Origin of the sequence: Streptococcus sp. A22 (genome assembly GCF_043674215.1) — a bacterium.
GTDB lineage: Bacteria > Bacillota > Bacilli > Lactobacillales > Streptococcaceae > Streptococcus > Streptococcus suis_V.
Map to the genome: position 1 here is coordinate 1 of NZ_JBIMJQ010000017.1, position 43,290 is coordinate 43,290.

Here is a 43,290-nt window from a genome sequence, read left to right on the forward strand (position 1 = left end):
TATACAAAAAGAGAGAACGAATTTCGTCCTCTCTAGGTGTTAGCTTTTCACCTACCCACTACAGTTGACAAAGAGCCCTTATATAGTTGATGCTCACTTCCTATTGCCCCTGAGACCAATGGTCATGAACACTCCCTATCAACTATGTTTTCTTTTGCGAGCTACAAATCCTAGAAGACCCAGACCTGTCAGACCAATAAGAGCAAGGCCTGATTGACTATCTCCGGTATTTGGCAAGCTAGCAGATTCTGATTGAGTTGCTGAAGCTGGACTTACTGACCCAGTTGGAACTGAGAGTTCAGAAGTTGAAACCGGTTCTGGACTAGCTACTGTTGAAGTAGTAACAGGTGCAGCTGGTACTTTGAACTCAAAGGCTGGCAAATAGTGATAAGCCGGTTCCCCTTTTTCCGTTACCAATTCGTCTTCAGCAATTGGGTAAGAAGCTGGATCTGCATAGTCTGTACCTGCTAGAAGTTCTGCTTCATTGCTGAATCCATCTTGATCATCATCAGCTGTTAGATCAAAGGCAGGAACTTCATGGTAGGCTGGCTCAAGCTTATCAGTCACCAATTCTTCTTCAACGACTGGGTAAGAAGCTGGATCTGCATAGTCTGTGCCTGCTAGAAGTTCTGCTTCATTGCTGAATCCATCTTGATCATCATCGGCTGTTAGATCAAAGGCAGGAACTTCATGGTAGGCTGGCTCAAGCTTATCAGTCACCAATTCTTCTTCAACGACTGGGTAAGAAGCTGGATCTGCATAGTCTGTGCCTGCTAGAAGTTCTGCTTCATTGCTGAATCCATCTTGATCATCATCGGCTGTTAGATCAAAGGCAGGAACTTCATGGTAGGCTGGCTCAAGCTTATCAGTCACCAATTCTTCTTCAACGACTGCTGCTGGCGCCATGACAGTCAACTCATTACCAGATACATAGCCACCCACACTTGATAGCCAGTTAATCTTGATGTAGCGAGTAACGGTCTCCTCTGGTAGAAGAGCAGCTTTTTCGTTAGCATTACGAAGCCATGTTGTCGGTTCACCGACTGCTTGCCATGTCTCACCATCTTGACTAATTTCAAGGCTCAATCCAGTAATATTTCCATTACCAGCGTTATCGCGAGGACGATAAATTAGGTAATCGACAGCTGTACTTTCTCCCAAATCAATAACTAGACTTGACGGAACAGCACGATTATTGTTCCAATCACTATGGTAAAGTGTATTATCATCACCATCGTAAAGATTGGTTAATGGTTCATTTGCTTGTTCAGCCGTGCTTGCAGTTGCATTGACAATTGCTACTTTCAAGCTTGGATCTTTAGCAATTGTATTGGTCTCGAGAACCTCAGATGCTTCTGAAGAACCTAGTAGATTACGGGCTATTACACGGAATCGATAACTTGTGGTTGGCAAAAGATTGTGCACATCAAAGTGAGTATTTTCTGTCCGACCAATTGCAACAAAACCACCATCTGCCTCTTGCTCCACCAAATAGTCAAAGGCCTGTTCATCGCCAGTCCAAGCAAGACTAATGCTGGCACTTGTTGCACGAGTTGCTACCACATCGCTAGGACTAGCAGGAACTGCTGTATAAGCTTTTGCCTGACGAACTGGTTCATCCGTGATTGTCACTGAGCGTAAATCATTACCTACTAGAATCCCATCTTGGCTGTTAAAGTTCAAGGACGCATCAGTTAAGGCACGTAGACGAACAGCTGCTACTCTACCTGAACCTTCAAGTAGTTCTTTTTCACCAAAGTTTACAAAACTAAAGACGACATTTGTTTGGTTTGAACGGGTACGTATTCTAGAGAAGTTTTCAGCATCTTTTGTGAAATCTTGATTAGCAACGACATCACCTACTACCTCAAATACAGATCCATCAATCATAAAGGTTGATGTAAGTGCATTGACCGCAGACAAATCATTCGCCATTAGATAAACAGAAGTTTCTTCTCCTTTGGCTAAAGTCAATTGATCTGCAGCCAGATAGAGTGTACCACTTGGCGCAACTTGTGATGGATTCGTTACACCACCTTCGAGTTGGACAGCCGCGACACTAATATCATATGCATCAATCAAACCGTTCTTGTTACTATCAGCATGACTGATATAATCAAAATCGCTGTCAACTGTACGAAGACCACTATAGTTTAGGAAGGATGTTTTATCATCTTCTGTAATCTTGCCATCATTACTGATATCTCCAGGTACCTGCATACGACTGCCAGGTTTTTTGAACACTAACAATTCTTCACCAGAAATGAAGTTACCAACACCTCCATCAATAATCATCTTAACATAACGGGCCTGTGGTACAGTGAAGTTATAGATTTTGGCCTTATTATCATTTTCCCAGATAGAATAGTATTGATCCGTTGTCCAATTCACACCATCTTCACTCACAGAGAAGTAAGTTTTCGTGATACGCCCATTTTGGCCACCATCGTTACGTGGATAGTATTCCAAACGGTCAACTTGATAGATTCCTCCCAGATCCATTTCAATGATGGATGGGTAGCTTACAGCGTGACCCCATTTACTATGGAATTGGTTGCCTAGTTCCTTGTCAAAGAGTTTGTCAATTTCTTGTCCAGATTGAGCCGTAATATTTGTTGCTACTTTAATATTTTCAATAGCATCTGCCCATGGATCTTCGTCTGTTTGAGCCGAAATAAGGTCAGACCAGTCTGATACCCCACGCGCATTGACTGCACGAATGCGGAATTGATGCGTAGAACCAAAGTTCAAGTCACCAAAGACAAAGTTATCTCCAGTAATACCAGTATAACGAACACCATCCTTTTCAATATCATAGCTATCCGCATTTTCTACTGGTGTCCATTCCACACGAATAGAGGTAGATGAAATCCCATCTTCTGGTACAGCAAAGTTTAGCGGAACAGTTGGCAATACCAAATCTTCCGGAACGTCAACCGGTTCATTAGCATTGACAAATCCGTCCAATGTCACGATAACAGCATTTTGAGTGACATCTGCTTCCTCTAATTTAATCTTGAGCAAATCATTACGGACAACTTGCAGATCTTGAATTTCTGAGCTTCTTGGATTATAAGTATCCAACAACGGATTACTGTGGTAGAAGTAAACGTTGCTTCCATTCTGGTAATCTTCAAGCGTCGTTACACGTTGAAGCATCACATCACGACCACCGATAGTAGCACGTACACCAGTTACATCTTCAGAAACATTGACATGCAGTTCAGTTGTTTTAACCTTTTCAAAGCCAGTAAAATCGCCTTGCGTTTGGCTGATTGTCAGAACAACTTGGCCTTTTTCGTTTGAATTTCCAGCCTGACTTTCAATAACAGTCTTAGCTAACTGACCTTCTTTATAACCAACACTTGTTCCATCATCTTCATAGAGGGTAAAACTGGTTTCTCCATGTGGATAGAATGTAACCAGACGATTCTTACGATCAATTTCCGTCGGATTGTTGTTTGGATTGGTCATCGGAATGATAGCACCATTTCGAACAAAGACAGGTGCCTTCCAAAGAGGAGCTGCAAAACCATTCAGGACTTGACCGCCGGCATATTTTTCACCTGTATACCAGTCAATCCACTCCTCATCGCTACCCGGAAGAACAATATTGTTACGTACATCATCTCCATTTTCAGCCATAGCTGTATTTTGATAAACAGGAGCTACCAAGATATTGCTACCGTACATGTACTGATACTGAACATCTTTAGTGTAGTTGATAGTATCCTCTGGGAAATCAATGAACATAGCACGAACGATTGGCTTACCAGTCTCAGCAGCCTCATGACCAATAGAGTAGGCATATGGCATAAAGGTTGATTTTTGTTTAAGAGACATACGGTTAATATCCGCAATGCGATCTCCAAAAACATACGGATTCTTCGGCTTCGCTCCCCAGCCATCCATGTTCATCATAATAGAGGTAAACATCTTCCATTGATAATCACGCGCATTGATAATCGGGTCTGCACCACCGAAGATACCATCCATGTCGGAACCCATGTTTGGATTACCAGACAAGCCTAAACCGATATAAGTTGGAATATGGAAACGAATGTATTCCCATTGACCTCCAGATTGGTCCCCGCTCCAGATAGCTGCACTCCGTTGAGTACCTGCCCAGCCATCGAGCGAAACGATAAATGGACGTGCCTCATCAGATCCACTTTGTTGCGTCAAGCGTTTGGCACCCTCATCAACACCATTCAGACCAAAGGAATAACCGTATCCTACCCAAGCTACGTCTGTCTTGATTGCTCGAATGCCTGCCTCGCCAACTTCCTTATCAATATCACGATGGAGAACAACGTCCTTAGCAGGATCCGTATCTACCAAGTCAGACTGAGTCCATAGACCAACTTTAATACCATGGGCATTAGCATAGTCAACAAATTTTTTCAGATTGGCAATGTTACCATCTAAGGTATCTTCTTGGCCATAGCCTGCACCGTAACCGTCGTTTGGAAGGAACCAAGCCAATGGCATATCAAGTTTTTTATAGCGGTCAATAATGGCCCGTGCAGAGAAAGCATAGCTATCACCCTCACCATTAAGAGTTTCCTGGGTTGCTTGGTCACGCAGATTTTCAGGCAATTGTGCTGGTTGATACTCACGATACCACTTACCATCCAATTCGATGGCACCAGGCGTTCCTTCTGCTACCTCTACCCAGAAATCACGGTTATAGGCATTCAAGTGACCCAAGTACAGTGCATATTCTGGTAAGACAACCGGTTCTCCCGTTAATTCCTGGTAATCTTTGATAATATCAACAGGACTAGTATTGACCATATAATAAGCATCGAAACGATTCTCACTGTGGACTGTCGTAATCTGACTTGAGTCCTTCGTACCAAAATCATATACCCCAGGTCTAAAGGTGCTACGAACCACACCATAACCATTTGTTGACCAATAAAATGGACTTGGAGAAGCCACGCCACCGTCTACCCAGTTGTTCTCGTTAACGATATTGATAGATTTACCCTTATGTGTAAATCGACCATTTTGCATACCGCCGCCAAAGAAATATTCATTAGCATCTTGACTGAGAGTTTGAGTCGTACCACCCGCTGAAAGTTGGATTGGAGCCACTTCTCTTGTCACATAACGATCATTAATACGGTCGTAGATAGATAACTCAGCTGTTTCCTTGTCAAAAATCAACCATATCTTGTCTGTCTCAATAATGTAGCGACTGTCCTCTGTAATTAAGCGTCCTGTTTCATTGTACTGGCTCTTGTAGTTAGCATAATTTTTTGTGGCAATAATAGCCGGGCGATCCTCACGACTTGGATCTGGTACTTCTTGAAACTCGCCAGTTGGGTCAATATAATAACGGAAAACATGGTCATTGTAAAGTTGTACTTGTGCTTCTTGCCCTGTTGAATAGCGAATCCGAGCTATACCATCTACTAATTGGAAATCCGTAATTGCCCCCACCGCATTATCAGGTCGAACAAAGCCTTCATTACTCTCAGCCGGAGGAAGCGTCTGAGTAGGCTGACTAGTAGTCGGCTCATCTTTTGGTTGTTCGATTACTTCAGGGGATGATTCTTTTTCAAATAATTCCAATTCTCTAAGTGTCAATTGATGCGGAGCAAGCTGTTGGTCCCAAGACTTGGCTTCCAAAATACGGAAAATAAGCTTATCGACTGGAGCGCCAGAGAGTGATTTCGTAGACAAAGTTGTCGCAAACGGTACTTCAATTTGGCCCAAATCTTCTACAACTTGGTCGCCTAGATAAGAGATGACTTGATATTTAGTCAAGGAACCATTGCTAGCAAACCGTTTATGAAGGGCAAAACCAGTAATTTCTGACTGTGAATCCAATGTCACAGTAATATCTTCTGGGAGTTGACCATCAGTGAGACTGTAAGCAAATTCTGTCAGAGTAGCATCATTTCCATCAATCAAATGTTCGAGACCATTGCCAGGTTGGTATTTTTCAGTAGTGCCAGAAACAGATAATCTCTCATTTGCAACCTTCTTACCTGAGAAAGTTTTGGATAATTCATAAAATGCAACATCTTTTAATGTCAGCATTCGATTGTTAACGCTATTCGGACCAACCATAGCTTCCAACAAGGTTAAACTCACTCGATCCACATCCTGTGGCAAGTCGAAATGATGTTCCACTCTCTCTAATTCAAAAGGAACAGCTACTTCATCTGATTGATAAACACTGGTCTGACCAACAAATGCCTCTACCTTATATTTTGTTAAAGTTCCATTTCCTGGCGTCCGTTTATGAATTTCCATTTTGTCCAAGGTCAAAGCTTGATCAAAAAGAAAATCTATTGTTTGCGGAAGTGTTTGAGTTTCATACCATTCAAGCTCTGTTAAAGTTCCAGCATTACCATCTATGAGATTTACCGGCGTCTCACCTGGTTGATAAACCTCTTCTTGAGGCACCACAGTGATACGTTCAGAAGCAACTTCTACACTGGCACCAGTTACTTCGGCAACAACTGCGCTCCGTGTCAGGGAATCAGAATTGTTAGCGGTTACATTTTCGGCTACAGGCTGACCCTCTGCTTGAACAGTCTCAGTTGCTCCACCTGTATCTACAGTTCCCCCTGCATCAGGTGCTCCTGGTTCACTAATGTGACCTGTATCTCCTAGTTCATTCCCAGCTGGATCTTGAAGAATCCCAGTCTCTGCCAATACTACTTGGTTACCTGTTCCTAGCAAAACGCAACCAATCGCAACTGAAGCCACACCGACAGTAAAACGTCGGATAGAAAAACGTTGCCGCTTATCAAATAGTTGCTTTGAAAATTTATTCATTTAACATCGACCTCTCTTTTTTATTATTTTAATTATATTGTGTTCCTTTTGATGCATCCTCCTAAACCTACATCATCCATATTGGAACGCTTACAAAAGGAAGTCTATCATAGAATGATTTTAATTTCAAGCATTAACTGGATATATCCACTTAATAATTTATTGATATACGAATTCAGTTGTTGTGCAAACATGGTTATAAGTGTGATAATTTTATCCGAGCATCAAAAAACACCCAGACCGAAGTCCAGGTGTCCAACCAATTACGCTTCCAAGTAGTACTCTTCCACGATGTTGAGGTTTTCGTCCAATTCGAACACAAGTGGTGGGAAGTTAGGGATTTCCACATCCATGATTTCATCATCAGACAATTGTTTGATGTGTTTTACAAGGGCACGGATTGAGTTACCGTGTGCACCTACGAACACGTTTTTACCGTCTTTCAATGCTGGAGCAATTTTGTCTTCCCAGAATGGAAGAGCGCGCTCAAGCGTTACTTTCAAGTTTTCAGCATCTGGGATAACTGAGTCATCAAGGTGGGCATAGCGACGGTCAGTGTGTGCTGAATGCTCATGATCTTTAGCCATTTCTGGTGGCAAAGTATCATAAGAACGACGCCAGATGTGCACTTGCTCATCACCAAATTCTGCAGCTGCTTCAGCTTTGTTCAAGCCAGTCAAACCACCGTAGTGACGTTCGTTCAAACGCCATGATTTTTCAACTGGTACCCATAATTGATCTGCAGCTTCAAGAGCCAAGTTTGTAGTCTTGATAGCACGTTTCAAAACAGATGTATAAGCAAGGTCAAATTCGATACCTGCTTCTTTGATTAATTTACCAGCATCAATTGCTTGTTGTGTACCTTTTTCAGACAAATCAACATCAGCCCAACCAGTGAAAAGGTTAGCTTTGTTCCATTCAGACTCACCATGGCGAGCAAAAACCAATTTTACCATTATATGGATTCTCCTTTTTATTTTGAGGTTGCCCTCTTGTACTTCTCTATTTTACACGAATTGCGTAAAAAATGCTAGTTTTTCCACAAGCTGTTTACGCTTACATTTTTCTTTCTTGAAAATTCAGCCCTCAGACCTATCCTTCTTCTTATCCATTATGCCAAAAACATGATATAATAGTTAGGCTGAACACGACAGATCCAAGAGGAGATTCCGCACTCTAGAAATGCCGGACTTTTTTATCTTTTGCGAACTGAACAATAATATTGAACACGGAGTACTCATGAATAAAGTAGCTATCGTGTCTGCCTACCGCTCTGCCATTGGCAGTTTCGGAGGTAGTCTAAAAGATATAGAAATCGCCGACTTGGGAGCCCAGGTTCTCAAGCAGGCGCTAGAGAAAAAGAATATCCCAGCGGAGAGCATTGACGAGGTCATCTTTGGCAATGTCCTTTCTGCTGGTCAGGGGCAAAATATTGCCCGCCAAATTGCTGTCAAAGCAGGACTTCCGCAAGAAACTTCTGCTTATTCGGTTAATAAGGTCTGCGGTTCCGGTCTCAAATCCGTCTTGCTCGCAGCCCAGTCTATCATGCTAGGCGACAATGAAGTCGTCGTTGCAGGTGGTATTGAAATCATGAGCCAAGCCCCCTACCTGTCGAAGAACAGCCGATTCGGTGCTAAATTCGGACACTTGGAATTAGAAGATTCTATGCTGACCGACGGTCTGACGGATGCTTTTGAGGGCTACCACATGGGCATTACCGCTGAAAATGTTGCAGAGCGGTATCAGGTCACTCGTGAAGAACAGGACGCCTTCGCCTTTGCCAGCCAAGAAAAAGCTGCTCAGGCTATCGCCCAAGGCACATTCGCAGATGAAATTGTCCCAATTAGCCTTCAAACCTGCAAGGGAGAAGTCATATTTGATTCAGATGAATACCCACGATTGACACCTCTTGATAAATTAGCAACACTCCGCCCTGCTTTCAAGAAAGACGGAACAGTGACAGCTGCCAACGCCTCTGGTATCAATGACGGCTGCGCAGTTCTCGTTCTCATGTCAGAAGAGAAGGCTAAGGAGTTGAATGTCCAGCCTCTAGCCTTCATCGAGGCCTATGCGACTAGCGGATTGGACCCAGCCTACATGGGCTTGGGACCAATTCCAGCTAGCCAGAAAGCTCTACAAAAACTCGGAAAAACAGTGGACGACATTGATTTGTTTGAAATCAATGAGGCCTTCGCTGCCCAGTCCATTCCTATTGTCAAGGAATTGGGCATCCCAGCAGATAAGGTCAACGTTAACGGAGGTGCAATCGCACTCGGACACCCTATCGGTGCCAGCGGTAGCCGCATCCTGGTGACGCTGATCCACGAATTAGAAAAACGCAATGGAAATCTAGGCCTCTGCTCACTCTGTATCGGAGGCGGTCAGGGAATTTCCCTCATCATTTCCAAGGCGACCACAAGATAAATCACTTGTAAACAAAGGAATTTTTATGAATATTGGTATTGATAAAATCGGTTTTGCGGCACCTGATTTTGTATTAGATTTGGCTGACTTAGCCCAAGCCCGCTCTGTTGATCCTAATAAATTTAAAATCGGATTGCTCCAGTCTGAAATGGCTGTGGCTCCTGTGACTCAAGACATCGTGACCTTAGGGGCACAGGCTGCGGCTAGCATCTTGACCGAAGAAGATAAAGCAACTATTGACATGGTCATCGTTGGTACCGAATCAAGTGTTGACCAGAGTAAGGCTGCAGCCGTGGCTATTCATGGACTCCTCGGTATTCAACCCTTTGCACGGTCTATCGAAATGAAAGAGGCCTGCTACGGTGCAACTGCCGGACTCAGCCTAGCCAAAAGCCACATCAACCAATTTCCTGACTCCAAAGTTCTGGTCATCGCCAGTGATATTGCCAAATACGGTATCGCATCAGGCGGTGAACCAACTCAAGGTGCGGGCGCTGTTGCCATGCTGGTCACTGCTGACCCACGCATCATGGTCCTCAACAATGACAATGTCTGCCAAACCCGCGACATCTACGACTTCTGGCGTCCCAACTATGACAAATATCCGCGTGTTGACGGCAAATTTTCAACCGAACAATACACTGACTGCTTGACTACTACCTTCGACCACTACCAAGAGAAAACTGGGCAACAGCTCAGCGACTTCGCGGCTATGTGCCTCCATATCCCATTCTCAAAGCAGGGGCTCAAGGGCCTCCAAGCCATTGCCAAGGACGAGGAAACCCTGACCCGCCTCTCTGACCGCTTCCGAGAGGCCATCGTTTACAACAAGGTGGTCGGCAACATCTACACTGGCTCGATTTTCCTTTCTCTCCTTTCCCTTTTGGAAAATAGCAGAGCGCTCAAGGCAGATGATCAAGTCCTCTTTTATAGCTATGGTAGCGGAGCTGTCTGTGAAATCTTTAGCGGCCGCCTAGTCGAAGGCTACCAAGAGCACTTGGAAATGGACCGCTTAGAAAAGCTCAACCAGCGGACACGCTTGAGCATGGACCAATACGAACAAATCTTCTTTGAAGAAATTGAATTGGATGAAACAGGCACTTCTACTGACTTGCCTGCTGACCAAAGTCCATTTGCTCTAGCTAAAATCCAAGACCACAGACGAATCTATATCAAAAACTAGTTAGTAACTGGCACCCTTGGCCAAGCCAGGGTGCTTTTCTCATATAGAAAGAGGAAATCATGTCCCATTTCTCAGGATATTACAAAAAAACGCGGCTTGAACGCATAGACTTGCTAGCTCATGCTCGTCAGCTAGATGAGAAAACCATTGCCATTCTCCAACAAGATGATAATCTCCCAGAAACCGTTGCAGGAAAAATGGCTGAGAATCACCTTGGAACCTTCTCCTTGCCCTTCTCGGTCGTACCTGAATTGCTGGTTGACGGTGTCAGCTACAGCATTCCCATGGTCACGGAAGAACCCTCTGTCGTTGCCGCTTGCTCGCTAGGTGGAAAAATGATTGCCAAATCGGGCGGTTTTTCCACCACTATCCACAACCGCCTTATGATTGGTCAAGTCGCACTCTACGACGTTCCTGACATGGACAGAGCCAGTCAGCTCATTGGTCAGGCGGAAGAAGAACTGCTCCAACTAGCCAACGACGCACATCCATCTATTGTCAAACGAGGCGGTGGCGCTAGAAAGATTACCGTTGAGCAAAAGGATGAATTTCTGATTGTTTACTTGCAGGTCGACGTCCAAGAGGCCATGGGCGCCAATATGTTAAATAATATGTTGGAAGGGATAAAAGAACATTTGGAAACTCTATCGCAAGGTCAGGCCTTGATGGGGATTCTGTCCAACTATGCAACGGAGTCCCTAGTGACCGCAGAATGTCGGATAGCCATCTCAAGTCTAGCAATCAGCTCTGCCATTGCCCAAGAAACGGCAAAAAAAATAAGCCTTGCCAGCAAACTGGCTCAGGTGGACCCTTATCGGGCAGCCACCCACAATAAGGGGATTTTTAACGGCCTTGACGCCCTTGTACTTGCGACGGGAAATGACTGGCGGGCTGTTGAGGCAGGCGCTCACGCCTATGCCAGTCGCGACGGACAATATCGCGGTCTTTCGACATGGACTATCCAAGGCGAGGAGCTGGTGGGTTCCATCACACTGCCCCTGCCTATCGCTACCGTCGGTGGTTCAATTGGCCTCAATCCTAAGGTTCAAGCAGCTTTTGCTATTTTGGGACATCCACAGGCGCGGCAACTAGCCTCTATCATAGCCGCTGTCGGTCTCAGCCAGAACTTCGCTGCTCTGCGCGCCTTGGTCACAACTGGTATCCAACAGGGACACATGAAACTCCATGCCAAATCCCTGGCCCTGCTTGCCGGCGCCCACGAAAAGGAGGTCGACCACCTAGCCCACCTCCTGCGCCAAAAAAAACACAGCAATCTGGAGACAGCACAGAAATTGTTAGAAGAAATGAGAAGAAACTAAAAAAAGAGGGGTGACTCTTTTTTTAGCCTCCACTAACCAGTCTAGCAGGCTCATCTTCTCGATACCGCCATAATTTGCATAGGGTTGAATAGTATCCATAGTCAGTATATACTTGGGGTAGTTGTCTGAAATCTTCTGCAGCGGACGCAATTCCCTTTCAAGCGTTTCAGGCTCAAGAGTTGTTTCACTGACTTGGTAGTAGGCACAATGCCCCTGCTCCGTGACGGCAATGAAATCCACCTCGTACTTATCGACATTGCCAACATAGGCCTTGCTATAACGTCGACATAGCTCCAGAAATACAATATTTTCAATCATATGTCCAATATCTTCCTGATGATCTGGGAGCAATAGGTTTCTAAAACCAAGGTCTACTGTGTGGTATTTTTCTAGACGCTGTAAGAGACTACGCCTTTTTACATCAAACCGAGGAACTGCGTAAAAGAGCAGACTATCTGTAAGGCTGTTCAGATATTGTTCCAAGGTTATGTGCGATTTTTACACCCTGACTAATCAGGGTATTTTTTATGCTAACATCAGAGGGGACTGTCAATCGCTCTACCCACTTCTTAAAAGTCAATGGGCGTTACCGCCTCATTACACCTATTGAAGCAGAACGACTGCAAGACTTTCCAGACGATTGGACAGCTAAGAAAAAACTTTCTGACGGAACTATTGTTGACTTTTCTGATAAAATGCGAATGTTTTTCATGGGTAATGCCTTAGTAACAGAAATTGTTAAAAAAATAGGAGAATTTATTAAAGAACTCGACTGAAATAGTTGAGTTCTTTTATAATACTTCCTCCATCCGTATCTTCTGCGGTTTCAACCCTAGTTGCTCATAAAATGCGACTGACTTCGTATTATCCGCCCAAACATCCAACGTTATATTGTAGCAACCACTTTCCTTGGCATAAGAAAGAGCAAAAGCATAGAGTTCCTTACCAATTCCCTGACCGCGAACCTGCGATGACACACACAAATCATCTATGAAGAGCGTTTTTACAGGCTGTAATACCTGACTCTGTGCCTCTTGAATTTGGCAAAAGAGATGCCCAACTACCTGTCCCGCCGTTTCATAGACAAAAATTAGCTGGTCTGGATTTCCAATCATGGAAGTCAAGTCTGCCTGCGAATATTTTTGCCCACTTTCCCTAAAAATATCAGGTCTTCCCACATGATGAACCTGTAAAATCTCCTCAAGCAGGCTTTCCAGTGATGGAATGTCTTGTAACTGAGCTGGTCTAATCATCTTTTTCCTCCTTCAAAAAAAATAATACAAATCGGTCCTAAGACCGATGAATATTCTGAAAATTCCTTTATACTATAAGTGTATCCTAAAATTTTTCATAAATCTCCTAAAAGTCAGTCCTCTGGGCTGATTTTTTGTGTTTAACGTATGATTTACAGAAAAATCCCCTTGTCCCGCAAATTGACCAGACATTCTTCCAAGTAAAATACGTCATGCTCTGAATAAATAGGACTGGTCAGTGGAATTTCTTCAACCTCACTATAATACGCTTCCTTCTTCCCACGATAGGTCGACTCCTGCCATTCGGCCGACACCTTGTAACCTCTTTTCTCCATCTCCTGCATGATCATCTTATAATATTGAAACAATTTAGTCGGAGAATGGGTAAAGACATAGTTGACCGTCGCATGAGGACGTCCCCAACCTGCACCTCGTAAGGCACAACATTCTCTATGCTGTCCCAACAATTGCTGGCGCGGAAGTACAGAAATGAAGTCTTGATGCCAAAGTCGCCTTGGTTCCCCCCTACTATGGCACAGACCAATACATGTCAAACCACTGGCCACCGCCAAACTGTGACTGGGATGGTCCCATATCCTCAAAGCCATTACGCTCATAATAGTTGAGCAAATATTCCTTACAAGTTAAAGCAATCCCCTCCATATCTCTTGACCTTGCGACTTCTTTCAAGGCAGCCGTGAGTAGGGTACCAAGCCCCTGACCCTTGTAGGCATTGTCCACTGACAGGCTAGCAATGTGCAAGTATCGTCCTTTCAAGTCAGCAGAGTTTGTCAGCTCAAAAATAGCATCCGTCACCAGCTTCTCTTCTGCGGGACAGGCTAACAAATAAGCCGCTACTTCTCCCTCGTGAATCATAACGAGACTAGACTGGCTACTATTTGCAGCATAAGCCGCCAAAACAGGCTCTGAAATCTGCTCCTCAGGAATAAAATTTTCCTGCTCAAGCCGCAAAATACCAGGCAAGTCACCCGGCTGCGCAAAACGAATTTCCATATTATTTCCCCCAGTATCAGAAAAGGGACCGCAGTCCCTTTTTTTTATTGTACATTATGTGTCAAATTTGACAAGAGACGCTCAAATGAATATTCATAGGACTGAATATCCCCTGCCCCCATGAAGACATAGACCGCATTGTCATGGTCCAAGAGTGGAGAAGTATTTTCAACCGTCACCAGCCCACCTTTTTTCGTAATTTTAGCCGCCAAATCCTCTACCTTGACCTCACCGTTATCTGTCTCACGCGCTGATCCGTAAATCTGTGCCAGATAAACCGCATCCGCCCCATTCAAGGCCTCCGCAAATTCATCCAAAAGGGCAATGGTCCGCGTAAAGGTGTGGGGTTGGAAAATAGCCACCAATTCCTTGCTTGGGTACTTTTGACGGGCGGCATCAATAGTCGCAATGATTTCCGTTGGATGATGGGCGAAGTCATCAATGATAACCGTATCGTTGACAATTTTCTCAGTAAAGCGACGCTTGACACCAGCAAAAGTCTTGAGATGTTGAGCTACCAAGCTCAAATCAAAACCAGCAATATGGAGATTGGCAATAACCGCTGTCGCATTCATGACATTGTGCTTACCGAAGGTTGGAATTTGAAACTCACCCAATTCCTGGTCCTTGTAGCGCACCTTGAACTGCGAACCTGTGGTTGACGGACGCAAATCATAGGCTACAAAGTCATTCTCATCACCGAAACCATAGTAGTAAATCGGCGCATTGGCTGTAATCTTACGCAATTCCTCATCCTCACCATAGAGGAAAAGACCTTTTTTAACCTGCTTGGCATAGTCATTGAAGGCATTGAAGACATCCTCAAGGCTAGTGAAATAGTCCGGATGGTCAAAGTCAATGTTGGTGATAATGCTGTACTCTGGGTAATATGGAGCAAAATGACGCTCATATTCATCTGACTCAAAAACAAAGTATTGGGCATTGGCAGAACCACGACCTGTACCATCACCGATTAAGTATGAGGTATCCGTGATATTGCGCATAACATGGGCCAAGAGACCTGTAGTTGACGTCTTACCGTGGGCACCAGCCACACCTAGGCTAGTAAATTCCTTCATGAATTGGCCCAGGAACTCGTGGTAACGCTTGTAGCTGTAGCCATTCGCATCCGCATAGGCGATTTCCACGTTATTGTCTGGACGGAAGGCATTACCAGCAATCAGCTCCACATCGGCAGTAATATTTTTTTCATCGAAGGGCAGGATAGGAATTCCAGCTTGCTCCAGCCCACGCTGGGTAAAGTAATACTTATCTACGTCACTTCCTTGAACCTTGTGGCCCATTTGGTGGAGCATAAGAGCCAGCGCACTCATGCCCGAACCCTTAATACCAATAAAATGATAGTTTTTTGTCATCTTAATCCTCTTCTATATGTGTCAAATTGAGTTCTTGAGCAACCTGCTTATCACGAAAGGCACGTCTTTCCGGATAATTGTAGACCTGACTTCTCTTGAGGAAATCAAAGGACTGGTTGCTTGATGTTTTTTCCTGCACCCGGTCCTCTTTTTTTAAAGAATAGACTTCTGGCAGATCTGCTAAAATATAGCTTTCTTGGCGCAAGCGGTCAGCTAGATTGGCCAGAAGATTGCCAGTCGCTTCCTTGCGAGGAGTAGGCTGGACAGTTGAAACTTTTTTAGGCTTGCTTCCGATAAAATCATCCTTCAAATAGCTAGCTGAACGTTTCTTTTTAATATCTTCTTTGGCTACTTCCCTGGCTAACTGCCCCTGGGTCTTCCGCTCCGCATGCTGGACCGGTCTGTGAAGATTTCGGTCTCGTCTGGAATAATGCGACCTCTTGGTAGCAAATAAAGGGGGCAAGAGCTCGTCTTCCGTCTGCTCTGGAACAGGTTTCACCGCTGGTTCCTGACTGCCACTGGCTTCAAACACCTTGTCCTGATAAGGTCCCTTAATATTTGAAATCAAATCGCTCTCCTCATAGAGAAGCATCTGAGGGCTGGCCTCAATCAGGGGCTCATTGTCTGAAATGATGGGAAATCGAGTATCTTCTCTTATCATAGCACATTCCTTTCAACTACTCATTATATCATAAAGGCACAGGGTTTTACCACACAAGAGGAAGTCTGCTTCAGATTGTCAGCCTTATTCTGTGATACCAAGAATGTCACGAATATCTTCAACCGTCAGACTTGAGCGACTTTCTTCGCCGTCCAGCACCGTCTTGACCAGATTTTTCTTACTTTCCTGCAGGGCAAGGATTTTTTCTTCAATCGTTCCCCTAGTAATCAATCGATAGCATTCGACCGTTTCTGTCTGCCCCATTCGGTGGGCCCGACTAATGGCCTGGGATTCCACCGCAGGATTCCACCAGAGGTCAACCAAAATGACTGTATCGGCACCAGTCAGGTTGAGCCCCACGCCACCTGCCTTGAGGGAAATGAGGAAGGCATCTCGGCTACCTGCGTTAAAGGCTTGGGTCATTTCTTGGCGCTGACTAGCAGGGGTCGAGCCGGTCAATTTGTAAGAGGTCAGGCCCAACTCATCCAGCTGCTGCTCAATCTTATCCAGCATTGTTCTAAACTGTGAAAAAATCAATACCCGATGCTCACCCTCTTTAAGCTGTTGCAGGAGCTCGCTCAGGCTATTGAGCTTACCACTTTCTCCGGTAAAATCATCCATAAAGAGGCTGGGAGTGTCACAAATTTGGCGGAGACGGGTAATGCCTGATAGGATTTCAATCTTATTGCGGTTAATCTGGGCATCATCTGCTCCCAACACCTTGGACTGCATTTGCTGGAGTTGCCCCAGATAGATGACCTTTTGCTCATCTGTCAATTCATTTAGGACATTGACCTCAATCAAATCTGGCAATTCATCCAGAACCTCTTCCTTATGCCGTCTGAGGACAAAGGGCTGGATCATACGGGCAATTTCCTGGGAAGTCATCTTGCTAAATTCCTGCTTACCTGGCAGGAGGCCTGGTAGGACAATCTGGAAAATAGACCAAAGCTCAGTCAGGTGATTTTCAATAGGCGTACCAGACAGGGCAAAACAATTCCCTACCTCAAACTCTCTCAGAAGCTGGGCAATTTTTGACTGAGAATTTTTCATGACCTGGGCTTCATCCAAAATCAAATAATCAAATTGCTCTTCTTTATAGAGGTCAAAATCCTGTCTGAAGGATGGGTAGGAAGTCACATAGACCTGATGGTCCTCATTGATAAGCTTTTCCCGGTGGTCCTTATTGCCATAGACCACTGCCACTTCCAAGTCCGGCGCAAATTTGGCACATTCTTCCTGCCAGTTATAAATCAAACTAGATGGAGCCAAAATCAAAACCTTGGAACTTGACTTCAGATGGCCTGACAGGAAGGCAATAGTTTGCAGGGTCTTCCCTAGACCCATATCATCTGCCAGAATGCCCCCGAAACCATAATGGTTGAGCATGGAAAGCCATTTGACGCCTGTCTCTTGGTAATCCCGTAGTTGCTGATTAAGGGGCTGTTGGGGAAGAGGAAAGGTATCTGGTGCCGCCAAATGAGCCGCCATGGTTTGAAATTCTTCCGAAAAATGAACCTGGTCCAAGCCTGACAATTGCTGAGCCAATCGGAAACCATTCAAGGCATCCAAATGAAGGGTCTGCCCCTTTCCAAATTTAGCTCGGAGATTGGTCAGAGTCTGGCTGATGCGCAAGGCCTCTTCGTCGAAGACCAGCAACTTGCCACTTGGGCTGGTATAGTGGTCCTCCTGGTTTAAGAGGGCCTGGATGGCCTGATCCACCTCAGATTGATCAATGCCTGTCAAGTCAAAGGAAATGTCCAACAAGGAACCATTTTTCACGATTTCAAGACTTGGCTTGGCCTGAATAAGATTATTTTCTAACTGCTGGTCCAGGTAAACCTTACCCATTTTTTCCAACAGGGCTAGATGTTCCTTGTAGAAGGTATACCATTCGGTCTGGACCAAGGGCTGGCGGTAGGCCAGGAATTTCCCATGAAAGCCTGCTAGCTTGATCGCCTGGTGGACAGCTTCCAGATGTTGAAAATGACTTGTAAAAGGTAGTAAGTCCAGCTCCTCTTGCGAGGCAACCTTGCGACCTGAAAAATCCAAGACCAGCTGCAGGGTCAAGCGACCACTTGCCTCCATGCCCAGATGGAATTCCGGCTGAAAATCCTCAATGGCAAAGCGTTTGGGTGCCTTGACTTTCCCCAATTTTTGCAGTTCCAATAAACTAAGGGCCAATTTGCCCTGATCTTGAAAATCCACTTGAACCTTGCGTAGGCCTGATTCAGTCGGAACCAGATCATTGATCCGCATCAGCAGATTTTCCTGCTGGTGATTCAGGCTATAGATAGTACCATGTTTGAGTAGGTAACTTCCATAAAAGAGCTGGCGGACAGGCTCTTCATGAATCACCATTTCAATCATATCCATATGAACCGTTACTTCAAAACAAAAGAGACCGTCTTCTGGCGTTAGGTGTTTAATGGTCAACTGTGAGTAGCTGGTCTGCTGGTGGGTCAGTTGAAATTCATCCAAGTCCCCCAGTAATTCCAGCCCCTCCTCAAAGTGAGACTTGGGCAGGCGAAAATGACGACCGAAATGAACCAAGACTTCCGAGTCCAGGCGGGCTTTTTCAGGCACCAGGACCCATAAAAATTCCAGAAGAGCCTGACTTGCCGGGTCAAAATGATCAAAGGACACATGCTCAAAGTATTTTTTACCGATTTGATACTGGCCATTGGTTTTGACCACCTTCAAAAAGGCCCCAATATCGCGAATAATATAGTAACGCTGGTCTGGCAAACGACCGATTTTGAGGGTCCAGTCAATCTGGCGGTCATAGGCCAATAACTGCCCCTCCACCGCCAATTGGTATTGGATACCCAAATCAAGCGGAAGCGGTAAAATTTCATCCAAAAACAAGCCGCCAAAGTAGGTTCGCCTAGCGGTCTCCTTCTGATGGCTGCCCTCCTCCTTGAGGGTCTGACCAGCCTTATCATTCTTCAAAAAATACTCCGTAGCAGCCAAATGCTGGCAGTAGCCCTTGTTTTGAAATAGCAGACAGCTACAATTAAGCTCACTATCGTCATCACTATAGGAAAACAACTCCCCGGCAATTTCCAGTGTCATCTTACCCAGCTCGCTCTCAACGACTGTCAACTGACCCGATTCGTATAAATCAATTCCTTCCTGGCGAGTCCGCCCCGGCATCATCCTACTCATCCATGCTCCTATTCAACATTCATTCCTAACAAATATTATCTCTCCATTATAGCATAATTGAAACCGAATTTCCCTCCCCAGGGATCAAAAAAACACCAGCTCAAGCTGATGCTTTCTATTTCCTCTTCCAATAATAGTTGGTTGCGCGACACATCCTGACCAGGTATTTGCCAAGTCGCCAAAGCGAAAAGAGCGCAAGCCCAAGGAGGAAGGTTGCAAGAATCATATGGCCCAGATGAAAGTCTTTCAGCAGCTTAGCTAGGCTAAAGAAACTGATAAAGGCAAGCAAGCCGACCAGGACCAGATGAAACAAGATTCCGAGCCAGCCCAACCAGTAACGACTGCCAAAGGGCGCCTGTTTTTCTGGCTCAAAAACTGGCAATTCCAAGAGCCACCCTCCAATTAATTCTGCTAAAAACTGCATAGCTAGTCCTTTCGTCACCCGTCATGGCAAAAGAGAGAAGGTTGCCCTCCTCTCCTATTCGTTTATATAAGAAACAGTATTTACAAGTAAGGTAGATTTAGATGAGAGATAGTTTTTTTTACAAATCAAGACCGTTTTTTGATGGAATACTGACTGTATTTCGAGAAAAACGAACGATGAGTGGCAGAAAACTAGCCTTAGCTAAAGATACTGAACTGTGAATACAAGTTCTGAGAATTACTGACGCACTTCCAAGAGTCCCAAATCGCCATCTTCACGTTTGTAAAGGACATTGGTAGTACCATCATTGGCATCTGTGTAGATAAAGAAGTCATGTCCAAGCAATTCCAATTGAAGAACCGCCTCTTCCATATCCATTGGTTTCAAGTCTACCTGCTTAGTACGAACTACTTTTACTTCTTCTTCAGCTTGCTCTACCAACTCGTCTGTAAAGACTTGACCAGTAGCCACTTTTTGACGGTGTTTGCGCTCGATTTTTGTCTTATTACGACGGATTTGACGTTCAATCTTGTCTACGACAAGGTCGATTGAGCCATACATTTCTTGTGAAATGTCTTCTGCACGCAGGGTTACACCACCAACAGGGATGGTCACTTCAACCTTAGCACGCTTGTCACGGTAAACCTTCAAGTTTACTTTGGCATTCAACTCTTGGTCTGCACTAAAGTACTTCTCAATCTTAGCAACTTTCTCTTCTACATAGGCACGGAGTGCATCTGTAACTTCAAGGTTTTCTCCACGAATACTGAATTTAATCATATTAGTACCTCTTTCTTGGCTTTCGCCTTTCTTCACTATCATTATAACACATTTATAAAATATTGCAACCGTTTTCTCAACGTGAAAGTGAAAATGTTTTGATTTCTTTCTGACCAGTTTTCATGAAAAGTCCCACAGCAAGCTGGATTGTGGCACCTGTTGTGTAAATATCGTCAACTAAAATTATTTTTTCTGGAAGCTCATCTTCCTCCAACAAATAAAAGACCTGTTCTGCATCAAGACGCTCCTCCCGACTTTTTGAAGACTGTTTCTGGCTATCAATTTTGCCCAGGAGCTCTTTATATGGAAGACCAGCCGCATCAAGTAGCCCCGTCACCTGATTGAAGCCTCGCTCCTCCAACCTCTCTGGACTAAGGGGAATGGGGACCAAGGTATAGTCCGAATAAGCTGACAGGGCTGCCTTGATTTGCTGGGCAAATACCTGTCTGAGCAGATAGTCCCCTTGAAACTTGTACTTGCTGAAATAATCTGCCATGGCTGGATTGTATTGGAAAATGGCCCTGTGGTCAATGTGTTTGCCCCTGGCCTGCCAGTGCCGACAATCACTGCAGATATCGGAAGTTCCTGACTTATAACAAGACGGACAGTGGAGCTCTGCTATTTCCTTAAAAGAAGCCTGACAGCTGGAACAAATCCCTAGCTTTTCCTGCTGGAAAAAGAGGATAGAGCTAAATGTGGTGCGGGTTCGCAGGCTTTCCGCACAGAGTAGGCAGTTAGACATAGCCGGCCTCCTTATTCATAAATTTGATTTCAGCGATTGCTTTTTCAATGGCACGGGTCGAACCCTCATGAAAAAAGAGGAGCAAGCCTGTGGGACGATCCATGGACCGTCCGACTCGACCTCCAATCTGCACCAAACTGGACGACGTATAGAGATAGTGGTTGGCCTGGACTACCATGACATCAACCATGGGAAAGGTCACACCTCGCTCCAGAATCGTTGTTGAAACCAGGATGGTAATGGTGCGGTCGCGAAAACCTTGAACAATCTCCAGTCGATTTTCCGTCTGACTAGAAACAAAACCGATTTTCTCATCAGGAAATTCTCGCTCCAAAATCGCTACAAATTCCTGGCCTTTGGAAATTTCTGGCAGAAAAATCAGCAAGGGAAAACTTGTTTTTCGCTGGTTTCTGATAGCTTTCTTGAGCTTGACAACCAGCTTGTCCTTTTTCAGGCTCTGGTCAAATTGGCTGAACCAGACCTTTTCTGGCACAATCAAGGGATTGCCGTGAAAGCGTCTGGGCAAACTGAGCCGTTCTAATTGGCCGGATTTTACCTTCCTATCCAGCTCATCCGTCGAGGTCGCTGTCAGGAAAACCTGGAGCCCGTCTGCTTTGACGGCATTGTCTACTGCCCGGTAGAGCATGGGATTGTCCGCATAGGGAAAGGCATCCACCTCATCGATTAAGACCAAATCAAAGGCCTGGTAGAACTTGAGCAACTGGTGGGTGGTAGCGACCACAAGCGGCGTCCGAAAATAAGGATCCGACTGGCCATGAAGGAGACTGATGGGAACAGCGAAATCTTGTTGCAGCCGCTTATAAAGCTCGATACAGACATCAATTCTGGGACTGGCCAGACAAACTGCTCTGCCCTGGTCAATGACTTGCGCTACTGCATGGTAAATCATCTCCGTCTTTCCAGCCCCCGTCACGGCATGAACCAAGGTCGGCCGCCTTTTTTCAATATTGGCACAGAGCCCGTTTGAAATCTTCTGCTGCCAATCAGTCAGCTGACCAGACCACTTGAGACAGGCATTTTCTGGGAAATCCTGCTGGGGAAAATAATAGAGTTCCTCATCTGACCGCACCCTGCCTAGCAGGATGCATTCTCGGCAATAGTAGGCCCCGTTTGGCAAACGATGGCGATCCGAAAATGCAGTCGAACAACGAAAACAAACGCCCCCCTCTGTCATGCTAGGTAAGGTCTGAGCTGCTTGGCGCTCTTCAGCCGTCAATTGATACTTGGTAAACAGTCGTCCATAATAATTTTCTAATTCTTTCATCACTTATTTATTCGGAAATTTTTGTCAGTTTTTGGAAAAACGTGTATAATTTTGGTATGAAAGAATTTAAGACCATTAAAGAAGACGGTATTGTCGAAGAAGAGATTAAGAAATCCCGCTTTATTTGCTTTATGAAACGGGTGACAACCGAGGAAGAGGCCAGAGAATTTATCAACGGTATTAAGAAAGAGCACTACAAGGCCAACCATAACTGCTCTGCCTTTATCCTTGGCGAAAATATGGAAATCAAGCGATCATCGGACGACGGCGAGCCTTCTGGTACAGCGGGTGTTCCCATGCTGACAGTGCTGGAAAATCATGAACTGACCAATGTCGCAGCGGTTGTGACCCGCTATTTTGGAGGTATCAAATTGGGTGCCGGTGGGCTGATTCGGGCTTATGCTGGAGCCGTGTCCAAGGCCGTCAAGGAAATCGGCGTTGTTGAAGTCAAGGAGCAAAAAGGCATTTCTATCACCCTTTCCTATGCCCAGTACCAGGAATTTGCCAACTGGCGGGCTGAGTTGGGACTGGAAGAACACGATACCCAATTTACAACGGAAGTTCAAACCATGATCTATGTTGACAAGGAACTGGTTGCGCCGACTCTGACTAGTCTGACCGAATTTTACCATGGCAAGGTCACAAGCCAAGAGACTGAGCCAAGAATTGTCGAAGTTTCTGTTCATTAAAAAAAGCTATCATAACGATAGTTTTTTTATATTATACATTGGCTGGGACTTGGTATATACTAGAAGTAACTATATTTGGAGGTATTAGCAATGGCTATTTATCAATCGATTACAGAACTTGTCGGAAAAACACCGATTATCAAACTCAATAACATTGTCCCTGAAGGTGCTGCGGATGTCTATGTCAAACTGGAGGCCTTCAACCCTGGTTCTTCTGTCAAAGACCGCATTGCTCTGGCAATGATTGAAGATGCTGAAAAGGCCGGCACTATCAAGCCTGGTGATACGATTGTTGAGCCTACAAGCGGAAATACTGGTATCGGTTTGGCTTGGGTTGGAGCTGCAAAAGGTTACAAGGTCATCATCGTCATGCCTGAAACCATGAGCATTGAGCGTCGTAAAATTATCCAAGCCTACGGAGCTGAGCTAGTTCTCACACCAGGTAGCGAGGGGATGAAGGGTGCCATTGCCAAGGCCAATGAAATCGCTGAAGCACAAAATGGCTGGGTACCTTTCCAATTTGCCAACCCGTCCAATCCAAAAGTTCATGAAGATACAACAGGACAAGAAATTTTGGAGGACTTTGGACCAACTGGTCTGGATGCATTTGTGTCAGGCGTGGGTACTGGTGGTACCGTCAGCGGTGTCTCTCATGTCCTTAAGGCAGCCAATCCCGATGTAAAAATTTACGCTGTGGAAGCAGATGAGTCTGCCGTCCTCTCTGGTGAAGCACCTGGTCCGCACAAGATTCAAGGAATTTCAGCTGGCTTCATCCCAGACACCCTGGATACCGCTGCCTACGATAGCATTGTCCGCGTCAAATCAGATGATGCTCTGACAACCGGCCGCGCTATCGGCGGACAGGAAGGTTTCCTGGTCGGTATTTCTTCTGGCGCTGCTATTCATGCTGCGATTGAAGTCGCTAAGGAACTAGGAGCTGGCAAAAAAGTCTTGGCTATCCTGGCTGACAACGGTGAACGCTATCTGTCAACTACCCTCTATGAGTTTGAAAACTAATATACCAAAAGAGCCTGGATTTCCAAGCTCTTTTTACTATTGGAAAGCTAGACTAGCAACTAGTCTAGACCTTTCCTTCTTTCATTTCCTTCAAATACTCCTTGGATTCGGCAATCCAGGTTGGGAGGGCCTTGGCCAGAGGCTCAAAGCCAATCTTATAGCGGTCGTTGGTAAAGCGGTGGTGTCTTGGGATTTTTTGGCGTTCTTCTTCCAAGGTCCGCATAGATAGACTAGCCTTGTGCGAATATTCATCATAGTCAACGACTTGGACCAGAACTTCCTGGCCCATTTTAATAAAATGGTGGATATTATCAACAAAGCCTGTCTTGATTTCAGAAATATGGATAAGCCCAATCTGACCGTTCTCTAATTCAACAAAGGCACCGTAGGGCTGAATGCCCGTCACTTTTCCTTTGACTTTATCACCAATATTCATCTTAGTCCTCGATTTCAATACTTTCGATGACAACATCTTCATGCGGACGGTCTGAACCATCTGTCTCTACAGACGCAATGGTATCCAATACCCTATAAGATTCTTGATCCATCAAATGTCCAAAGACCGTGTGGCGTTGATCCAGGTGCGGTGTTCCCCCATTTTCAGCATAAAGAGCCGCAATTTCCTTAGGCCAGCCACCGCGCTCCAATTCCTTGACATTGTAAGGGAAATTCTGGTTCTGCACGATGAAAAATTGACTGCCATTGGTATTGGGACCTGCATTGGCCATAGAAAGAGCACCACGCAGGTTGAAGGCCTCCATAGAAAATTCATCCTCAAAGGACTCACCGTAGATAGACTCACCGCCCATACCTGTACCAGTCGGGTCGCCACCTTGAATCATGAAATCCTCGATAATACGATGGAAAATAATGCCGTCATAGTAACCATCTTTTGACAGGGCAACAAAGTTCGCCACTGTTTTTGGTGCAATTTCTGGGAAGAGCTTGATGGTCATGCTACCGTGATTGGTCTTGATGCGGGCAACTGGTCCCTCTACATTTTCCAAGTCTAATTGTGGGAAGTATTTTTCTTTTTCTACCAAACCTAATTTCTCCAAGGCATCAAAAATGCCGTCTTCTTCTACTGTTTTTGTAATATAATCTGCATGTTTTTGCAGTTCTGGGTGGGAATGCCCCATGGCAATACTGATGCCAGCATATTGGAAGAGCTCGATGTCATTAAGACCATCGCCAAAGACCAAGACATTTTCTGGTTTGAGACCAAGCTTTTCAACGATTGCGGCTACCCCTGCTGCCTTAGAGGCAGACTTGAGGACAATGTCTGATGAAATGGCATGCCAACGGACACTGCGTAAGTCACTCTGCAATTCCTCCGGTAAGACCACTTCCTGACCTTCCTGCTCAAAGGTCCACATTTGGTAAATATCCTGGCCCTTGTAAAAATCAGGGTCTGTCTCCAGATTATCATAAATGGGGTCAATGGCCTGACTAATCCGCTGGTCACGGAAGGACAGAGTGGCTTTTTCGGCGCTCATAACCCCATAGTCAATCCCCACTTGCTTGGTCCAAGCAATATATTTCTCAATCAAATCCGGTGCAATCGGAGCCTTACGAATGACATTGCCTTTGGCATCTTCTACATAAGAGCCGTTTATCATAGCAAAGTAATCCGGCTGCAAGGCCTGGATTTCTGGCACAACACCATATTTGGCCCGACCAGAGGCAATCCCTATCAAGATGCCTTTTGCTTTCAGTGATGCAAAGACCGTCGGAATAGTGTCCGGAATAAATCCAGTCTCCACCAAGCGCAAGGTATCATCAATATCGAAAAATACCAACTTAATCTTCTTGGCCTTGTATTTTAATTTTGCGTCCATCTATTCTCCCCCACTTTTGTTTTTCATTGAGTATGACTGCCTACCATTATATCACTAATCTTCATCCTGTGCCACCAGTCCATGTTGAAAGGCATAGACGACAGCCTGGGTCCGGTCGCTGACAGCTAGTTTAGACAGGATATTGGAAACATGGGTTTTCACCGTTTTGAGGGAAATGAAGGATTCATCCGCAATCCGCTGATTATCATAGCCCTTGGCAAGCAGGGCCAAAATCTCCCGTTCACGTACGGTCAAATCATCATGCAGGTCTGGATAACGCTTGTGGTGCTCGACCTTCTTCTCCACTTCTGTTTCAATGGCAAATTCCCCACGCGCCACCTTGCGAATGGCAGAGAGAATCTCGTCTGCACTAGAGGTTTTGAGCATATAGCCCTTGGCACCAGCCTCAAGAACTGGATAGATTTTTTCATTGTCCAAATAAGAAGTCAAAATCACAATCTTGACATCCGACCATTCCTTCAAGAGGGCCAGAGTCGCCTCTACCCCTGTCATCTTGGGCATGACCAGGTCCATAACAACCACATCTGGACGCAAATCCAGTGCCTTAGCCAAGCCTTCCTCGCCATCGCTGGCTTCTGCGACAACCTCCACATCAGCCTGTAAATTTAAATAACTTTTCAATCCTAGTCGGACCATCTCGTGGTCATCAACCAGCATCACTCGAATCGTCTTCATCTTCTTTTCCTTTCAGTAGTGGGATACGAATATCAATGGCAACCCCCTTGTTAGGAGCCGTCCGAATCTTGATAGTCCCTGCCATATCTTCCACCCGCTCGCGGATGTTTTGGAGGCCATAGCTGAGCTCCCCATCATCTTCCTGCTGGAAACCAATGCCATCATCTGTCATTTTAAGCTGTAATTCTGTCTCCTTCTGAATCAAGTAGACATCCAGTTGCTTGGCCTTGGCATGGCGCAAGGTATTGGAAATAATCTCCTGGGCAATGCGGAAGAGGTGCTCTTCTATCAGCTTAGGCAATTCTTCCACTTCATGCTGGAAGTGGACCTGGATACTACTCTTGTCGCTGACTTCCCGCAGAATCACATCAAAACCTTCAACCAGGGTCTTACCTTCCAGCTCACTAGGTCGTAAGTGCAGGAGCAAAATCCGCAAATCCCGCTGGGCCGACTCAATCATGTCCTTGACCAAGACCAGCTGCTCTTGCAGGGTTTCTTTCGGTATGGTGGACAGATTTGATGCCAGACCTGATAAAATCATGCTGGTCGCAAAGAGTTCCTGGCTGACCGTATCATGCAGGTCACGGGCAATTCGCTTGCGCTCCCCCTCGACAATTGCTTCCCGTTTGACTAGGTCCTGGTTGTCAATCAATTGGACCTGCCTGGTCAAACTGCGCATTTTCTCAGATAGGTGTAGGAGCAGTTGGTCCTCGTCGCTATCAACCCTAATGGGCTGGTGATTGCTGATTTGCTTAATCTTCATTCTCATGGTCTGCGTGGATAGGAAACTGACCGTCTGAACTAAGATAGATAGAAAGATTGTCAAGAGTATCAGGAGCGAAATCAAGGTCACATAGAGCTGGTCATTGGCCGTCCAAAAGGACATGTCAAATAAGGAATAGCCCAACAAGGGAAGGACTGAGGCAAGGATGACGATAACAATCAGCCCGGCATACCAAATGAGAAAAAATAGCGTTCCTTTCTTCATCATACCCGCACGACCTCCACATCGCCATAGAGGCTATTGATGACAACCTTGACCCGCTTATTGGCAGAAGAATAGTCAGGGGTCGCAATCGAAAAACTCTCATTTCGCAAATCCCAATGTGCATCGCCTAAAAAATAGACACGTCCATACAGACTAGAGGCAGACAGGGATAGCTCGACATCAATAGGAATGATAATTTTAGTCTTACCAAAAGTCTTACGGATAACAACCACATTATCCCGACCAATTAGAACCGTCTGATCCAGGTCAACAACGTCATTGCCAAACAGGCGGATAATATTGATATCCTCAAAACCATACTGGTCCTGGGAATGATCTTTATGACCAAACCACTGGGACTTTTGATGCTGGGATTGAATATGCTGGTCCCCCAGAACTATCTGGGAATACTGGTACTGCTTCTCATAGCGTGAAAAGAAATTAACCAAAATATAGACCACCATCAGCAAAACACCGATAATGAAATAAATATTGAGGAAAAAGACTAAAAATATGAGAGAAAGGGCCGTTGTTAGTAGGGCATTAAGCCCCTTTCTGCCTGTGATATACCAGAATAGAATTAGTATCACTGCGATTAGGAGAAGAGTCCGTGCCGTCTCACTGGCTAGGGTATCAAAAAAGGCCAGCGTAAACAAAATACTCTCTATCAGTATAAAAAATTGGATTTTTTTCATGTAAGGATCCTCTCCCAATATTCTAACAGATTTTAGCAGGATTTGTCTCCTACCCGGGTAGGAATTTTAAGAAAAAAGAGAGGACAATGCCCCTCTTAGTCTGAATTATTTGATGAAGACGTACTAGTCGTCGTTGATTCTTCTGTCGAGCTAGTGCTGCTACTGCTGGACTCTGGTGTCACAGTAGGAATGGATACATAAATTGTGACAGAGTCAGTAATAGGTTGACCTGGCAGAGGACTTTGTCCTACGACCAGATTTCGCTCACTAGTCGAATAACTCGAATCTTCCACGCGCTCAATACTTTTAATTCCCAAAGCTTCCAGCTGTTTTCTAGCATCTGAGTAGGAAGTCGTCAAGATACCAAAATCTGGCATGAGTGGTCGTTGACCTTTTGAAACAATGAGAACCAGGCTAGAACCCTTAGAAACACTGGTATTGGCTGCAGGGTCTGTTCCGATTACCTGACCAGCTTCTAAGTAGTCGCTGTATTCTTCCTTGGTCGAAGAAACCTTCAAACCGACAGCTTCTAGGGCATGGGTAGCATCATTCACACTACGTCCAGATACATCCGGTACATCAACTGGCTCAGCCCCTCTGGAAACAACCAAGACAACGGTTGAACCTTTTGGCTGACTGGTCTCCCATTCTGGCTTAGTCCGAATCACCCGGCCCTGTTTAACCTTCTCGCTATACTCTTCTTCCACTTCCACTTTGAAGCCAAGAGCCTCTAGTTTTTCCTGGGCTTTTGCCAATTCATCACCAGACAAATCAGGAATGTTGACACCTTCTTCCATGGCAATGACAATATTGACACGGGAACCTTCTTTGCGCTTGGAATTAGCAGCAGGTGTTGTCCGAATAACTTGACCTTCTGCGACTTCCGTCGAAGCTTCATTGGTCACCGTACCCACGCGCAATCCGGCTGTCTCAATCTCCTCCGTCGCAACTTCCAAGGTTTGCCCCACAACATTCGGCACTGTCACTGTGGCTGGAGTGTTAAAAAGAATGGCGAAGAAGGCCGCCAAGAGAAGGCCAATAGCAATCATCAACACCTTATAGCGGGTACGAATCCTCTTTTTTGCCTTGGGCTTCTTGGCTGATGACGTCGGCTTAGTTTTTGGAGCAACTGCTACTGGAGCTGGTGAAGACTCCACTGGTGTATCTACTTTTTTCTCTGAAGCAACCTGGGATAATTTAGGCAGGGTTTTTGAATCCACCTTGTTTTCATCCAACACCACCCGCTGCTCATTGCGGCGATTGTAGGACAAGGCTGAAGCCATATCCGTGTACATTTCCGCAATGGACTTGTAGCGGTCTGTCAATTTCTTGGCTGTTGCTTTTAAGACAACATTTTCCAGAGCCTGCGGTACGTTTGGATTGGCCTCGCGGACAGATGGCATGGGCTTTTGAAAATGCTGGAGAGCAATGGTTACAGCGCTATCGCCATCAAAAGGAATTCGTCCTGTCAACATCTCAAAGAGAATGACCCCCATGGCATAAATATCACTTTGCACTGTAGCCTTGGACCCCCGCGCCTGTTCTGGCGAGAGATAGTGAACCGAGCCCAACATCGAATTTGTCTGGGTCAAACTGGTCTCTGCAAAGGCAACCGCAATCCCGAAATCCGTTACCTTGGCCACGCCATCTTGCGTTAGAAGGACGTTCTGAGGTTTCAAATCCCTATGGATAATACCGCGGGTGTGGGCCATACGGATAGCCAGCAAGATTTGCCCCATGATACGGACCGCATCATCATTATCCAAGGGTGAATTTTCCTGGATATAGCGCTTCAAGTCCAGGCCATTAACATATTCCATGGCCAGGTATTGCTGACCATCTTCCTCACCAATATCCGTAATCCGTACGATATTTGGGTGATTGAGATCAGCCATGGCTCTGGCTTCACGCTGAAAACGTTGAACAGCAATTTGATCTGTCTGGTAATTGGTCCGGAGAACTTTTACAGCAACCTCCTCACCATCCAAAATCAGATCCTTTGCCAGGTAGACATCAGCCATTCCTCCTCGGCCTATCTGCCGAATGACCCGATACCGACCGGCAAAAATCTTACCGATTTGGATCATTAGTTAGCCTCCTCCGTGATATGAAGGATGGCAACCGTGATATTGTCCAAACCGCCAGCATTATTAGCGAAACGAACCAGGGTCTCTGCCTTGCTTTCCAACGAAACATCACTCAAGAGGATATCGCGAATATCCTCTGTCGAGACCATATTGGTCAAGCCATCACTGTTGATTAACACGTAATCCCCAACTTCCAAGGTCTTCAAGGCAATATCTGGTTCAACCGGGTCCGCCTGACCAATGGACTGGGTCACAATATTCTTCTGAGGATGGTTCTGCGCCTCTTCTTCTGTCAATTGACCCGCTCGCATAAGAGCTCCAACCAAGGAATGGTCACTGGTCAAGCGTTCATATTCTTCATTATGAACGATACCGATTCTAGAGTCCCCGATATGGGCATAAATCATCTGATTGTCAATAACCACAACCGCTTCTAAGGTTGTTCCCATGCCCTTGTATTCTTCGGTCTGACCCAATTGATAAATCTTTTGATTTTCCTGCTCAATGATGTCAACCATCCATTCACGGACTTCGTTGAGGGTCATAATTTGAGTATCTACCCAGGCAGCACCAAGGTCTGTGGCTGTCATTTCACTAGCAATATGGCCTGCGCGATGACCTCCTAGTCCATCTGCTAGAATAATCAAATCAATTCCTGCTCGGTTGACATAACGATTGACATAATCCTGGTTATTTGATCGTTTTTGTCCAACATCTGTAAGTAATGCAATTTCCATAAGTTTCTTGTTGCTAAGCAACAGCCTCCTTTTCTAGAATCGTCTTCTCAGCTGACCAATGAAAAAGCCATCTGTCTGAAAAAGTTCAGGGGTAATCAGTATCATTCCATCTGTCACAATTGATGATTCTGGATGTGTTAATGCAACTTGTTCAAAATCAGGATGACTGTCTAAAAATTCTCGAAGAACTTCCTGATTTTCTTTTGCAATAATGGTACATGTGCTATAGGTTATTATACCACCTTTTTTAATGGTTTGGCAAACGCTGTCCAGTATCTGCAGCTGTATTTTTTTCAATGCTTCAAAATCCTGACCAGCCTTATTATAGCGAATGTCTGGCTTACGACGGATAAGCCCGATGCCGGAGCAGGGAGCATCCACCAAAATCTTGTCAAAACTATCTGGACCAAAGACTTCATGCACCCGACTGGCATCCAATTTTTGAGTTTCAATCTTATCGGAAAGGCCCAGGCGGTCCGCATTTTCCTGGATAAGAGCCAGCTTGTGGTCATATAAATCCAAGGCCACCACTTTCCCACTATCCAGGTAAGACGCCATGTGGCAGGTCTTACCACCAGGTGCCGCACAAGCATCCAGTACGACTTCATGGCCCTCAAGTTGCAAGGTCGGAGCCACCAGCTGGCTGGTCTCGTCCTGAATGGTCAAAAGACCGGACTTGAAAGCCTCCGTCCCAGCAAAATGTCCATGGGACTTGACTAGGCCAACAGGAGACAAGTGCGACCGCTCCGCTCCCAATGCTGCCTGCAAATCATCCAGACAGCTAGTATCTGTTACACGGACACTAGCCTTATTACGCTGGTGCAGGCTGGCAAAAATCTTCTCCGCCCTCTCATCACCATATTCCGCAACCAAGGTCTGAACCAGCCAGACTGGGACAGAATATTGAACTGACAAACGCTTGTTCTTCCGCTTAATACTAGCTGGGTCAGGCAGGTCCGCCTGGCTGATTTTCCGCAAGATGGCATTGACAAATTTGTCCGTTCCCTTGCTACGCTTGGCTAACTCCACCGCCTCATTGACCACGGCATGGACAGGCAATTTGTCCAAGTAAAGCAGCTGGTACAAGCTCAGCATGAGCAAGTAATAAACCCAGTTGTCCAGCTTGTCCCGGTCATCGATAAAGTGGGCCAGATACCATTCCAGCGTAATTTTTCGTGACACCGTACCATAGACCAATTCCGTAGCCAGCCCCTTGTCCTGGGCTGACAGGTTGGTTCCTTCCAAGGCCTTGTTGAGGGCGATATTGGAGTAGGCTCTCTGTTCAAAGACCTCTGTCAAGACCGCCAGAGCCAGTCCACGCGCTGTTTGCTTACTGTTCACCAAAGACATCTCCTACCTCAATCTCACGGCCAGCCCCATTCAAAAAGTCCGCAATCGTCATCTTGGGCTTGCCCGCTGGCTGAACGGTTTTTAGGGAAATAGCAGAGCTGCCACAGGCGATGACCAGTGTTTTCTTAGTCTTTTCAATGACCTGACCTGGTCTGCCAGACCCTTCCACTTCCAAAGCCTCCTGAATTTTAAAGCGCCCTCCCTGCCAATAGGTATGGGCAACCGGCCAAGGATACATACCACGAATCTGATTAAAAATCTGGCGGGCAGACTTGGCCCAGTCCAAAACTTCCTCCTCAGGCTGAATATTGGGCGAGAAGGTCACCTGTTCAGGGTCTTGTGCCACCGGCTTGATGTCGCCAGCCATATAACCCGGTAAGGTTTTCAAGAGCAGGTCACGACCGACCACCGCTAGTTTTTCAAAAAGGGTGCCGACATTATCTGTCTCTTCAATGGCAATGTTGTCGCTTGAAATCATGTCACCCGCATCCATTTCCTTGACCATTTCCATAATAGTCACTCCGACACGCTCATCTCCGTTGATAAGAGCATAATGAATGGGCGCGCCACCGCGGTACTTGGGCAAGAGCGAGGCATGGACATTGACCGCAAAGTCAACAGAGTCCAGCAGCTTGATCGGTAAAAATTGACCAAAGGCCGCTGTCACAATTCCGTCCGCTCCCAATTCCATAATGTCCGCCATTTCCTGGCTGCCTGATAATTTTTCCGGCTGGTAAACAGGCAAGTCGTACTCCAAGGCCACCTGCTTGACCGGTGTCATTTGGATGGTTTTCTTGCGCCCAACCGCTCGGTCAGGCTGGGTCACCACCGCCAAAACCTCATAGGAGCCCTCTGCCAAAATGCCTTTCAAAACAGTCGCTGAAAACTCAGGCGTTCCCATAAAAATCAATTTTGTCATCTCTGCTCCTTCATCCTCTATTTAGTATCCCTTAATTATACCATTTTTATGGATAATTGCCTTAACTGGGACTTGAAATCTAGATAGCAAAAAGGCTGGACACACCTGTCCAACCTCATATATTGTACCTCAAGAACAGATACTGTCAATGTTCAAAGAGTATCACATCATATTTTGCGGTTCATTATCAATCACCAGGCGCAAGTCCTGGTTGTCCCGCTCCTGGGTCCAGTCCAAAATCCGATTGAGGACCTGCTCCAGCTGCTCCTCCCGCCGGTACTTGAGAATGATTTGATAATGGTAAAGATTATGGGTACGGGCGATAGGCTTGGGCGTCGGCCCCAAAATCTGAATCTGCTCCGTCAAGTTCTCCCGCAAGAGCTGCACCGTCTCATAGGCCTTTTTGATGACAAGATCCTCCGACTTATGAGAAAAGGTCAAGCCCACCGTGAAATAGTAAGGCGGATAGCCCAGACTTTTCCGAATGCCCATCTCATACTGATAGAAGCCCTCGTAGTCCTGGTTCTTGGCAAAGGCAATGGCATAATGATTGGGATTATAGGTCTGGATAATGACCTCCCCCTCCTTGTCTGCCCGACCTGCTCGACCAGCCACCTGGGTCAATAATTGGAAGGTCCGCTCGGATGACCTGAAGTCTGGCAAATTCAGCGCCGTATCCGCATTGAGCACCCCTACCAAGGTCACATTTGGAAAGTCCAGTCCCTTGGCAATCATCTGGGTCCCCAGCAAGATATCTGCCTCCTGCCGACCAAATTTCTCCAAAAGGGCCTCATGGGCACCTTTTTTCTTGGTCGTGTCCACATCCATCCGAAGGATACGAGCATTCGGCAGCAATTCCTGCAACTCATCATAGGCCTTCTGGGTCCCCGTACCGTAGTAGCGAATGGCCCGACTCTGACAGTTAGGACAGACCTGGGGAATGGGCTTTTGAAAATTGCAATAGTGGCAATTCATAGACCGGCTGTCCATGTGCAGGGTCAAAGAAATATCACAGTTTGGACACTGGTCCACCGTCCCACAATCCCGACACATGACAAAGGAAGAATAGCCACGGCGATTGAGCATGAGGACCACCTGCTCCTTACGAGCCAGCTTTTCCTGGATTTTTTCTATCAAAACCGGCGTAAAATTACTAGCCTCATGCTGGCCGATATAATCTCTGAAATCAATGACCTGGACCTCTGGTATCCTGGCCTGCGGATTGGCTCGCTGATTGAGGACCAGCCTACCGTAAAGACCGCGACTGGCACGGGCACGAGTTTCTAGGCTTGGCGTAGCCGACCCCAAAACCAGGACAGCCTGGTTGTAGTCCGCCCGCAGCTTTGCCACGTCTCTGGCATGGTAGCGAGGATTGGAGTCCTGCTTATAGGTCGCCTCATGCTCCTCATCGATGATAATGGCTCCTAGATTTTTTAAGGGAGCAAAAATCGCCGACCTGGCACCGACCACCACCTGGGCCTCCCCCCGCTCAATCTTACGCCACTCGTCGTACTTCTCCCCGTCTGACAGGCCTGAGTGCAGGATGGCCACCTGCTGGCCGAAACGCGCGATAAAACGATTGGTCATCTGGGGCGTCAGCGAAATCTCCGGCACCAGCATGATAGCCGTCTTACCCATCTTGAGGACCTGGTCAATGACCTGCAGATAGACCTCTGTCTTGCCAGAGCCTGTCACCCCCTGCAGCAGATAGGTCTGGCTCTCCTGGCCGACCTTGGACAGGATTTCCTTGACCGCTATGGCCTGCTCTGGATTGAGGGAAAGCGCCTGGCTGACCCCTACCTTATCAAAGAGAGCTTGGGTCCGCGAGACCTCCTCCTCCCAGACTTCTATATAGGCATTTTCTTGGAAATAGCGGAGCGTATCAGCTGAAAAGTCCTTTTTCAAGCTGGCTAGAGGCTGTTCATCAGAATGTTCCAGTAAGTAGGCCTTCAAAGCCAGCCGTTTCTTGGCACGGGCGGGTATCTCTGCTTGCATGAGCTGGTCCCGATTTACCCGGTACCATTTTTCAGTCTTGATTTGCTTTTTGTCCTTGGCCACATAGTCGACCAAGATTTTGCCTGCCTGGGCAAGCCGCATGATGCGGGCCTGCTCAGACACATCCAGGTCTGAAAAACGGACCTGGTCCCTACCGCCAAACAGGCTTTCCTGCTCTGCTATTTCCAAACCAAGCCCAGGACGGAGAATTTTGTCATAGGTTGAGTTGAGGAGGCTGGGTAGCATGGCCTTGAGCAGGGTGATTTTGTAGGCGAATACCGTCTTGCGCATCTGGTCTGCCAGCCAAAATTGCTCCTTGTTGAGGACTGGCGAATAGTCCAGCACTTCCACAATGGGCTTGATGTCCTGGGTCCCCTCTGGCAATTCCTCAGTCAAGCCGACCACGATGCCCTGAATCAGCCGATTACCCTTTCCAAAGGGCACATGGACTCGGATACCAGGTACAATTCCCGCCTCAAATTCTTCAGACACTAGATAGGTATAGGCTTGGTCCGTCTGCATGAGCGGCACGTCTACGATAATCTGTGCGTACATAGATCCTCCTTTCGTGATGGTTTGGATAGGTTTCACTCTTTTATCAATGGTTCAATAAATACTTCAAAAGACTATCAAATGGAAAAGAAACCCGGATGGTCCCCCAGCCGAGTTTTGAATTTAGATTTTCTCGCCGTCTTCTTTTTCTTTGGCGATTTGTTCTTTGATTTTGCGCTCTTCTTCTTCAGCCAAGCGTTTTGCTTCTTCAGCCTTGCGACGAACAGCCTCACGTTTCGCTTCTGGGTCTGGATGGATGACCACATTGCCTGCCTCGATTTCTTCCAAGGCACGGAGGGTTGATTTTACAGAAGTAAATTCTTGCGTTGGCTTAGCGCCTGCCTCCAATTCGTGAGCACGCTTAGCCTCCAAAATAACCAATGAATACTTAGATGGTACCTTGTCCAACAAGGTATCAATAGACGGTTTTAACATCATAGGACTTATTCTCTTTTCTAACTTAAATATTTTTAATCATGTCGTTGTACTTGCCAATCACACGGTCCACACGGAAATGTTCCGCCTCAATCACGCGCTTGACCAATTCCGCTGCCTTTGGCACCTCATCATTGACAATGGCATAGTCATACTCACGCATGAGAGCAATCTCTTCCTTGGCACGCTCAATCCGCTTGGCAATAACCTCTTCCGAGTCTGTCCCACGACCGACCAAACGGTCTTTGAGCTCTTCCAAATCTGGCGGAGTTAGGAAAATAAAAACTGCATCTGGCACTTTTTTCTTGACCTGGAGGGCACCCTGGACCTCAATCTCAAGAAAGACATCGATTCCCTTGTCCAGGGTTTCATTGACATAGGTCAAGGGTGTACCGTAGTAGTTGCCAACATACTCAGCGTATTCCAGCATTTGTCCCTGACGAATCAACTCCTCAAACTCCTCTCGGCTCCGGAAATGATAATCAACCCCGTCCACCTCACCTGGACGCTGAGCCCGGGTCGTCATAGACACCGAATACTCAAATTTATTACCTGGATGGCTAAAAATTTCCTGCCGAACTGTTCCTTTCCCTACACCAGAAGGACCGGAAAATACGATGAGTAAGCCTCTTTCCTGCATGTTATCTCCTTTAAATCTTTCATTCTAGTGTAGCAAAATTCTCAGCAAATATCAACTGATTTTAAATCTGGAAACCAGATTTTTCCGGCTCTTGAAGAACAACAAAAAGAGCCGAAGCTCCTTCTGTCTTATTTTGCAATGTCAGTTGCTCGTGTTTCACGGATGACCGTAATCTTGATATTTCCTGGATAATCCAGATTATTTTCAATTTTCTCACGGACATCATGAGCCAGAATCGTAATCTTATCATCACTGATTCTATTTGGATGAACGATAATCCGAATCTCACGACCTGCCTGGATAGCATAAGCCTGCTTGATGCCGTCAAAGCTATTAGCAATTTCTTCCAGGTCTTGGAGACGCTTGATATAGGCCTCCATCGATTCACGACGTGAACCTGGACGAGCTGCACTCAAGGCATCCGCTGCTGCAACAATCACAGCAATAGTGCTAGTTGCTTCCACATCACCGTGGTGGCTGGCAACCGTATTGACAACCACTGGATTTTCCTTGTATTTCTTGGTCAATTCTGTACCAATCTCAACGTGGCTACCGTCCACCTCGCGGTCAATCGCCTTACCGACGTCATGCAAGAATCCAGCACGGCGGGCCAAATTAACATTCTCACCCAACTCTGCAGCCAAAATACCTGACAACTTGGCCACCTCAATCGAGTGACGGAGCACATTCTGACCGTAGGAGGTACGGAAATGCAGACGTCCCATAATCTTAATCAAGTCAGGATGCAGGTTAGGAGCGCCTACTTCATAGGCAGCCGCTTCACCATATTCACGGATGCGGTTATCCATCTCAACACGGTATTTCTCCACCAACTCCTCGATACGAGCCGGGTGGATACGACCGTCCTGAAGCAGGGTCTCCATGGTCATCCGCGCGATCTCCCGGCGAATCGGGTCAAAACCGGAAAGGACAACTACCTCAGGCGTATCATCAATGATAACGTCAATCCCTGTCAAGCTTTCAAAGGTACGGATGTTGCGACCTTCGCGACCGATAATTCGGCCCTTCATGGCATCATCCGGCAGATGAACCGAGGTAATAGTTTGTTCCGCAACATATTCACCCGAAATTCGCTGCATGGCCTGCGCTAGAAGGTCTTTGGCCATCTTATCAGACCGCTCTTTGACCTCTCGCTCAGCCTCCTTGATACGGGTTGCAATCTCGTGGGTCAATTTATCACGAGTCGCTGCAAGAATCTGCTCTTTGGCTTCTTCCTGGCTCAGCGAAGCAACACGTTCCAACTCAAGAGCTTTCTGCTCTTCTAATTTCGCGACTTCTTGCTCACGCTCATCAATATGTTTAGTTTTATCTGTCAGGCTTTGTTCTTTTTGCTCCAAAGCCTTCTCTTTGTTTGTTAAATTATCATCTTTACGATCTAAGCTACTAGCACGTTCAGTCAATCGTGACTCAATTTGCTTTAATTCTTGTCGTTCTGACTTAAATTCATTTGCTACTTCTTCTCGATATTTACGAGCCTCTTCCTTGGCCTCCAAGAGTAATTCTTTTTTCAAGGTTTGGCGATCACGCTCAGCTGTTTTTAAAATAGCTTCAGCTTGATCTTCCGCACGACCACGAACATTACTTGCTTCTTGTTCAGCATTCAAAAGTGTCAATTCTGCAGTTTCTTTTGCAGCTTTCATCTTCAAAGAAATGGCAAAGTAACCAATTACTAAACCAATGAGAGCAGAAATCAAGGTCACTACAAGTGTAATGATATCCATCTTCCTACCTCTTTCAATTTTATTTTGCATTACACAAAATCTGAATCTATTTTACCACAATTTAAACGATTTCACAATTGCAAATTGACAAATATGGTATAATGTTTTCATCAACCCAAATGGAGGAAATTATGACCAAAGAAGTTATTGTAGAAAGTTTTGAACTGGACCACACTATCGTCAAAGCCCCGTATATCCGCTTGATTTCTGAGGAGATTGGACCAAAGGGTGATGTCATCACCAACTTTGATATTCGCCTCATCCAACCCAATGAAAACGCCATGGATACAGCGGGGTTGCACACCATTGAACACCTGCTGGCTAAGCTGATTCGCCAACGGATTGACGGACTCATCGACTGCTCACCTTTCGGTTGCCGAACCGGTTTTCACATGATTATGTGGGGCAAGCAAGATTCTGTCCAAATCGCTGAAGTCATTAAATCTAGTTTGGAAGAAATCGCAGACGGCATTAGCTGGGAAGATGTTCCTGGGACAACCATCGAGTCTTGTGGTAACTACAAGGACCACAGCCTCCATTCTGCCAAAGAATGGGCCAAACTAATCCTTTCTCAGGGCATTTCGATAGATGCCTTTGAACGAAAACCCATTTAAGGAGCTTGGTATGAAGAAAATCCTTCTTGTTGCTCTGGCACTGGCTAGCCTGATGATGCTGTCAGCTTGCGGTAACAAGACAGTTTTTGACACCAACTACACCTTCAATTACGCCCAGGTCAAACTTCCCGATGGAAGCGTCAAGACTGGTAAGGTCAAAGAGTGGACTGATTACAGCGATGGCGACCAATTGCAAATTCGCTTTGAAGACGGAACGACCTATCTCGTCCATTCCAGCCAGGCAGTTTTGTCTGTAGATGAAATTGAAACCACACCATAACATCAAAAAAAGCGGTCTCCCGCTTTTTTCTTATGTTCCTAATAATCTAAGGCATCCGCATTTCCACGCGCATTTCCGACAAAGTAACCGGTCTTAGCATTGATAGAAAAGAGATAGGTGCCATCTGGTTTAAACATATTGTAGTAGCCATTACCATTGATGATATTGACCTTCTCCAAGATATACTGATTACCTGTGATATAGCCACGTTTTTGAGATGTTTCGACAATTTTTTCCAAAATACCTGGGTTAAAGGTCCAAGCAGGATTGTTAACGTCATCAATCATGGCTTGGTTATAAGGCACGCGGCTCAAGTGACGTTGCAAGGTCACACCAGGAGGAACTGGAATCCCGAATTGGGATGCTGCATTTTGCACTTCGGCAGGACTTGTTGACGCGCTGGCAAGCGCTGATGCTGCACTTGATTCTGCAGGAGCTGGTGCTGGGGTTCCAGCCTGGGCAGCTGGCGCTGCTTGTTCAGCCGGTGCGACCGCTCCAGCAACAGCCTGTTGGTTTTCCTCTTGTGATCGAGCAAAGTTTACAGCTGAAGTGATCGTCGCATCAACACCGCTGATTCCAGTCGCAACCGCTTCTAGAGTTGCTCCAGCCTTAACAGTCGCCGTGGTATCCAATTCGCCATCAACAAGAATCGGCTTATCAAATTGTTCATTGATGCCGTTGACAGCTGCGATAGCTTTTTCTAATTTATCATAGTTGGCCTTGGCTTCCTTATAAGCATCACTGTCTGGATCAATCTTGTCCAAGAGTGCCTTTAATTCCTCTAATTTACCAAATTCTGAATTCTTCAATTTAGACAAGCTCGAATCCGTAAAGAAGCTCTCGTACAGCTTGGTAAAGTCTGTAAACTCGGATGGAGTTGAGCTTGATGAGGTTGTACTAGAAGACTGTTTGGTCGAACTTGATGACGAAGTGCTAGAAGCTGTCTGACCTGCATTATTTTGGTTCATCCAGAAAAAGAGGGAAGCTAAAATAGCAATCAATGCCGCCAAGAGGGTTCCAAAAATCCAGAATCCTTTTTTCTTGGGCTTTTCTTCGGATCCATCTGTCAAATCAAAATAAGCGACTTCTTCTGCAGGAGTTTTTAGAGGCTCAACAACAGGGCTTGACTCAACTGGCTTCGGTTCTTCTTGTGAATGTGCTGCCACAGCTGCAGCTGCCGTTTCCAACTCATCCGAAGTCAAGCTAGCTGATTCAACCACCGGAATAACAGTCGAATCCTTGATGACAGGGATTGTTCTTGTCTCAAATTTTTGAGATTCAATCTCATCTCGGTGTTGCTTGATGTAGCGGTCTAAAAGGCCATCCGTATCGGTAATGCCAGCCTCAATTTCCTGCTGTTTTTGTGCTGCCTGACCGATGGTCATATCTTTTGCTGCTTCAAAGTCCAGAATCTGCTCGTCCTTAACTGGCTCTGCTTGTGCCTTCTCATGTTTCTTTGACATATCTACCTCACTTTATTTTATGAACGTTTTACTCGTTGACCAAAGAATTGATACAAGTCAACCTTCAGCGTACCATTGTATAATTTCCGTTTTTTATCTGCTTGTTTTCCAAACCGCTGCTCAAATTGCTCGTCGCTGGTCAAGATAAATTTAGACCATGTTTTCAAAGGCTCAAAGGTTTGCCCCATTTCTTGGTAGAGCTTGATAATGGCCTCATCATCCAACAAACGCTCACCGTAAGGTGGGTTTGAAATAATAACACCATTTATCTTGTCTGTATGCAAGTCCTGCAGGCGCATTTGCTTAAAGACAATATCTTGGTCTACTTCGGCCGCAAAGGCATTTTTCTTGGCCATTTCAACCATACGGGCATCGATGTCTGAACCGGCAATGTCCAAGACTAGGTCAGATTTAACCGCTGCCTGCGCATTTTTGCGAGCTTGTGCAACCAGCTCCTCATCAACCCAAGGCCATTCTTCAAAGGCAAAACTGCGTTTGAGCCCCGGAGCCATATTCTTAGCCAACATGGCCGCCTCAATACAGAAAGTGCCCGAACCACAAGTCGGATCAATCAAAGGCTTGTCTGGGTACCAGTTAGACAGCTGTAAAATGGCTGCCGCCATATTTTCCTTAATGGGCGCGCCACCTTTTTCAACGCGGTAGCCACGTTTGAAGAGGCTGGAACCCGTCGTGTCAATCAATACCGTGGCCACATCTTTCAGGATGGAGACTTCAATCTTAAACTCTGCCCCAACTTCCTGCAAGGGAACGCCTTCTGGACGCGAAAAATGCTTTTGCAACTTTTTCACGACAGCCTTTTTAGAAATGGCCTGTACACTCGGCTCATTGTGGAGCTTGGATTTGACACATTTGGCTTTTGAAATAGGAAATTTACTGCCCAAGGGTAGATAGTTTTCCCAGTCCAAGGCAAAGACCCCCTGGAAGAGTTCCTCAAAGGTGCGTGCGGGAAAACTCCCCACGATAATTTTAATCCGGTCTGCCGAACGCAACCAAAGGTTGGTTTCAATGATAGATTTGACATCACCTTGGAAACGCACGCGCCCATTTTCAACCTGACAGTCGTAGCCCAGTTCTCGAATTTCACGACCAACGACCGCCTCTAAACCAGCCGCCGCTGTCGCAATCAATTCAAATTGTTTTTTCATCTTTTTCCTCTATAATAAAAGCTAGCAAAGCTAGCCACCTATTATGCAATTTTCTATAAGCCATGTTTTGTTCCAGTGGTACTAGGTCCTACCACCTTCGATAATCATCTGTCTACCGCTTACGCAGTCAGGATTTCTGTTCTACTCTGGGAGTACCGTTCCATCCATCCCATGCCCCGACCAAAGTTTGGGTTGCTAGCTTGAGGGGTTTACCGCGTTCCATTTTTTACGTTTCCATAAAAACTTCGTCACTGTGGCACTTTCAGGCCTACTCTGGCATATCCAAGGACGTAGCCATTTTAACCGCCGTAACGTCAAAGACGTCCCTAGGCTTATTGGTTCGCCTAGCACAAACACTACCAGCATTGCAGCTGGTGCTAGCATGGACTTTCCTCATGGTAGATTACTACCACGCGATTATCCGAAAATTACACATGTCTATCTACTACTCTTGGGCAATCTGTTTACCAAAGACTTCTTTCTCCAGACGATTGATGCGACGGAGAATATCAAAGTTTGTGGCTGAACTCATCCGCTCTGCACGGAAAGCTTCTGGCTCCTCTGCAACAGGGGCTGGTTGACGAGAAGTATTTGCCAGCTGGGCTTTAAGCCTAGCGATCTCGCCCTTCAATTCCTTTACAATGGCTTCATAGGCATCGTAATCCTTCATGATTTCATCAAGAAAATCATTGACCTCGTCTTGATCATAACCACGAAAACCAATCTTAAAATCCTGCTCAAAGATATCCTTTGTCGTCAACTTAATACTCGCCATCTGTCTCATCCTTTTCTTTAAACATCACTACTTCTATTATATTAAAAAAAATAAGGAAAAATCAAGCCAAATCACTCAGAATTAGAAAAATTTTCCGCTACTTCATTTAAACGAAAGTTCTATAATGAAGTTAGCCACCCCAACCTAGCCAAAAAACAGCTGTTTCAACTGGTTCAGCTGTCTGTTCT

Annotated in this window: 35 protein-coding genes, 1 other RNA gene and 2 pseudogenes; 8 read left to right on the forward strand and 30 right to left on the reverse strand. The window is 45.8% G+C overall.

Annotated elements, in window-relative coordinates:
• Positions 1–138: 138 nt before the first annotated feature.
• Positions 139–6,795 carry a discoidin domain-containing protein gene (locus ACHBHN_RS07555; RefSeq protein ID WP_394733884.1) on the reverse strand — a complete coding sequence of 2,219 codons (6,657 nt, stop codon included), beginning with the start codon at positions 6,793–6,795 and terminating at the stop codon, positions 139–141.
• 263 nt (positions 6,796–7,058) lie between these two features.
• Positions 7,059–7,751, reverse strand: coding sequence for a phosphoglycerate mutase (locus ACHBHN_RS07560; RefSeq protein ID WP_318831003.1), 693 nt, complete (start codon positions 7,749–7,751; stop codon positions 7,059–7,061).
• Positions 7,752–8,034: 283 nt separating this feature from the next.
• On the opposite strand from ACHBHN_RS07560, the gene ACHBHN_RS07565 reads away from it, so the two are divergent.
• Genes ACHBHN_RS07565 through ACHBHN_RS07575 form a run of 3 tightly spaced genes read left to right on the forward strand, consistent with a single transcriptional unit; the run spans position 8,035 to position 11,721 of the window.
• Positions 8,035–9,219 (forward strand): acetyl-CoA C-acetyltransferase, encoded by a 1,185-nt coding sequence (locus ACHBHN_RS07565; protein WP_394733885.1) that lies wholly within the window; start codon positions 8,035–8,037, stop codon positions 9,217–9,219.
• 25 nt (positions 9,220–9,244) lie between these two features.
• Positions 9,245–10,402 carry a hydroxymethylglutaryl-CoA synthase gene (locus tag ACHBHN_RS07570; RefSeq protein ID WP_394733886.1) on the forward strand — a complete coding sequence of 386 codons (1,158 nt, stop codon included), beginning with the start codon at positions 9,245–9,247 and terminating at the stop codon, positions 10,400–10,402.
• 59 nt (positions 10,403–10,461) lie between these two features.
• Positions 10,462–11,721, forward strand: coding sequence for a hydroxymethylglutaryl-CoA reductase, degradative (locus ACHBHN_RS07575; RefSeq protein WP_394733887.1), 1,260 nt, complete (start codon positions 10,462–10,464; stop codon positions 11,719–11,721).
• Here ACHBHN_RS07575 and ACHBHN_RS07580 read toward each other — a convergent pair.
• A pseudogene (locus ACHBHN_RS07580) lies at positions 11,698–12,250 on the reverse strand (DUF4143 domain-containing protein); the annotation flags it as partial. The gene ACHBHN_RS07575 and the pseudogene ACHBHN_RS07580 overlap by 24 nt on opposite strands.
• Here ACHBHN_RS07580 and ACHBHN_RS07585 point away from each other — a divergent pair.
• Positions 12,249–12,497 (forward strand): annotated as a pseudogene (locus tag ACHBHN_RS07585) (DNA cytosine methyltransferase); the annotation flags it as partial. The pseudogenes ACHBHN_RS07580 and ACHBHN_RS07585 sit on opposite strands and share 2 nt — an antisense overlap.
• 15 nt (positions 12,498–12,512) lie before the next feature.
• Here the strand turns inward: ACHBHN_RS07585 and ACHBHN_RS07590 are convergent.
• The 10 genes from ACHBHN_RS07590 to ACHBHN_RS07635 form a co-directional block, all read right to left on the reverse strand.
• Complete coding sequence (locus ACHBHN_RS07590; protein ID WP_105123459.1) at positions 12,513–12,974, reverse strand: GNAT family N-acetyltransferase; 462 nt, start codon at positions 12,972–12,974, stop codon at positions 12,513–12,515.
• A gap of 152 nt (positions 12,975–13,126) precedes the next feature.
• Positions 13,127–13,513, reverse strand: a complete 387-nt coding sequence (locus ACHBHN_RS07595) for a TIGR02328 family protein (protein WP_394733891.1) — start codon at positions 13,511–13,513, stop codon at positions 13,127–13,129.
• The gene (locus ACHBHN_RS07600) at positions 13,503–13,988 is read right to left on the reverse strand and encodes a GNAT family N-acetyltransferase (RefSeq protein WP_394733888.1); all 486 of its coding nucleotides are present in this window, start codon (positions 13,986–13,988) and stop codon (positions 13,503–13,505) included. The genes ACHBHN_RS07595 and ACHBHN_RS07600 overlap by 11 nt, the downstream gene beginning before the upstream one ends.
• Before the next feature lie 44 nt (positions 13,989–14,032).
• Positions 14,033–15,364: a UDP-N-acetylmuramate--L-alanine ligase gene (murC, locus tag ACHBHN_RS07605; RefSeq protein WP_394733889.1), complete on the reverse strand. Its 1,332-nt coding sequence runs from the start codon at positions 15,362–15,364 to the stop codon at positions 14,033–14,035.
• Between the two features lies 1 nt (position 15,365).
• Positions 15,366–16,025: a hypothetical protein gene (locus tag ACHBHN_RS07610; protein ID WP_105111240.1), complete on the reverse strand. Its 660-nt coding sequence runs from the start codon at positions 16,023–16,025 to the stop codon at positions 15,366–15,368.
• An 84-nt stretch (positions 16,026–16,109) separates the two neighbouring features.
• Positions 16,110–19,193 carry an SNF2-related protein gene (locus ACHBHN_RS07615; RefSeq protein ID WP_172059487.1) on the reverse strand — a complete coding sequence of 1,028 codons (3,084 nt, stop codon included), beginning with the start codon at positions 19,191–19,193 and terminating at the stop codon, positions 16,110–16,112.
• A 115-nt stretch (positions 19,194–19,308) separates the two neighbouring features.
• On the reverse strand, positions 19,309–19,635 hold the full coding sequence (locus ACHBHN_RS07620) for a hypothetical protein (RefSeq protein ID WP_105161269.1): 327 nt from the start codon (positions 19,633–19,635) through the stop codon (positions 19,309–19,311).
• Between the two features lie 219 nt (positions 19,636–19,854).
• The gene (gene hpf / locus ACHBHN_RS07625; protein ID WP_105111237.1) at positions 19,855–20,397 is read right to left on the reverse strand and encodes a ribosome hibernation-promoting factor, HPF/YfiA family; all 543 of its coding nucleotides are present in this window, start codon (positions 20,395–20,397) and stop codon (positions 19,855–19,857) included.
• Between the two features lie 76 nt (positions 20,398–20,473).
• Positions 20,474–21,139, reverse strand: coding sequence for a ComF family protein (locus ACHBHN_RS07630; RefSeq protein ID WP_172094578.1), 666 nt, complete (start codon positions 21,137–21,139; stop codon positions 20,474–20,476).
• Positions 21,132–22,424, reverse strand: a complete 1,293-nt coding sequence (locus ACHBHN_RS07635; RefSeq protein WP_394733890.1) for a DEAD/DEAH box helicase — start codon at positions 22,422–22,424, stop codon at positions 21,132–21,134. Before ACHBHN_RS07635 ends, ACHBHN_RS07630 begins: the two co-directional genes overlap by 8 nt.
• 56 nt (positions 22,425–22,480) lie before the next feature.
• On the opposite strand from ACHBHN_RS07635, the gene ACHBHN_RS07640 reads away from it, so the two are divergent.
• Both ACHBHN_RS07640 and cysK read left to right on the forward strand, forming a co-directional pair.
• Complete coding sequence (locus ACHBHN_RS07640; protein ID WP_105123556.1) at positions 22,481–23,113, forward strand: YigZ family protein; 633 nt, start codon at positions 22,481–22,483, stop codon at positions 23,111–23,113.
• Positions 23,114–23,203: 90 nt separating this feature from the next.
• Complete coding sequence (gene cysK, locus ACHBHN_RS07645) at positions 23,204–24,130, forward strand: cysteine synthase A (protein WP_105111234.1); 927 nt, start codon at positions 23,204–23,206, stop codon at positions 24,128–24,130.
• 64 nt (positions 24,131–24,194) lie between these two features.
• Here cysK and ACHBHN_RS07650 read toward each other — a convergent pair whose 3' ends face one another.
• The 13 genes from ACHBHN_RS07650 to ACHBHN_RS07710 all read right to left on the reverse strand — a co-directional run bounded on the left by ACHBHN_RS07650 (position 24,195) and on the right by ACHBHN_RS07710 (position 38,804).
• Entirely contained in the window at positions 24,195–24,566 is a 372-nt protein-coding gene (locus ACHBHN_RS07650) for a S1 RNA-binding domain-containing protein (RefSeq protein ID WP_105111233.1), read from the reverse strand.
• Between the two features lies 1 nt (position 24,567).
• On the reverse strand, positions 24,568–25,968 hold the full coding sequence (locus tag ACHBHN_RS07655; RefSeq protein WP_105111232.1) for a bifunctional Cof-type HAD-IIB family hydrolase/peptidylprolyl isomerase: 1,401 nt from the start codon (positions 25,966–25,968) through the stop codon (positions 24,568–24,570).
• Between the two features lie 54 nt (positions 25,969–26,022).
• Complete coding sequence (locus ACHBHN_RS07660; RefSeq protein WP_105111231.1) at positions 26,023–26,664, reverse strand: response regulator transcription factor; 642 nt, start codon at positions 26,662–26,664, stop codon at positions 26,023–26,025.
• The gene (locus ACHBHN_RS07665) at positions 26,636–27,652 is read right to left on the reverse strand and encodes a sensor histidine kinase (protein WP_105123555.1); all 1,017 of its coding nucleotides are present in this window, start codon (positions 27,650–27,652) and stop codon (positions 26,636–26,638) included. The genes ACHBHN_RS07660 and ACHBHN_RS07665 overlap by 29 nt, the downstream gene beginning before the upstream one ends.
• Positions 27,652–28,347, reverse strand: coding sequence for a cell wall-active antibiotics response protein LiaF (gene liaF / locus ACHBHN_RS07670; RefSeq protein ID WP_105123453.1), 696 nt, complete (start codon positions 28,345–28,347; stop codon positions 27,652–27,654). The genes ACHBHN_RS07665 and liaF overlap by 1 nt, the downstream gene beginning before the upstream one ends.
• A gap of 95 nt (positions 28,348–28,442) precedes the next feature.
• Positions 28,443–30,434 (reverse strand): Stk1 family PASTA domain-containing Ser/Thr kinase, encoded by a 1,992-nt coding sequence (pknB, locus tag ACHBHN_RS07675; protein ID WP_105123452.1) that lies wholly within the window; start codon positions 30,432–30,434, stop codon positions 28,443–28,445.
• Positions 30,434–31,171: a Stp1/IreP family PP2C-type Ser/Thr phosphatase gene (locus ACHBHN_RS07680; RefSeq protein WP_105111228.1), complete on the reverse strand. Its 738-nt coding sequence runs from the start codon at positions 31,169–31,171 to the stop codon at positions 30,434–30,436. Before ACHBHN_RS07680 ends, pknB begins: the two co-directional genes overlap by 1 nt.
• Positions 31,172–31,204: 33 nt before the next feature.
• Positions 31,205–32,521 (reverse strand): 16S rRNA (cytosine(967)-C(5))-methyltransferase RsmB, encoded by a 1,317-nt coding sequence (gene rsmB, locus ACHBHN_RS07685; protein WP_105123451.1) that lies wholly within the window; start codon positions 32,519–32,521, stop codon positions 31,205–31,207.
• Positions 32,502–33,440 (reverse strand): methionyl-tRNA formyltransferase, encoded by a 939-nt coding sequence (gene fmt, locus ACHBHN_RS07690; RefSeq protein ID WP_105123450.1) that lies wholly within the window; start codon positions 33,438–33,440, stop codon positions 32,502–32,504. Before fmt ends, rsmB begins: the two co-directional genes overlap by 20 nt.
• A 162-nt stretch (positions 33,441–33,602) precedes the next feature.
• Complete coding sequence (locus ACHBHN_RS07695; protein ID WP_172022730.1) at positions 33,603–35,990, reverse strand: primosomal protein N'; 2,388 nt, start codon at positions 35,988–35,990, stop codon at positions 33,603–33,605.
• A gap of 120 nt (positions 35,991–36,110) precedes the next feature.
• On the reverse strand, positions 36,111–36,425 hold the full coding sequence (rpoZ, locus tag ACHBHN_RS07700; protein WP_105111224.1) for a DNA-directed RNA polymerase subunit omega: 315 nt from the start codon (positions 36,423–36,425) through the stop codon (positions 36,111–36,113).
• Between the two features lie 22 nt (positions 36,426–36,447).
• Positions 36,448–37,062, reverse strand: coding sequence for a guanylate kinase (gene gmk, locus ACHBHN_RS07705; protein ID WP_105111223.1), 615 nt, complete (start codon positions 37,060–37,062; stop codon positions 36,448–36,450).
• Positions 37,063–37,190: 128 nt separating this feature from the next.
• Complete coding sequence (locus ACHBHN_RS07710) at positions 37,191–38,804, reverse strand: ribonuclease Y (protein WP_105111222.1); 1,614 nt, start codon at positions 38,802–38,804, stop codon at positions 37,191–37,193.
• Positions 38,805–38,935: 131 nt separating this feature from the next.
• On the opposite strand from ACHBHN_RS07710, the gene ACHBHN_RS07715 reads away from it, so the two are divergent.
• Both ACHBHN_RS07715 and ACHBHN_RS07720 read left to right on the forward strand, forming a co-directional pair.
• Positions 38,936–39,418 carry an S-ribosylhomocysteine lyase gene (locus ACHBHN_RS07715; protein ID WP_105111221.1) on the forward strand — a complete coding sequence of 161 codons (483 nt, stop codon included), beginning with the start codon at positions 38,936–38,938 and terminating at the stop codon, positions 39,416–39,418.
• Between the two features lie 10 nt (positions 39,419–39,428).
• On the forward strand, positions 39,429–39,698 hold the full coding sequence (locus tag ACHBHN_RS07720) for a hypothetical protein (RefSeq protein ID WP_125265384.1): 270 nt from the start codon (positions 39,429–39,431) through the stop codon (positions 39,696–39,698).
• Between the two features lie 38 nt (positions 39,699–39,736).
• Here the strand turns inward: ACHBHN_RS07720 and ACHBHN_RS07725 are convergent, their stop codons facing one another.
• From ACHBHN_RS07725 to gpsB, 4 genes are all read right to left on the reverse strand, one after another.
• Positions 39,737–41,161 carry a cell division site-positioning protein MapZ family protein gene (locus ACHBHN_RS07725; RefSeq protein WP_105111219.1) on the reverse strand — a complete coding sequence of 475 codons (1,425 nt, stop codon included), beginning with the start codon at positions 41,159–41,161 and terminating at the stop codon, positions 39,737–39,739.
• A 17-nt stretch (positions 41,162–41,178) separates the two neighbouring features.
• Positions 41,179–42,327, reverse strand: a complete 1,149-nt coding sequence (locus tag ACHBHN_RS07730) for a class I SAM-dependent RNA methyltransferase (RefSeq protein ID WP_105123444.1) — start codon at positions 42,325–42,327, stop codon at positions 41,179–41,181.
• A 51-nt stretch (positions 42,328–42,378) separates the two neighbouring features.
• Positions 42,379–42,756: RNase P RNA component class B (rnpB, locus tag ACHBHN_RS07735), an RNA gene on the reverse strand.
• Positions 42,757–42,772: 16 nt separating this feature from the next.
• Entirely contained in the window at positions 42,773–43,102 is a 330-nt protein-coding gene (gpsB, locus tag ACHBHN_RS07740) for a cell division regulator GpsB (protein WP_172022718.1), read from the reverse strand.
• Between the last annotated feature and the right edge of the window lie 188 nt (positions 43,103–43,290).

Coding starts and splice junctions, on each gene's coding strand:
- ACHBHN_RS07565 (WP_394733885.1), top strand. CDS start 8,035: ATGAATAAAGTAGCTATCGTGTCTGCCTACCGCTCTGCCATTGGCAGT.
- ACHBHN_RS07720 (WP_125265384.1), top strand. CDS start 39,429: ATGAAGAAAATCCTTCTTGTTGCTCTGGCACTGGCTAGCCTGATGATG.
- ACHBHN_RS07650 (WP_105111233.1), bottom strand. CDS start 24,566: ATGAATATTGGTGATAAAGTCAAAGGAAAAGTGACGGGCATTCAGCCC.
- ACHBHN_RS07680 (WP_105111228.1), bottom strand. CDS start 31,171: ATGGAAATTGCATTACTTACAGATGTTGGACAAAAACGATCAAATAAC.
- ACHBHN_RS07560 (WP_318831003.1), bottom strand. CDS start 7,751: ATGGTAAAATTGGTTTTTGCTCGCCATGGTGAGTCTGAATGGAACAAA.
- rpoZ (WP_105111224.1), bottom strand. CDS start 36,425: ATGATGTTAAAACCGTCTATTGATACCTTGTTGGACAAGGTACCATCT.
- ACHBHN_RS07570 (WP_394733886.1), top strand. CDS start 9,245: ATGAATATTGGTATTGATAAAATCGGTTTTGCGGCACCTGATTTTGTA.
- ACHBHN_RS07725 (WP_105111219.1), bottom strand. CDS start 41,161: ATGTCAAAGAAACATGAGAAGGCACAAGCAGAGCCAGTTAAGGACGAG.
- ACHBHN_RS07630 (WP_172094578.1), bottom strand. CDS start 21,139: ATGTCTAACTGCCTACTCTGTGCGGAAAGCCTGCGAACCCGCACCACA.
- gmk (WP_105111223.1), bottom strand. CDS start 37,062: ATGCAGGAAAGAGGCTTACTCATCGTATTTTCCGGTCCTTCTGGTGTA.
- gpsB (WP_172022718.1), bottom strand. CDS start 43,102: ATGGCGAGTATTAAGTTGACGACAAAGGATATCTTTGAGCAGGATTTT.
- ACHBHN_RS07715 (WP_105111221.1), top strand. CDS start 38,936: ATGACCAAAGAAGTTATTGTAGAAAGTTTTGAACTGGACCACACTATC.
- ACHBHN_RS07730 (WP_105123444.1), bottom strand. CDS start 42,327: ATGAAAAAACAATTTGAATTGATTGCGACAGCGGCGGCTGGTTTAGAG.
- ACHBHN_RS07695 (WP_172022730.1), bottom strand. CDS start 35,990: ATGTACGCACAGATTATCGTAGACGTGCCGCTCATGCAGACGGACCAA.
- ACHBHN_RS07635 (WP_394733890.1), bottom strand. CDS start 22,424: ATGAAAGAATTAGAAAATTATTATGGACGACTGTTTACCAAGTATCAA.
- pknB (WP_105123452.1), bottom strand. CDS start 30,434: ATGATCCAAATCGGTAAGATTTTTGCCGGTCGGTATCGGGTCATTCGG.
- murC (WP_394733889.1), bottom strand. CDS start 15,364: ATGACAAAAAACTATCATTTTATTGGTATTAAGGGTTCGGGCATGAGT.
- hpf (WP_105111237.1), bottom strand. CDS start 20,397: ATGATTAAATTCAGTATTCGTGGAGAAAACCTTGAAGTTACAGATGCA.
- ACHBHN_RS07555 (WP_394733884.1), bottom strand. CDS start 6,795: ATGAATAAATTTTCAAAGCAACTATTTGATAAGCGGCAACGTTTTTCT.
- ACHBHN_RS07615 (WP_172059487.1), bottom strand. CDS start 19,193: ATGAGTAGGATGATGCCGGGGCGGACTCGCCAGGAAGGAATTGATTTA.
- ACHBHN_RS07640 (WP_105123556.1), top strand. CDS start 22,481: ATGAAAGAATTTAAGACCATTAAAGAAGACGGTATTGTCGAAGAAGAG.
- ACHBHN_RS07610 (WP_105111240.1), bottom strand. CDS start 16,025: ATGATAAGAGAAGATACTCGATTTCCCATCATTTCAGACAATGAGCCC.
- ACHBHN_RS07710 (WP_105111222.1), bottom strand. CDS start 38,804: ATGGATATCATTACACTTGTAGTGACCTTGATTTCTGCTCTCATTGGT.
- ACHBHN_RS07660 (WP_105111231.1), bottom strand. CDS start 26,664: ATGAAGACGATTCGAGTGATGCTGGTTGATGACCACGAGATGGTCCGA.
- ACHBHN_RS07575 (WP_394733887.1), top strand. CDS start 10,462: ATGTCCCATTTCTCAGGATATTACAAAAAAACGCGGCTTGAACGCATA.
- rsmB (WP_105123451.1), bottom strand. CDS start 32,521: ATGTCTTTGGTGAACAGTAAGCAAACAGCGCGTGGACTGGCTCTGGCG.
- ACHBHN_RS07665 (WP_105123555.1), bottom strand. CDS start 27,652: ATGAAGAAAGGAACGCTATTTTTTCTCATTTGGTATGCCGGGCTGATT.
- ACHBHN_RS07600 (WP_394733888.1), bottom strand. CDS start 13,988: ATGGAAATTCGTTTTGCGCAGCCGGGTGACTTGCCTGGTATTTTGCGG.
- ACHBHN_RS07655 (WP_105111232.1), bottom strand. CDS start 25,968: ATGGACGCAAAATTAAAATACAAGGCCAAGAAGATTAAGTTGGTATTT.
- fmt (WP_105123450.1), bottom strand. CDS start 33,440: ATGACAAAATTGATTTTTATGGGAACGCCTGAGTTTTCAGCGACTGTT.
- ACHBHN_RS07590 (WP_105123459.1), bottom strand. CDS start 12,974: ATGATTAGACCAGCTCAGTTACAAGACATTCCATCACTGGAAAGCCTG.
- cysK (WP_105111234.1), top strand. CDS start 23,204: ATGGCTATTTATCAATCGATTACAGAACTTGTCGGAAAAACACCGATT.
- liaF (WP_105123453.1), bottom strand. CDS start 28,347: ATGAAAAAAATCCAATTTTTTATACTGATAGAGAGTATTTTGTTTACG.